The following is a 56,102-nucleotide window of genomic DNA, read 5'->3' as shown; positions in this document are numbered from 1 at the left end:
CGAAGCCCACGTAGACCGGCGGCGCACCCGCGTCCAGGAACGTCACCAGGTCCCCGGGGAGCGGGCGTTCGTCCGGCAGACTCCAGGTGCCCGTCTGTATCACGTCGAGACCCGGGGTCTCCCGCCACGCTCCCAGGACCGGGTCTGCCGCCAGCCACGGCCGGTCGGTGAAGACGTGATCGCGGACGTTGTCCACCGGTGGCAGGCCGATCGATGCCCGATGGCCGTTGAGCGTCTCGCGGAATTGCGCGTTCACGTTGCGGGCGTCCAGCTCCCACAGCGTCCGGTTGTCGTTCGCCTCCGGATCGGGCCACCCCGGCCGCGGCGGCGGCGCGTGGTACGGCGACGGCAGGTGGACCGCCGCGTAACTCGCGTACACGTAGCGGATGCCCGCGGCCTCGGCCACCGACCGCGCGCCGATCTGGGCCAGACCGGCCGCCACCAGCGCGTCACAGCCGTCGGCCGCCGCGGGGAAGACGTCGAACTGCGTGGCGACCATCTCGGTCCGGTACCGGGACAGTTCCGCCGCCGACGGCAGCGCCGTCCCTCGCGTCAACGACCGTACCGGTGGCCCGACCGGCACATGCTGCACCCCGAGTCCCGCCAGCCGCTCGGCGAACTCCTCGTCCGGCGGGACGCACATGCGCACCTCCACACCGAGTGCGCGCAGCCGCACCGCGAGTGCCACCAGCGGTTCGACATCGCCGCGCGTCCCGTACGTGGATAACAACACCCGCATTCTGCGTCCTCTTTCGCTCTGCTTCGGTTGTGACGGCTGTCACGGCTGTGCATCCGTGTGGTGTATCGAGTGCATGGATGCCCAAGTGAACGCAGTCAAACCGGAAACGAGCGCAGCCGACGGCGACGAACAGCCACCGGGCCCTCTCGGGGACGATCTTGTCGATCCAACGCCCTCTCGCGTGAAGCCGACTTCGATGGCTACCGTGATCGCCAGCGTGCCTTCCAGACCGACGGTGCAGCGTCGGCTCTGGGCTGCTCGTACCCGGCGCGGCGCGCAAGGTTCGATCGTCAACAGAATCTGAGAGGCACTCAATGCATAGATCGCCAGTGCCCATACCTGATGTCTCGCCTGATGTCTCGGTCATCTTGCCCTGCGCCGGATTCGGAACGCGCTTCAGGGCGCCCTACCCGAAGGAGCTGCACTGTCTTGCTCCCGGGGTCACCGTCCTGGACCGCAGCCTGGAGTCCGTTGTCGAACTCGCCAAAAGCGGACTCAACGTGCGCCTGGTCGTCGTATTCGGCACACACAAGCTGGAGACGGTGAGTTATCTCGAGCGCTACGCCGGCACCTTTCAGATGGTCTTCGTCTACCAGGACGAGTCGTTCGAACCGGGAATCGACGGAGCGATCAGGTCTGCCCTGCCGATGACGCGAGGACCGGTCGCCCTCGTCCTGCCCGACATCGTTGTCACCGGCGCGGGGAGCGCCGGCAGTCTTCTCGCCGCATTCCGTCGAACGGCGGTGGCGGGCTGGAGTGTTGTGGCCGCCGAAGAGCGGGACCCCGACACGTTGCGGCAGATGGGCGCGCTGGCCCTGGTCGAGGAGGGCGGCGTGGTGACGGTCGGGGCGGCCGTCGACAAACCGGCGGACCCTTCGGGCTACAACGCGTTCTGGGGCATGGTGGCGGTCGCCGAGGGGGAGGCGCACCGGTTACCTGACGTGGTGGCCAAGGGGGTCGACAGCCCACTGGCCGGCGCGGCCGCACACATCGTGGAGCGAATCGTCAACTACAACACCCCGGCGGGCTGAGTCCCAGGGCGCGAACGGCCTCGTGCGTGGTCGGGGTCGCGCCCGGACGTGAAGAGCTCCTGGCAGCCGGGTTCACCACCCAGACCGACTGTCCGGCCAGGAGCTTCCGCGGGACCGGTGACCGAACTTCAACTTCAGCAGTGGCTGCACCAGGAGGTCCGCCAGGCGGGTCAGGCGCGTTTCGCGGCCTGGAGGAGGGTACTTCCGGTCAGTCCGGCCACGGTCACGGTGAGGTGCTGGGCCAGTACCTCCGCTGCCGTGTCGGCGTCACGGGACAGCGCCGTCTCCTCCAGCCGGCGGTGCTCGCCGACATGGTCCCGGTCGCGGACACGGTGCGCCGACCAACGGCGAGCCAACTCGCTCGCGGTCCACATCCGGTCGAAGGTCTCCAGCAGGACGTGGTTGCCGCACCCCTCCAGCAGGGTGCGGTGGAAGACCCGGTGGGCTTCGGACCATGCGTCGCTGTAGTGCTCGCCCTCGCCGGTCGCGTACGCCGGGGTGCGGGCCAGACGGTGGTGGGCGGCTCGTACCCGGGCCTCCCAGTCGAGGTCGCCGCGCTCGATCGACATGCGCAGCATCACCGGTTCGATGGTCCGGCGGGCTTCGGTGATCTCCTGCCAGCGGCTGTCGGACAAGGCGGGGACGGTGAAGCCGCGATTGGGCAGCCGGTCGGCGAGGCCCTCACCGACCACCCGCACGAGCGCCTCACGCACGACGGCCAGGCTCACGCCCTGTTCCTTGGCGAGGTCCTGCGGCTTGAGCGCGTCACCCGGGCTGTAGTCCCCACGCATGATCGCGTCCCGCAGGTGTTCGTAGACCTGCTCGGAAAGCATCCGCTTCCCCGGCGAGGGTGAGGTGTGGGCCGTCTGGTTCATGCCCGAAGCATAGATGATCCAGCGAATAATCGATTATTGATGCTATCGTCGATCGTGTGGTGATGCCGGGCGAGGTGGCGACGGCGTCTCCACGCGACGCCGCAGGCCCTCCATCGGCCGCATCACCGCCACCCCGCAGCACGGCATCGGCATGAAAGGAACGACGCGATGAGCGCCAACGACCCCTTCGCCCGCCTCCCCGAGGCAGCCTCCTTCACCGTCACCAGCACCACCGTCAGCGACGGCGCCGCCTGGCCGCCCGAGCAGTTCTCCGGCATCTTCGGCGTCCCCGGCGGCAAGGACGTCTCCCCGCAACTGTCCTGGAGCGGCGCCCCGGAAGGCACCAAGAGCTACGCCGTCACCGTCTACGACCCCGACGCCCCGACCGGGTCCGGGTTCTGGCACTGGGCGGTCGCCGACATCCCCGCCACCGTCACCGAACTGCCCGAGGGCGCTGGCGACGACACCGGCTCGGGCCTGCCCGAGGGCGCCTTCCAACTGCCGGGTGACACCCGCGCAGCCCGTTTCATAGGCGCTGCCCCGCCGGCCGGCCACGGCCCGCACCGCTACTTCATCGTGGTGCACGCCCTGGACACCGAGTCCATCGGAGTCCCGGCCGACGCCACCCCGGCCGTCCTCGGCTTCACCATGGCCGGCCACATCCTCGGCCGCGCGGTCCTCACCGCCACCGCCGAAACCCCCGCCTGACGGTGACCATGTCCCAACTCATCGACACCACCGAGATGTATCTGCGTACCGTCCTGGAACTGGAGGAGGAAGACGCAGTCCCGTTACCCGCCCGCATGGAACGCGACGGCCTGCTCTACGTCGCCGGCGACCGGCTGAGCGAGGCCGTCGAACGCCGCATCCTCCAACTCCTGCGGCACCCGACCCAGTCGCCCTACGGCGAGGAGAGCGACGAAAGCGATGAGAGCACGGTCAGCCTCAGTGCCCTTCGGCCCGGGCCGCACGGCGCGAGTGCGGTCGTACGGCGCATCGGGGAGCCGATCCAGACCGACCCCCAGCTGATGTACACCCGGCACGCCCGGGTGCAGCCCGGCGCGGTCGTGAGCGTGACGTCGTCGCCCGGCGGCGGGACGGTCGGCAGCGGCGGCCGGGCCGCCGAACTCCCCACACAGACGGCCGCGCACATCTTCGTCGCCAAGCACTGAGTCCACCGGGCGCCGGCCCGTCGCCGCGGCCCGTACAGACATGAGGATGGCCGTCGCCACCATCGCACTCGACGGCCATCCTTGTCGGTGTAGAGCTCCACCTGGTGGGCTGACCGAGCCTGATCCGATCGCTCAGGGCCTGCGGCGGCCTCGCAGCGATCTGGACGCAGTCTTGTCGGTGGTGATCGATAGGGTCTGCGCACTGATCAGCTGAGGAGCGCAGACCATGAGATCTCCGGCCGAGCTGGACCGCGTCCAGTGGCATGCCCTGACCCACGCCTACGGTTCCGCCGAGGACGTGCCCGAGCTGATCAAGGCGCTCTACCAGGACGACGAGGAGACAGCCGACGAGGCGATCTACGAGCTTTACGGCAACATCCACCACCAAGGCACGGTCTACTCGGCGTCAGCGCCTGCCGTCCCCTTCCTTGCACACGCCGTGCGGCACGCCCCGAACAAGCGCGCCGAGTTGCTGATGCTGCTCGCCGTCCTTGCCGACCACGCTCCGGAAGACGTCGACTCGCCGCACTGGCCGAGCAGTTCGGTCGCCGCTGTTTGCGCCGAGCTCTGCCGAGCGCTTCCAGAGCTGTTGTTCTGTCTCGAAGACACCGAGCGAGAGGTACGCCGGGCCGCACTGCGGGTGGTCGCGGCCGTGGCCGAGCTGCTTCCGGCGGATCAACACGCCCCCGTCGTGGCCCAGCTCGACGGGGTCTATGCCACCGATCCCGTTCCGGCGGTGCGCGCGGACGCGGTGGTCGTCCTGGCCCGATTCGGACGGGAGGCGGCAGCAGTAGACGGCCCGCTGCCGGAGGTCAGGCTGGCGGCGGCCATGCTTGCCGTCGCACGATCCGGACCGCCGTACCCGGCTGACCTGGTGGACGTGATCGCCGAGGACGGTGCCGAACCCGACCCGGGGGACGACGACTTCCCTTGGTCGGGCACCGCTACCCAGGAAGAGCAGCTAAGGCGCCTGCTCACCGAGGACCCGGACGCCGGCCTCACCGTGGCCGCCCGCTGGATCGCGGCCGGAGACATCGGCTCGCGCGGGTCCTGGTTGGCCGAGGAAATTGCCGGGACCTGGCGAGACCGGGAACCGGCGGTGCTGGACCTGCTGCTGGCAGCCCTGCCTCAGCAGAGGAACCCCCGCGCCCTTGCCAGCCGTCTGCACACCATCGGTCACCTGATCGAGTACCTGCGCGAGCCGGATGCCGATCTCCGCGACACGCTGTACCGGTACGCAGCAGGTGCCGACGAAGAGACCGCCGGGCCGGCGCTTCTCGCTCTGGTGCGCTCCCGTGACCCCCGCGCCCTGGAGCAGGTACTGCACCGCCCCACCTCCCAGCTGCTCGCAGCGGCGGCACGGCACTTTCCCGAGGCGGCCGACCAACTGATACCCGTGATCCGCGGTGAGCTGGCAGCGGGCGCCACCGGGAATGAAGGCATCGCACTCGTCGAGGCTCTCGCGCCGTTCGGTGCCGCCGCCCACCAGGCACTTCCGGAACTCGTCGTATGCCTCCGGACCCGCAGTGCGGCCATCGTTGCCGCCCGCAGGCTCGGAGCCATCGGTATCGCAACGCGGGAGACCATCGACCTGCTGTGCGAGGCCGCGCAGAGCAGCGACCTCGCTCTACGTGCCGCGGCGGCCGTGGCCCACTACCAGTTGACCGGGGATGTCGAGCCGGCCCTTCGCACATTCGAAGGGCTGCTCTCCGGGGCGGGACAGACGCACTGGTACCTGAGCGCTCTGGAGCCGCTCGGTATCGCCGCCGCTCCGCTGCTGCCGTACATCGAGCCGATGCTGGGGGCACGGTACGAGTGGACGCGCATGGCGGCCGCCGAGGCCCTCCACTGGATCACCGGATCCCCGGACCACGCTGTCCCCGTCCTTGTTGATTTGGTCGGTCCTACGCCGGTCGGCGTCCGCGCGCTCAAGGCCCTGGCCGCCACCGGCCAGGTTCCGGAGGAGCTCCGCCCCACTCTTCGCTCCTTCGCCTTCTCCCCGCTCCGCCTGATCCATGACTCGCCGCTGTCGGGACAGGACCATCCGGACGAGGAACTCCGCACCCTGGCCCGGACGTTGCTCGCTGCCCCGTAGCCAGCAGCCGCATCGGCGGTCGACGGTCGACGGTCGGCGATGCGGGCGGTCCCCTTGTGCTCGCCGAAGTTCGTCCAGCGTGGCGTGTTGTCGATGCCGTGCCTGGTGAGGGCAGCACAACGTCAGCCGTGATCCGCCGGCCGGGATCCAGTCGTAAATGAGTCGCGTGTTGTCGGGCGTGTGGGGAGACTGCGTCGATGACCGGTTCCGCACTGCCTCGACTGCTTCGACCTCGTGCCCTGAGGCCCGGAGATCTCGTCGTCATCGCGTCGTTGTCCGGGCCGCTCCATACCGTTTACGAGCCCGACCTCGAGCGGGCGGTGGCCGTACTCGAACGGATGGGATTCCGCGTGCGCCGGGCACCGCTCCTCGAAGCAGGACGGCACCGTTGGTGGAGCGCCGCTCGGCCGGCGGAGATCGCAGAGGAGCTCAACGCTCTTGTACGTGATCCCGAAGTGCGTGCGATCATCGCGCACGACGGTGGCCAGACGGCGCTCGGTTACCTCGACCTGATCGACTTCGAGGCGATCGCCGCCGACCCCAAGCCGATCCTCGGCTACAGCGACATCTCGCTGCTGCATCTGGTGCTCTACGCACGCACGGGCCTGGTCGGGTTCCACACCGACTTGGCCACGCCCGGTCTCGGCGGGGCGTGGCAGACCGCGCCCGCGGCGCGCAGAGCGGAGCTTGAGAAGCTCTACTCGACACTGCTGACCGGCACGGAGGCGATCGGTGCGCTGCCTGCCACTCCGTCGTGGGAGTGCTGGCATCCCGGTCGTGCCGAAGGCCGCCTCATCGGCGGGGTGATCAATCGCATCGTGCTGGCGCAGGCGACGCCGTACTCGCTGCCGCTCGACTGGTTCGACGGCGCGGTGTTGTTCTGGGAGGAGAAGGGGGGTCTGGCGGCGTACGTGTGGAGCTATCTGCAGGTGCTGCGGCACTGCGGCATCCTCGATCGGATCGCCGGCATGGTCGTGGGAGTCCCGCATGAGATCGACGGACTCGGGACGGGCGCGCCCGACGCGTCGCCGACTCTGCGCGAGATCGTCCTCGACGTCCTCGGTGACCGTGACATCCCGGTGCTGGGCAACGTCGAGTTCGGCCATGCCGGCCCGAATCTTCCGATGCCGGTCGGCATCCGCGCCGGCCTCGATGCGCAGCAGCGGACGTTGTCACTGCTCGAACCGGCGGTACGGCCGCACGCGATGACGGAACCGGTCGGCTGAGCATCGCGGATCAGTGAGCCATGCCGTTCGGTCCATTCGGTGACGATGTTGCGGACCAACGAGCATGGGGGCCGGGCTGCTGCACCGGATGCGGCGACCGGTGCCACCCTGGCCACAGAATTCCTCACGCTCATCGCAACGAACCCGCAGGCCTCCCAACCCATCTTCATGTGGCACCAGCAGCAAAAAAATTGCGCGTTACGCATATTTTCGTGACGCGCAATATTTGCTACCGTCGTTCCATGGGGTTGCGAGAGCGGAAGAAGGCCGAGACCCGCGCCGCGCTCAGCTGGGCGGCGCTGCGGCTGGCCGTCGAGCGTGGGCTCGACAACGTCAGGGTCGAGGACATCGCCGAGGCCGCCGGTGTCTCGGCACGCACGTTCAACAACTACTTCTCCAGCAAGGGCGAGGCGATCGCCGCCCGCCACCTCGACCGCTGCCTGGGCATCGCGCAAGCGCTGCGCGAGCGCCCGGCGGAACCGCTGTGGGACGCGATCACCCGCGCGGTGGTCACACAGTTCGGACCTGACCCTGCGGCTGCCGCGCACCCAATCTCGGACGCCTCGAAGTGGGCGGCGGGCGCGCGGACGGTGGTCGCCGAACCGGCTCTGCAGGGCGACCTGCTGCGGGCCGGGGCCATCGCCGAGGCCGAGATCGCCGCAGCCGTCGCAGACCGCACCGGTACCGACCTGAAGCAGGACCTGTACCCGCACCTCGTCGCGTCCGCGGTCATGGCCGCGACCAACACCGCCATGGCGCACCACCTGCGCGCCGATCCGCCGGTACCCGTGGGCCGTCTGCTCACCGATGCCCTCGCCCAGATCGCGGCAGGTCTGCCAACGCCCTAGTCATCTCCCGACAATCCGCAGCGGACGGCAAGCCCGACGGGCGGTCGGGCCGATGTCCCCTGCCCGGAGGAGGAAACTGCCATGATCGACGTCATCATCGCGGGCGCCGGACCCAACGGCCTGATGCTCGCCTGTGAACTCGCCCTGGCCGGCGCGCGCCCCCTCGTCCTGGAACGCCTCACCGAGCCGTCCGGCGAGCAGCGGGCGAACGGTCTGGTCGGCCAGGTCGTCCGCATGCTCGACCGGCGTGGACTGTATGAGCGGCTGACCGCACCCGGTGCCACGCCCGAGCCGGCGCCTGGCTTCGTGTTCGGCGCGTTCCCGATCGGCCTGAACGACCTGCCGGACAACCCCCTCTACACGTTGATGGTGCCGCAGCACAGGGTCGAGCGGATGCTCGTCGAGCGCGCGGCCGAACTGGGCGTCGAGGTCCGCCGCGGTCACGAGGTCACCGGGCTGAGCCAGCGCGAAGGCTCGGTGACGGTCGAGTTGCGCGGGCGGGAGCCGGTGGAGGCGGCGTTCCTGGTCGGCGCCGACGGAGGGCACAGTACCGTCCGCAAGCTCACCGGGATCGGGTTCCCCGGCGTGACCACGGATGCCTCGGTGTCGCGTACCGGACACGTGAGCGTGCTCCCGGAGATGGTCGGCGCCGATGGCGGCCTGGGCGTACCGGGTTTCGGTGTCATTCCGCCGTTTCGGCACCTGCGCACCGAACGCGGCCTGATCACCTGGGCGCCGTTCCCGGGCGGCGCTCAGATGGTCAGCACGACGGAGTGGGACCAGCCGGCCGAGGGGGAGAGCTCACTTGACGAGCTTCGGGCGAGCGCCTCCCGGGTCCTCGGCACGGACCTGCCGCTCCGCCCGCCGACCGGGCCGGGACCCCATCTGATGAGGCGGCTGTTCGGCGGCAACACCCGGATCGCGTCGCAGTACCGCGCGGGCCGTGTGTTCCTGCTCGGTGACGCCGCACACGTGCACTCGGCGATAGGAGGCCCAGGGCTCAACCTGGGCCTGCAGGACGCGGTGAACCTCGGCTGGAAGCTGGCCGCGGAGCTGCGCGGTCACGCGCCGGAAGGGCTGCTGGACACCTACGAGTCGGAGCGGTCCCCGGCGGCACGGCGGGTGGCCATGCACACGCAGGCGCAGTCACTGCTGACCCGCCCGGGCGGCGATGTGACGGCGTTGCGGGAACTGTTCGGCGAACTACTCGATCAGCCCGGGACACGGCAGCACATCGCGAATCTGATGTCCGGCGCGGACATCACCTATGACATGGGGCCGGCGACCGGACCGCTCGTCGGCCGCTGGGCGCCGGACCTGCCAGGCCTGCGCGCGTCGACCCGCATCGGCCGCCCGCTGCTTCTGGACCCCACCGGCACCCTCGACACGGGCCCCTGGGCCTCGCACGTCGACACCGTGACCACCCCGGAACTCGACACCGCGCTGCTCCTGCGGCCCGACTGCTACGTCGCCTGGCAGGGCACCACGAACGACGGCCTGCACGAAGCACTGGGGACCTGGTTCAGGCCGTCCTGAAGCGCGCCCGCCGAGCCGGAGCGCGGGCTCAGCCCGGTGAACGGGGCTGTCCAGGACGGCATGGACGCCGTGGTCACACCAGCCACAACAAGATCGTCTCAAGGGTCGGCCCCATGACACGATGACCACCATGTCAGGTCAGGTCTGGGTGTCACTCATATCGTTGGGCGGCGTCGTCCTCGGAGGCATGCTGTCCTACCTCGTCCAGCACCGGACTCAACTGTCAGCGGAACGCGCCGAACAGCAACGGCAGCAGAACACCCTGTCGGAGGCTCGGCGCGCGGAACGGCTGGCGCTGCTGGAGCGGTTCATCGAGGTGGCGGCCGAGGCGGAACGCTCCGCGTTCAGCCGGCCCGCCGAGTTCGACGACACCCACCCCTGGTACCTCAAGACCCAGGACGTCATGAACAGGCTATGGGTCGCCGAGCGGCTCATCCGCATCCAGTTCCCGCTATCGGTGCACGACGCGGCACGTGCGTACTTCCTCGACCTCAACCGGACGGTATGGGAAGGCTTGCCCGACGGCGAGAGCGTACGGGACTACCTCGAGGACAACCGGCTGGCCTTCCTCGACACGGCACGAGCAGCCATGGAATAACCCACAGCCGAGCCCTGGAGAGCTTCACCGGACAGTCTTTGGGCGGCCGTGAGCGCTCTGCGCGACTACGGGTGCGGCTTCTCACCCTTCGCCAGCATCGCTACGTACTTCTCGATCCGTCGTGCCCGGGTCTCGGCCTTCTTGGCGTCCTGGATCCGGTACAGGATCGAGTAGCGGTTCTGCCGGTCCAGCGACTCGAAGAACGCCGCCGCGGCCGGGTCGGCGGTCAGGGCCGCCGCGAGGTCGTCCGGCACCGTGGCGGTCTTCGCGCCGTCGTAGGCGGCCTCCCAGCGGCCGTCCGCCTTGGCGCGGTCGATCTCGGCCCGCCCCGGTGGACGCATCCGCCCCTGCTCGATCAGGGCGGCCACCTTGTCCCGATTGATCTTGGACCACTTGCTGCTCGGCTTGCGCGGGGTGAACCGCTGGAGCCACCACTGGTCGTCGAACTTGGCCTTCTGGCCGTCGATCCACCCGTAGCAGAGTGCCACGTCGAGTGCCTGGGCGTAGTCCAGCGCGACGATTCCGGGGCCCTTCTTGCGAAGCTTGAGCCAGATGCCGGGCGAGTCGGCGTGGTTCTCGCCGAGCCATGCTTCGAATGCCTCGGCGGATTCGAATGCGACGGTCTCCAAGTCATGAGTCACCCCAGCAGCGAACCACACTGGGCCGCTTGCCATGCCACATTCGGGCGCGGCCCCGGACGCAGGATGCCCGTGGACCTGAGCGATCATTTCTCTTCACTGCGCAGAACGATCGTTCAGGAGCCACGGGCATGGACATCGCTACGACGTTGCCGCTCGACCTCGACGTGGTGCGCGTCGTGCGGGTCGAACGGCTGGCCGACGGGACCCGTCGGGTTCATCTCGTCATGGCGTACGACGCAACGCGGGACTGTGGAGTCTCTGCTACCCCCGTCAAGTGCCCGGTGGTTACTCGCCGGTGTGATCTCCCATGTGGCCACAGCCGATTGGAATCCTGGTGGCACAAGCGTCGCTGGTTGTGCAGGGAGGTGGACTGCTCTCGGCGGTCGTTCACTGAGCGCATCGCTGAGATACCCCCCGGCTGCGGGCCTGGGCTGGACGCAAAGTTCGAGATGCAGGGTCCACGGTCCGCCGGAGGTTGCGGTGCTCGGCACCCCGTTGGTTTGGAGAAAGGGCATCAGGCATGCCGGCAACCCACCCGGGCTTTGTAGTTAATTCAACTGGCTCGACATCAAGCTGCAAGAGGTGATGACTCCATGCTGTCAAGAGAAGTTCAAGATTGCTTTGGGAAGCCTAGACGCTACTCATCTACTGATGCGTGGTGGCAGATTGAGGAAACGACTGGTCGCCTACCGGAAGCGTACAAAGAATTCTGTGCATTGTACGGACCCGGTGTGGTCGGTCGTTTTCTGAAGGTGTTGCATCCGGGCTCTTCTGCAGCGAGTCAGTCGGGATATATATCCCAGATGGCCGGGCTGCACCATGAGCTCTACCCTGAAAAGATTCCCCATGATGTGTACCCATATGCGGATAATGGCTCGGTGCTCTGGGCGCTATCGGCCGAGAGCGATGCCCTGTTCATGGTCCCGTCTGCGTGTGGCGAGTGGAGAATTGGTATTTGGTTCAGGCAGTGGAGTCAGTGGGAGGAGTATTGCGAGGAAGTTCCTGATTGGCTTGCGCGCCAAGCGTCCGGCGACCTCGCTGTTCCAGGCCTTCCGCTAGGTGTGTATGGCGGGTTTGTTCCATTGGATTGATCCAAAGGCTTGCCCCGTAACACCTGGCTGCAGTTGAGATGCGGATCAGCTCAGACCGTGTTTGAGGTCTGCCGTGTCCTGGGGCTGCAGCGGCCGTTGAGGTGTGCGTGAGTGACGGACGACCAGTGGGCTCACTTGTGGAACCGTTGCTGCCACCGGTTCGGGTGGAACCCAAGCGCGGACGGCGGGAGAAGCATCCCCGGCGGCGGATCATGGACGCGATCTTCTACTGGTGCGGACCGGGTGCGCTTGGCGGCAGTTGCCGAGGGACGTCGCCCCCTGGTCGACGGTGTGCTGGTACTTCACGTGGTGGCACGACGACGGCAGTGTCGAACACATCCACGACGCCTTGCGTGACCAGGTTCGAACGGCTGACGGCAGGAATGCCGAACCGACGGCAGGACTGATCGACTCCCCATCCGTCCGCACCGCCGACACCGTTCCGGTCGCGACCAGGGGCTTCGACGCAGGCAAGAAGATCTGGGCGGACCAAGGCTTCGCCGGCCGCCTGGTCGACCGGACCACCCAGATCATCGGTCGCGAGCTGGACATCGTTCGCAAAGACCCAGGCCGGCGCGGCTTCCAGGTCCGGCCCAAGCGTTGGGCTGTCGAACGCACCGCATCTTCTCGTGGCTCACCGACCACCGGCGCCTCGCATGGGACTACGAGACCAGCTCGGCCCACACGGAGACGATGATCCGCTGGGCGCTGTTCGGCGTGATGGTACGCGGGCCGGCCCGAGGCCGAACAGCAACTCGCAACGGACCGCGGCTCCTCACCCACTCGGGCTCAGGTGTCGTAGCAACCGTCCCAGGGAGCGTGAAAGCCCAGTTCATCCGGGTAGAACTCCGCCCACACATCAGCAGGGTCCTCAGCCTCAAGGACCAGCCCGAACAGAACTCCCTCGAACCGGACCTCGAAGGGTGCGATCGCGATGTCCTGGTACTGCCGCTCCGGAAGAGCGTCCAGCCACTCATCGAGCAGCAGCCCGGCCGTGTCGATCGCTTTCCGCTCGCCGTCCGCTGTGGTGCCGGTGAACTGGATGCGCGAGTCCATGTACTGGCCGGCTCCGTCGAACCGATGCAGTACCGCACACCAACGCTTCTGGGACTGCCAGTCGTCGTGGCTCCAGCCCTCGGGGAAGGCCGCGGTCACCGATGCGAAGAACTGGCCGTCCTGCCACCGCCCGATGGTGCTCGTACGGTAGTCAGGCTCGTGCCTGATGGGGATGACCTCGGGAGCGCTCATGGGCAAACCATAGGCGCTGCCTCGGACAACAGGCGGCGACAGCGTCGTCACCTGTCCGCGCCGAGTGAGAACTCAAACTCGGTCTCAGGGCTCGAACGAGTCCTTCGTGCTGGGCCTCGGAGAGCGTTCGGCGCCGCTGCATGCCATGAGCTCGGTCCCGGTGGCGCCCAAATACAGCGTGAAGAACCAGGATCGGTCTGCCGCGTCGGTGGTCCCAGTACGCAGTTGCTCTCCGCGGTGTCGGGCGAGGATTTCAATGTCTCGTCGAGGCCGAGAGCCGTCGGCAGGCCGCGCTGCAACGATCGTCTCAACCTCGTTGCGGCGATGCCGGCGACCATTCACTGGGGCACATCCCTGTCCCCAACCTCTACATCGCCGCCGGCGATGGCCTCGCCTGCTGGCTTGATGGCTGGTGTGATCACGGCGTCGGAGTTGTCTTGGACAGGCCCGTTTTGCGGACCGGATCATCGACCACCTCGCTCCCGCGCTGTCGCTCACCACGACTCCGATCGTGGACCCGGCCCTGCAAGCACGCCTGCTCGGCGGTGCTGGTCAGTCCGGCCTTGCTGATGCTGTTACGCCGCTGCTTGCACGCGCCGTATCACCTCGTGGCAGAACGTCCCGACGGCGTCCGGGTCGTCGATGAACTGGTTCGGCTTGATGCAGAACGTGGTGAAGCCTTGCTCCAGCTGTTCCGGGATCGAGGCAAGGGCGGTGCCGAGGTCGGCCGGTGAGTGGTCGTCGGGGAAGACCGGATCGGTTCCGCCGATCATCTCCAGGAGGGTGGCGTCCCGCCCGGCCGCGGCCATCGCCTCTTTGAGCGTGTGCAGGTCTTCCGGGGCCGGGTGGCCGAGCGGGTGGAAACCGTGGCCGTGCTCGACGAGGCGGCGTAGGACGGGACCATGCAGCCGTTGGCCACCGAACCACAGGCGTGGGCCTTCGGGTCGGTATGCCTTCGGCTCGAAGTACACGTCACGGAACGGGTAGTGGTCGCTGTCGTGGGAGATCGGCGACGGGCCCCACGCCTTGGCCCAGATGCGAAGGTGCTCGTCGAGGAGCCGCCCGCGCCGGCCGAAGGGCACGCCCAGCGCGTCGTACTCGTCCCTGCTCCAGCTGACCGTGGGCTGGACGACCAGCCGTCCCTCGCTGATCAGGTCGAGCGTCCCGAGTTCCCGGGCGAGTAGCAGCGGGTGTCGCAGCGGCGCGAGGACGGCTGCGGCGGCAAGGCGCAGCCGGGAGGTGACCGAGGCGATGGCGGCGAGCAGGAGGAGGGAGTGGGGCCAGGGGGTGTGCGGGTCCTGGTTGCCGGGGAGCGCGTATGCACGGGGGTTGGCCATGATCCCGGCGGCGGCCGCGTCGGGGCCCAGCACGATGTGTTCGCTGATCATGACAGCGTCGAACCCGGCGTCTTCGGCCTCGCGGGCCCAGCGCACGACCTTCGGCAGGTCGGCCCGGCCGCCGGTCAGGGTCCAGTTCTCACTCAGGACGAGCAGCATGCGCGGAGAGGGTGCCATCTCGGCCTCCTTGGTGGGGGATCGGCGGTGGCGGGGTCAGCGTTCGTGCACCACTCGGCCGTCGAAGACGGTGAGGTCCACCTCTACGTTGGTGATGTCGTGCGGGTCGAGACCGAGCAGCGGACGGTCCAGGACGCACAGGTCCGCCGCCTTGCCCGGCTCGATGGCGCCCTTCCAGTCGTCGGCGAAGTCCTGCCATGCCGGAGTGGTGGTGTAGGCGCGCAGGGCCTCGGCGAGCGTCACGCACTGCTCGGGGCCGCTCGGCCTGCCGCTGGCCTTGGACTCGCGCAGCAGCATCGCGGCGACGCCCTGGCGCCAGTCGGGCTCGGTGATCGGTGCGTCGGAGCTCGCGCACACGTGGACGCCGGCTTCGATCGCGGACCGCACGGGCCACTGGTAGGCGGAGCGCTCCGGGCCGACTACGTCGTCCATCAGGTCGGAGATGGTCCACTTGATGGACGGGTTCATGTTGACGCCATAGCCGTGCGCGGCCAGCTTCGCCAGACCGCCGGCGCCGATGAAGTCCCCGTGGATGACGTAGTGGCGGGCGTCGGGGCGAGGAGCGGCCGCGTTCGCGGCGACGAAGGCGTCGACGACCGTGTCGATGGCCCGGTCACCGGTGACGTGGACGCCCAGCTGGAAACCCGCCCGGTGCGCGAGGGAGATCATGGCGCGCAGTTCCTCGACCTGGAGGGCGGGTGTCTCGCCGTGCACGCACAGGGAGCCATGGCCGCCCTCCCGGTAGGGCTCGCTCATCCAGGCCGTGCGGTTCGGCGGCACCCCGTCCGCGAAGATCTTCACACCGATGGCGTTCAGCCGTCGCGGATCCCCTGAGACCGGGCGGCGCAGTTCCGCCAGGCCCTTGCGTACGTCGTCGGCGGAGCCGCCCAGAGGGGCGGGCAGCAGCAACACGCTGACCCGGGCGTGGAGTTCACCGGTGGCCTCAAGGTCGGCGTAAGCGGTCCAGTTGTCGCTGCTCAGACCGCCGAAGAGGGTTTCGGCGCCACCGGGGCCGAGGCCGGGTTCGGTGTAGCTGGTGATGCCGCGTGCGTGCAGCTCGCGTACTACACCCTGGATGGCCTGGCGGCGCTGGGCGATGGTCGGAGTGGGGAGCGAGGCCTGCACGAGCCGCTGGGCCGCTTCGCGCAGGATGCCGGTCGGTGTTCCGTCGGCGTTGCGGTCGATGACACCTCCGTGGCGGTGTGTGCTGTCCGCGTCGATGCCGCAGCGGCGCAGGGCCTCGCTGTTGGCCCACACCATGTGCGAGGAGAAGTCCGTCAGACAGACCGGGTGGTGCGGCGCGACCGCGTCCAGGTCACGACGGTGCGGGAAGCGGCGCGGGTCGGCCAGGCACTCGGCGAGATAACCGGGGTCCCAGCCCAGACCGACGATCCACTCGCCGGGGCGGGCCACGCGGGCCGCCCGCTGTACCGCGGCGGCGATGTCGGCGATCGAGCCGACGGCGGGGTGGCCGACGTCGATGGCGAAGGGCGGCTTCGTCATCCCGTACGCGGCGCCGTGCAGATGGGAGTCGTTGAGGCCGGGCAGGACGGTCCGGCCGCCGAGTTCGACGATCCGGGTTCCGGGGCCGGCCAGGGCACGCATGTCGGCGTCGCTGCCGGTGGCGACGATGTCCCGACCGCGTACGGCCACGCCTTCGGTGACTGTGAAGTCGTGATCGACGGTGAGGACCTGACCGCCGGTCAGGACAAGGGTGGGGGTGGATCCGCGCACGGTTGCCTCTTCCAGACAGGGGAAACGGGGACGGGTCAGCGCGCCGCGCGCGGCGCGAGGTACGCCAGGGCCGCACCTGCGACGAGGGCGCTGCCCTGGGCCATCTGCTGCCAGAACGTGGGCACGTCCAGCAGTGTCAGGCCGTTCTGCAGGCAGCCCAGGAACAGCACGCCGAGCAGGACGCCGAGGATCGAGCCGGAACCACCGGTCAGTGCGACGCCGCCCACCAGGACGGCGGTCAGCACCGCCAGTTCGAATCCGACGCCCGAGGTCCCGGCGACCGCGCTGTCCAGCACCGATGCCTTGATCGCCCCGGCCAGGGCCGCCGCGATGCCGGTGATCACGAACAGCGCGAAGGGGGCGCGGCGGACGTCGATGCCCGAGAGGTGGGCGGCCTCCCGGTTGACGCCGATGGCGAAGACGTGCCGCCCGGCGGGAGCGAGCGCGAGGAACAGCGCGCCAGCCACCAGGACGAGTGCGGCGATGACGACCGGTGCGGCCACACCCGCGATCCTGGCCCCGCCCAACCAGGCGAACCCGGTGCCGAAACCGCTCAGCGGCAGCGGGAACAGCTGCTGCGCCAGCCCTCGTACGGCGGTCAGCATGCCGAGCGTGACGATGAACGCGGACAACCCGAAGTAACAACACAGGACTCCGTTGACCGCGCCCACCGCCGCACCGGCGGCGAGCGCGCCCAGGACGGCGACGGCGGGAGACTGCCCCTGCCCGGCGAGCCACCCCGCGACCAGTCCGCCGAGGGCGAGGGTGGAGCCGACCGACAGGTCGAGGTAGCCGCTGATGACCAGCAGCGCCGACGGCACCGCCACGATGGCCAGCGTGGCTGCGTCGGTCGCGATACCGCGCAAGTTCGCGAGGGCGAGAAAGCTGCCCGTGGCCAACTGGAAGGCCAGCACCATCACGGCGAGCACGGCGAGCAGCGGTTGGCGCCGCAGCGCGGTCAGCCCACCCGAGGCGAGGAGACGGGGGCGGGTGAGGACGGAGTCGGCGGTGGTCATGCTGCTCCTTCGGCGGGCTCGGTGACGGTGGAGGCGTCGCTGTCGGTGTCGGAGGGTGAGGCGGTGGCCGCGTCGGTGTTGGTGACGGTGGAGGCGTCGCTGTCGGTGTCGGAGGGCGGGGCGGTGGCCGTGTCGGTGTTGGTGACGGCGGAGGAGTTGCCGCCGGTGTCGGAGGGTGAGGCGGTGGCCGTGTCGGTGTTGGTGACGGTGGAGGCGTCGCTGTCGGTGTCGGAGGGCGGGGCGGTGGCCGTGTCGGTGTCGGTGGCGGCGGAGACGTCGCCGCCTGTGGCGGCGGGAGAAGCGGCAGCCCCTGCGGTGTCGGTCCCGGCGTTCGGGCCGGCGTGGTGGACGGCCGACAGCAGGGCCTGTTCGGTGAGGTCGGTGCCGGAGAGCTCGCCCACGACGCGGCCGCCGGCGACGACCAGAGCGCGGTCGGCGAGCGCGACGACCTCCTCGGGGTCGCTGGAGGCGAACAGCACGGCGGTACCGCGGTCGGCCGCGAGGGACGACACCACCCGGTAGATCTCCTGGCGGGCGCCGACGTCCACGCCCTGGGTCGGCTCGTCGAGCAGAAGGACGTCCACCTGCCGGGCCTCGTTGATCCACCGGCCGAGTACGAGCTTTTGCTGGTTGCCACCCGAGAACGCCGAGGCGGGCAGCCTCGGTCGGGCCGGGCGCAGTGCCACCACCTCGGCCAGCGCGGCGAACACGCGGCGCTCGGAGCCCAGTGCCCGGACACCGGACCGGGCGAGGGATCGTACGGAAGGCAGCGTCACATTGTCCTGGGCGCCGAGCAGAGGGAACAGCCCCTGGCGGCGCCGGTCGGCCGGAACGAACGCGATCCCCGCCCCGAGCGCATCGGCGGGCCGGACCGGCGCCACGGCCCGGTCCCCGACCCGGATCGTTCCGCCGACGGCCCGGCGACTGCCGTACAGGGTCTCCAGGATCCGCGTACGGCCGGAGCCGATCAGCCCGAACAGACCGACACGTTCCCCCTCACCGACCGTGAGGGTCACCGGCCCGAAGCCGGGGCCGTGCAGCGCGTCGACGGTGAGCCGGGGCGAACCGGGGGCCCGTACGGACGCGGGCGGCCGCTTGGGGGTCTCCTCGGCGGGCCGTCCGGCGATCGCCTCGACCAGCTCGCGCCGGGTCCGGCCCGCCATAGCCGAGTGGTGGGTGACCCGTCCGTCCCGCAGCACGGTCACCGCGTCCGCGAGCCGTTCGACCTCCGACAGCAGATGGGTGACGTACACGATAGCCAGTCCCTGCGTGCGCAGGTCCTCGACGCGCTCGGCCAGCGCGTCGCTCTCAGCGGTGGACAGGGCGGCGGTCGGTTCGTCCAGGACGAGGACGGAGGCACTGCGGCTGAGCGCCTTGGCGATCTCCACCAACTGCCGCTGTCCCATGGGCAGTTCTCCCACCCGGTCGCGGGGGGAGCAGGTGGCCGCGACCCGTTCCAGCAGGCCGGCGGCGACGTTCTCCTGGGCGCGCCGGTCGATGCGGCCGTAGCGGGTCCACTCCTGGCCGAGGAAGATGTTCTCCGTCACCGTCAGCGCGTCGACCACGCTCAGCGTCTGGAAGATGATCGCCACGCCCGCGTCGATCGACGCGCGCGGGGTGAGCCGGGTGTACTCCGTTCCGCCGACCTCGATCGTGCCGGCGTCCGGGGCGAAGGCCCCGCCCAGGCATTTGATGAGGGTGGACTTTCCGGCGCCGTTGTGGCCGAGCAGGGCGTGGACCTGGCCCATGGGCACGGTCAGGTCCACGCCGTCCAGGGCCCGCACTCCGCCGAAGGACTTGCTCAGCCGGCTGATGCGCAGGTTCACCGGTGTCATGGCGGGCCCCTAGCCGTTCTGGGCGAGCAGGTCGTCGATCGTCGCGGTGTCACCGTGGCCGACCAGGGAGATCGGCACCTGGACGCTGGGGTTCGCCTTGCCCGCGGCGACCGCGCGCGGCACATCGACGACCGCGTTCGCGATGTCGTTCGGCGCCAGGGCGGCCGAGGCCCGGTAGAAGGTGCCCTGTTTGATGGCGAGCAGTGAGGGTACGGCGCCGTCCTGCCCGCCGACGAAGGTCCTGGCGTCGTCGTTCTTGCGGCCCGCCTGCTGGAGCGCCTTGAACCCGCCGTACGCGGCGGCGTCGGTCACCCCCAAGATGATGTTGAGGTCGGGGTGCTTGGCGAGGATCGCGTGGGCCTTGGCGAGCCCGGTGTCGGGGTCGATGGCCTGTTCCTGGGCAACCACGTCCACCCCCGGCGCGGCCTTGGTGAACGCGTCGATCATGCCCTTGGTGCGTTCGCGGCCCAGCTCGATGGTGCTGTCGGTGAGGAAGGCGATCTTGCCCTTCCCGCCGAGCGCGTCCTCGGCCCACTTGGCGGCGGCCTCGCCCAGCCGGGTGCCGCCCTTGCGGAAACTGAACTGGATGTCGGCGCTCTGGTGCTCCAGCGAGCCGCCGTACGTCACCCAGATCAGCCCGGCGTCCAGTGCCGACTTGGCGATCGCCTCGGTGGCCTCGAAGACCATCGGGAACGACACGATCGCGGGCACCTTGCGGGCGACCCAGGTGTTGAGGTTGGTGGCCTGGGTGTCGGCGCCGGCCGCGTCGCTGGTCGTCAGCAGGGATATGCCGTGCTGCTTCGCGGCGGCGGTGGAGAGCTTGACGAGCGTGGTGTAGAGCGGGAGCTGGGTGAACGGGTAGTCCAGGCCGATCTTCGTCAGGCGGGTTCCCGCCGAGGCCGACGCCGACCCGGGAGACTTTGCCGACGCGGACGTGCTCGGCGGCGCCGAGCAACCGGCGGCGGTGAACGCGGTGGCCGCGACGGCGGCACCGGAGTAGGCGAGGAACTGTCTGCGCGAGGCCGAGGAAACGGGTACGGACCGGCGTGTGGTCATGGCGGGGTTCTCCGAGCGACGGGCCCGCTCACCACGGGCGTCCGGCAGTGCCGAACAGGAAACCGCCGGGCGTCCCGCTCCACCATCCGTACAAATACCGAGCCGGCGAAGCACACGGATCCACGGCGCCCCTAACCGATGAACGTCTTGCCCGGCGCGGCCCGTGTCCCTATGGTTGACCCCCATATCTCATTAGGCCCCAAACGACCTCCGTGGTCCTGAGTCGCTCTCCGGAGGCCCGCATGCTCAGCCACCACCAGATCGCAGCGGCCACCCGTATCGGCATGCTCACCCGCGAGCCCGACACAGCGGCCGCCTGCGACCAGGCGCTGCGCGAACTCTCCCGCGCCCTGCCGCTCGACGCCGCGACGCTGCTCACGATCGACCCGCTGACCCGGACCCACGTTCAGGTCGCCGGCATCGGCTACACCGCCGAGATCTCCCGAGCACTGGCCGCCGAGTTCGTCACGACACCGTGGTATCGCAACGTCGTGGGACAGGAGCTGCCGCCGTCCATCTCCGAGGACATCGAGGACCCGGAGCAACCCGGCCCCCGTTTCCGCCAAGGCTGGTTCTACGCCGAGCGGGTCCGCCCCGCCGGCTTCCGCGACGGAGTCACCGGCGCGCTGCGGCACCGCGACCGCCTTGTCGGCCTGGTTCATCTGAGCACGGAGAGCGCCGACGCCTACGACGGGGAGGCGCGTCGGCTGCTCGCCTCCGTCATCCCGGCCCTCGCGGCACTCGCCGACCCGGTGGCGCGCGCCGCCGATGTGCACCGCCTGTCGGAACACGGCGCGGCAAGCCTCGTGACCGCCGGCAAAGCGATCGACCTGCCTGGGCGCGACCGGGTCCGGGCGCTGCAGGACGAGGAATTCCAGGGTCTGATCCGAGTCTTCGCCGGCACGGGCGGCCGCCGGCTGCGCTTGCTGTGGCCGGCCGGCGGCGCCTGGTACCGCGTCACCCTCCACCGGCACCGCCCGGATGCGGGACTCGCGGCGGACACGGTGCTGGTGCACGAGACACCCACCGAAATGCCGTACGGCCTCAGCGCCCGAGAGCTGGAAGTACTCACCCGGGCGGCGACCGGACAGACCAACCAGGCCATAGCGCAGGCGCTCTATCTCTCTCCGCGCACCGTGCACAGCCACATCGAGCACCTGCTGCGCAAGACCGGCGCCGCCTCCCGCGCCGAAGCCACCGCCCTCGCGGTCCGTGACGGCCTGCTCCGCCCGGACCAGATCCATCTCGCCTTCTTCGTCGAACGGTGAGCCGGCGCGGCCGGGGCGCCCCCGCCGAGGAATCCACCCCCGCACCGGTGGCAGCACAGCGCCACGACCACCGTGCCACCGGCGACCGGAGCCAGGCCAGGTCCTGGTCGGCTGAAGGTATGCTCCAGCCACCCGCGTCCCTGTGGAGGTCCACGTGGAAGTTTCCGACCTGCGGATATTCCTGACCGTAGCGCGCACGAAGGGCATCACCAGGGCGGCGCAGGAGCTGCACACCGTGCAGTCCAATGTCAGCGCCCGTGTCCACGCCCTGGAGAAGGAACTCGGCGCGCCCCTGTTCCGCAGGCATGCGCGCGGCGTCGCGCTGACGAACGTGGGCGAGCAGTTGCTGCCCTACGCGGAGCGCATCAGCAGGCTCGTCGAGGAAGCGCTCCATGTCATCGGGGACGAGAGCGATCCGTGCGGGCCGCTGCGGATCGGTGCGATGGAGACCACTGCGGGCATGCGGCTGCCCGCAGTCATGGCGGCCTTCACCGAGGACTGTCCTCAGGTGGATTTCTCATTGGTCACGGGGCCGACCGAGCAGCTCATCCGGGACGTCCTCGAATATCGTCTCGACGCCGCCCTGGTCGCCGGGCCGGTACAGCAACCGGACTTGGTCGAGACCTCTGTCATCGTCGAACGTCTCGTGCTCGTCACGGCGCGACGGGTGACGGACCTGGAGAGCGTGTTGCGCGATCCGAAGATCCTGGTCTTCCGGGCGGGCTGTGCCTACCGCCGCCGACTGGAGAGCATCCTCCACGCCCGTGGCGCGATCGGCGTGCGCTGTACGGAGCTGGGAACGGTGGAGGGAATCCTCGGCTGCGTCAGCGCGGGTATGGGCGTCACCCTGATGTCATCGGTCGCCGTCGAGCAATACGGTGGGCGCGAGCAGTTGCGTGTCCATGAGCTGCCGGAGGACGAGGCACGGTGCGAGACCGTGTTCATCCGGCGGGCCGACGTACCGCCCTCAGCGGCTCTGCTGCGTTTCTTCAGCCAGGTGCAGGCCGTCGACCGGACTCCACCGGTGCTGCGCGTGGTCGGCCCGGCCTCAGCGGCCGCCACCAGCTAGCTCTCAGGCCTCTGTCGAGCCGTCCTGAGAGAGTTCTCTGTCAGCGATGACTCCCATCGCAAGCAGTCGTTGGATCTGAACTCTCGGTGAACCTACTGTCCTCCTAACGCCGCGCCGCCCGCCGCGAGTACACGCGGGCGGTTGCCCGGATCGAGGGGACTTCGTCTTGTTGAACACCCGGCTCACTCAAGCCTTCGATATCGAACACCCCGTCGTGCTCGCACCCATGGACCTGGTGTCCGGTAGCCGGCTCGCCTCCGCGGTGGCCGCCGCGGGCGGCCTCGGCATGATCGGCGGCGGCTACGGTGACAGGGAATGGCTGAAGCGGGAGCTCGCCGCGGTGAACAGCGCCCGCGTGGGTTGCGGCTTCATCACGTGGAGCCTCGCCCGCGATCCCGACCTCCTCGACATCGCCCTTGAGCATGAGCCCACCGCGGTCATGCTGTCCTTCGGCGATCCGGCCCCCTTCGCCGAGCGCGTCCGCGCCGCCGACGTGCCGCTCCTGTGCCAGGTGCACACGCTCGACCAGGCCCGCCAGGCCCTCGACGCGGGAGCAGACGTGATCGTCGGGCAGGGGGGTGAGGCCGGCGGCCACGGCGTCGGATCCCGGTCGACCTTCACCCTCGTACCCGACATCGCGGACCTCATCGCGGCACGTTCCCCGGAAACTCTCCTCGTCGCGGCGGGCGGTGTGGCAGACGGGCGCGGGCTGGCCGCGGCGCTCTCGCTCGGAGCGGACGGCGTGCTCGTCGGCACCCGATTCTGGGCGACCGAGGAGGCCGCGGTCTCTCCGCTCGCCCACGCCCGTGCCGTAGGGGCCACCGGCGACGACACCATCCGCACGACTGTCTACGACATCGTCCGCCAGTACCCGTGGCCGGCGGACTACAACGCGCGTCTGCTGCGCAACCAGTTCATCAACCGCTGGCACGGGCGTGAGGCAGACCTGGCCGCCCGTGTCCCCGAGGCCGTGACGGAGTTTCACACCGGCGTGGCGGAGCAGGACTTCGACATAGCGAACATGATCGTCGGTGAGGCGGTCGGCCGGGTCCACGAGATCCTGCCCGCAGGTGACATCGTGCGCCGCATGGTGCGGGAGGCAGCCGATCGGCTGAGCCGCTGGGCAGCGGGCACCGCCACGCTCGGCATGTAGGCCGCTGCCTGTACTCAGCGGCGCGGGCGGTGAACACCCGCGTACATGGCCCCACTTCCCGGCAGTGCCCGGACTGACGGTCCCGCCGACCGGAGCAAGCCCCGCCGACCTTGACGTCTCGTTGTCCGCTCCTATCTCGTTCCGCTCTCCTCAGCGAGCGGAAGCGGCAACCCTCGGCGATCACATTCGCAGCCCAGCCCAGAAGGCGTCCGCCTCCATGCTCGGCCGAGGGCGGCCAAGGGGCCACCGGCGGTGACGGTCCCACGGCTGCCCCCCAACTCCGCCCCCTCTTACCGGAGTTCCGCCGCCTCCTGACAGCGGCGGAACCCCGTCGCCCAACCGCACCCAGAGGAGCTCCCATGCCCCGCTTCCGCAGATCCCGTCTCGTCCTGATCGCCACCGTGGTCGCCACCACGGCCGTCACGGCCGGCTGCTCCAAGCGCACCGACGCCAGCGACGGCGGCGGCTCCGGTACGGCATCGGGCAGGAAGGTCTCCGTCGTGGTCGTCTCCGGTCCGCTCAGCGACCCGTTCTTCGGCGCGATGAAGAGCGGATCCGACGCGGCCGGCCGGGAACTGAACGTCTCCACCTCGTACCTCAGCCCGACCTCGACGGACGCCTCCGGCCCGACGCTCGCCAAGCTCATGCAGGCCGCCATCGCGAAGAAGCCCGACGCGATCGTCGTCGGCAACTTCTTCCCCGAGGCGCAGAACCCGGAGATCAAGGCGGCGATCAAGGCCGGCATCCCGGTCGTCGTCATCAACTCCGGCCAGACGGACTGGAAGCAGCTCGGTGCCCTGTCCTTCGTCGGCCTGGACCCCTCCATCGCGGGTGCCAAGTCGGGCGCCGAGATGCTCGCCCGCGGCGTGAAGAAGGGTCTCTGCGTCAACTCCGTGCCGGGCAACCCCGCGCTGGAGCAGCTCTGCCAGGGCTTCATCGACGCGATCAAGAAGGGCGGAGGAACAGCGAGTTCGCTGCGCCTTCCCTACCAGGACTCCACCAACCCCACCAAGGTCACGCAGACCGTCGCGGGCGCGCTCCAGGCGGACAAGAGCATCGACGGCGTCTTCACCACGGGTGCGGCGATCGCCGAGGACGCGCTCGCCGCGGCGGGCAACCTCAACCGCAGGATCAGCATCGGCAGCGGTGACATCTCCACCAAGGCGCTGCAGGACGTCAAGTCCGGCAAGATCGCGTACGCCATCGACCAGCAGCCGTACCTCCAGACCTACTACGGCGTGCTCATCGCCAAGCAGTACGCGCTGTACGGGCTCGCACCCGCCGACGCCGTGCTCACGGGTCCGCAGGTCATCGACAAGTCCAACGCGGCGTCCGTGCTGAAGATCAACCAGCAGTACCAGGGCATCCGCGGCGCCTCCTGACACCCATCCGAACCCCCAGACCGGGAGAGAAACCGCATGTCCCTCAACCAAGCCGCGCAGGCCGCCCCCGCGCTGCCGGAGAAAGCCGGCGAACAGCAGGAGCCCTCACTGCTCGCACGCACCGTGCGGCGCCCGGAGTTCGGTGCGCTGATCGGCGCCGTAGCCGTGTACCTCTTCTTCGTGGTGACCGCCTCGGACGCCGGTTTCACCAGCGTCGCGGGCACCGCGAGCTGGCTGGACACGGCCGCAGAACTCGGTGTGGTGGCGACGCCCGTCGCCCTGCTCCTCATCGCCGGGGAGTTCGATCTGTCGATCGGCTCCACGGTGGGCGCCACCTCGGTCATCGTCGCCATCGGCAGCGGTACGTACACCATGCCGCAGTGGGTCTCGATCCCGCTGGCCCTGGGCTTCGGTCTGCTCGTCGGGCTGGTCAACGGTGTCGTCGCCACCCGCACCAAGCTGCCCTCCTTCATTGTCACCCTGGCCAGTTCGCTGGTGGTCGGCGGCGGTGCGCTCGGCATCAGCCGTGCCCTGTCCGGGAGTACGGCGGTGACGCTGACGCCGGAACCGAGCGTCCAGGCCGTGTTCGGCTCCAAGGAGGGGCAGTTCCAGGTGTCCATCGTGTGGTGGCTGGCCATCACGGTGCTCGCCTGGTGGGTACTGACCCGTACCCGTACCGGAAGCTGGATCTACGCCACCGGCGGAGCCCCCGACGTCGCCCGGGACGCCGGAGTCCCCACCGCCCGCGTCAAGATCGGGCTGTTCATGGCGACTTCGGCGGGCGCCGCGCTCGTCGGTGTCCTGCAGACGATCTCCTACAGCGGCGGCGACGTGACCCGCGGCAGCAGCTTCATCTTCAACGGCGTGATCGCCGCCGTCATCGGCGGAGTGCTGCTGCAGGGCGGCTACGGCTCGGCGATCGGCGTCCTGCTGGGCACGGCGACGTACGGGATCGTCAGCCTCGGCATCTTCTACACCGGCTGGAACACCGACTACGCCCAGCTGTTCCTCGGCGCCCTGCTGCTGGTCGCCGTCCTGGCCAACAACTACTTCCGCAAGCTCGCACTCGGCGGCAGGTGACCCTGATGACCACCACAACGACCACCACGCATCCGCTCATCGAACTGCGGGACGTCACCAAGCGGTTCACCGGCGTGACCGCCGTCGCGGACGTCTCCCTGACCGTCCGCGCCGGTGAAGTGCTGTGCCTGCTCGGCCACAACGGCGCGGGCAAGTCCACGCTCATCAAGATCCTCTCCGGGGTGTACGCACCGACCGAGGGCACCATGCTCATCGACGGTGAGCCGGCCGCACTCGGCGGGCCCCGCGACGCGCTGGACCGCGGCATCGCGACCGTGCACCAGGGCGCCGGCACCGTGCCGTTGATGAGCGTCGCCCGCAACTTCTTCCTCGGTGCCGAACCCACCAAGGGCCGGGGCCCCTTCCGCCGCTACGACGCCGCCACCGCCGGGCAGATCGCGCTGCGGGAAATCCAGGAGTTGGGCATCCGCCGGATCCGGGACGCCGACCAGTTGGTGGGCACCATGTCCGGCGGCGAGCGGCAGGCCCTTGTCATCGCCCGCGCCCTGCACTTCGGCGCACGCGTGCTGATCCTGGACGAGCCCACATCCGCGCTGGGCGTCCGCGAGGCCGAGACCGTGCTGCAAGCGGTGGAGAAGGCCAGGGACCGGGGCATCGGTGTCGTCCTGATCACCCATCAGGCGCACCATGCGCTGCGCGTCGGTGACCACTTCGCGGTCATCGCGCACGGCCGCCTCGCCGCCTCCTTCGGCCGGGGCGAGAAGGAACCCGCTGAGGTCATCGACCTGATGGCGGGCGGCACGGCCATGGAAGAACTGGAGCGCCAGCAGACATGACCACCACTCACCGCGGTTCGACCGGTGTGTCCGGCCACACGGAACCGCAGTTCGCGGGTGTACGGGAGGCGTTCGAGAGCAACCTCCGCAACGGCGACGACTTCGGCGCCTCCGTGGCCGTCTACCGGCACGGCCGGCTCGTCGTGGACCTGTGGGGCGGCGAACGGGACGAGAGCGGGATGCCTTATCCACAGGACGCCCTGCACGTCGGCTACTCCGTGACCAAGGGGGTGATGGGTCTCGTGCTCGCGCACCTGGTCGACACCGGGCAGGTCGACCTCGACGCCCCGGTGTCACGGTACTGGCCCGAGTTCGCCGCGGCCGGCAAGGGCGACATCCGTGTGCGGGAACTGGCCTCGCACCAGGCCGGGTTGAGCGCCTTCGAGGAACCCGTGACCGCGTCCGACCTGGCCGACTGGGACGGCTGTGTCAAGCGGCTGGCGGCGCAGGCGCCCGCGTGGCCGCCGGGCGAACGGCACGGCTATCACCCCCTGACCCTGGGCTACCTGGTGGGGGAGGTGATCCGCCGGGCGACCGGACGCACGGTGGGAACCCTGCTGCGGGAGCGCTTCGATCCCGACGGCACGCTTCAGGCATGGATAGGGCTGCCCACGGAGCACGCCGACCGCGTGGTCCGCTACCGGCCGGCCGCGCCGACCCCGGGCATCGGCGCGTGCATGGCGGTCGCCGACGCCACCGCGGACAGCGCGACCCGCGCGGCCTTCCACAATCCCGAGATCTCGGCCGACCTGTTCGCCGATCCCGCGCTGTGGGTGCCGGAGATCCCGGCCGGCAACGGTGTCTTCGACGCCCGGTCGCTGGCCCGCCTCTACTCGTCCGCCGTCGACGGACCACTGCGCTCGATATCGATGACGGCCGTGGACAAGGTCCGGCGTGAAGTCGTCCACGGGCCGGACGAGGTCCTGGCCGACCAGCCCACCCGCTTCGGCACCGTCTTCGCGCTCTCCAGTCCCCGCCAGCCCATGCTGGGCCCGGGCTCCTTCGGCGCCGACGGCCTGGGCGGGCACATCGCCTTCGCCCACCCGGAGTCGGGCATCGCCTTCGCCTTCCTCACCACACGGGCGGTCCTCGACCCCACACCCCACACCCGGCTCTGGCGCCTGCTGTCTGCGGTCGCTGCCGCCTTGTGAGCGCGATCGTGCCGCCGACGCCGCGAACGGGTGCGGTGCGCACCCGGCCCCGGCGTCGGCGCCGCTGCCTGGGCGACGAGCTCATCCCGGACGGTGAGTCCTTCGGCTCCCCGACGCCCGCGAACCGTCATGTCTCCCCTCACATGTCCTGCGGGTCAGGCGTTGGCCGACGCCTCCTCCGCATCCGCCTCCGTCGTGGTCCACGTTGTCGCCGTCATGTCAGCCCGGCGCGCGTAGCCGAGCGCGACACCGCCGGCGAACACCACGGCGACGAACAGTTCGAGCATCAGGGCGGTCGTGCCCGAGGCCCCGATGAGGATGGTGAAGTTGTTCAGGGCCAGCGCGGTGGCGCCGAGGAGCAGGACCACCGAGGCGACCGGCGCGATCAGCGTGTTCCACGGGCGGGTGTCGAGGCGGGTCCTGCGGAAGAACGTGATCACGGAGACGGACGTGAGGACGTACAGGAGCATCAGAGCGAGTACCGCGACGCCGCCACCCCAGGTCAGCAGGGTGAGGACCGGGTCCTGGCCGGTGAGCGCGAACGGGCTGACCAGGCAGACGGTGACCGCGGTCTGGACCAGGCTGGCTGTGTACGGCGCGCCCTGGCGGTTCGTCCGGGACAGCCAGGCGGGCAGGACTCCCGTGGTGCCCAGGGAGTGGAAGTAGCGGTTGATGCCGTTGTGGAAGGCGAGGATGCCGGCCAGCAGGGACGTGGCGAGCAGGAAGCCCATGACGTCCGTGGCCCAGCTGCCGAGCGTGCCCGTGATCGGGGCGAACACCACCGAGGTGGCGTCACCGCTCTGCAGAGCCTTCAGCGCCACGCCCTGCACCCTGTCGGCGCCGTAGTAGCTGACGAACATCCAGGAAACGAAGGCGAAGAACACCGAGATCAGCCCCACGGACAGGTAGGTCGCCCGGGGGACGGTGCGAGCCGGGTCCTTGGCCTCCTTGGAGTAGATGGCCGTGGACTCGAAGCCGAACATCGAGGCGATGGCGAAGGTCAGGGCGACGCCCGGCGCACCTACGAAGAAGGCGGTGGTGCTGAACGAGTCCTGTGGGTCGAGCCCGTGTGGGCCGCCGCCGGTGAACAGCTCGTACACGGCAAAGAGCAGGAGCAGTGATATCTCGGCCATGACGAGGACCGCCAGCAGCTTGGCGCCGAACTCGATGTTCAGCGACCCCAGCAGCTCTACCAGGACCATCGTGGCCAGCGCCCAGAACCACCAGGGCAGGTCGACGGAGGCGTACTGCTGGAAGAGCCCCTTCACGACGACGCCGTACAGGCCGTACATGCCGGCCTGGGTCGCGCTGTAACAGAGGATGGCGACCTGGGAGGCGCCCACCCCGACGGGGCGGCCGAGGCCCCGGGAGACATAGGCGTAGAAGGCGCCCGCGTCGGTGATGTGACGGCTCATGGCGATGAAACCGACCGCGAACAGGCTGATCATGACGCCGACCAGCAGGTAGGCGGCGGGAGCCCCGCCGCCGTTGCCGAGCCCCAGGGGGACGGGCAGCGTGCCGGCGATGCCCGTCAGGGGGGCCTGCGCCGACAGGACGAAGAAGAGGATGCCGGTGACGCCGATCGCCCCGCGGCGAAGGTCGGTGTTGTGCCCCGGGCTTGGGGACTGCTCGGTCATGGGAACTCCCTGAGGGAAGGGACGAGTTCCGGGCGCGACGTGTGCGGGCCGTCGTATCTCCCGGGGTGGGTGTCGGCCGGCGTCGACGCCGGCCGCCGGCGCGCGGATCGGGAACCGTGGGGGAGGGGTTCCTGGAATCCGGGTGCGCCGATGACGAGAGCGGAGAAGGCCGCCGGACGCGATGTCGCGTCCGGAAACCGAGTGGTGGACCGCGACCTGTCAGCGTTGCGCGGTGATCCTCCGTGCAGCCTTGACGCCGCTTTCGATGGCTCCGTCGATGAAGCCGGCCCAGCCGGTGGCGTAGTCGGAGCCCGCCAGGTGGACGTGGTCTTCGGGCGTCTGGAGGTCGTGCAGGCACTTCGTCAGCTGGCCGGGGCGCTGCATCCCCCAGGTCTCGCCGCTCAGCGGGTCGCCGGTCCAGTCGTGCCATGCGACGTCGACGATGTCGAACTCGGGCACATAGCGGTGCAGCGCCTCAGTGACGGCCGAACGGTCGGCCACGTCGAGCCGGGACGCCTGGGGTCCGAAGGCGACCAGGAGTGTGTCGCCGTCCACGGTGTACTCGGCCTGGCCGTAGGTGAGAGGTTCGTCGGGGCCGCCGAAGAAGACGAACGGCCGCGCTTCTCCCCGCACGCGGATCCAGAGCTTCACGCCCTCCGACGTCTGCCCCTCCTCGGCGGCGAGTTGTTTGACCGACGACAGGGCGGGCTCGAACTCCACGGAGCCGAGGATGTTCTGAGGAAGGGTGACCACGACATCGGCGGCGGTCAGGGAGGTGCCGGAGGAGGTGTGTACGACGACTCCATCGGCGTCCTGCTCGATTCGGGTCACCGTCGTGTTCAGCCGGATCTCCGCGTCGACGTCGGCGGCCATGGCCTCGGCCAGCGCCCGTGTTCCGGCCCGCAGCTTGTAGGTGCCGCACGCCTCGAACAGCAGCTGCCAGCTGCCGGACGCGGCCGCACACCAGCGCAGTGCCTGGGTCACCGCGCCGCGTTCGATCGGCCCGTTGAAATTCAGCGTCCACATGCCTCGGACCAGCTCGTCCTCGACGGGCGGCAGGTTCAGCTCGTCGATGCGGTCGCTGATGGACCGGCCGTCGAGTTTCTCCAGGTCCGGACCCGCGCAGGCAAGCGGCTCGTACGGCCGCTCGAACCACTGACGGGCGTCTTCCAGGGAGCGTGCCATGCCCTCGTCGAGGAGGCCGAAGAGATCGTCGGGCGTGCCCTCGTGCCGTTGGCCACCGGCCCGCCAGACGGCCCGCTGTGGGGTCGGGCTGGCGATGATCTCCAGTCCGTAGCGCTGGACCTCGGCCCACACGTGGGGCTGCGCCCAGTGCACCCAGGTGCCCCCGAGCTCCAGGTCCCGGCCCAGCCGGTGGTCCGTCCAGGTGCGGCCGTCCACGCGGTCGCGGGCCTCGACGACCAGGACGGACGCGCCCTTGTGCCGCAGCTCGCGTGCCGCCGCCAGCCCCGCGAAGCCCGCCCCGATGACGATCACGTCATAACGCTCGGTCATGACTCTCCTTGCATGCAGGTGAAACGGGGATATGGGCTCAGGCGTGGACGAAGAACTTGCGGAACGGGAACTCGAAGTGCCAGACGGACTTCGTACCCTGCGGGAAGTAGGCGACGTCCCCGGGCTTCAGCGCCACGTCGTCGCCGTCCTCCGTGACGATGCGGACCGAACCCTCCAGGACCTGGATCGTCTCCTGCTCATGGAACTCGTACGGCGCGCGCTCGGGGAGCTGGCCGGTCGTCACGCGCCAGATCCCGGACACGCCCTCGCGGATCCAGTGCACGTCGCCTGCCTGCTGATCACCCTCACCGTACGGCTGGAAGTCTTCGGCGTCGACGGTGCTCTTGTACATCGGGATGCTCCTTCGCAGAGTGGTGACCAGCAATGTGGCCCCGACAGCAGTCGGGGTGGGTGTCATTGGGTGCACTCGTTTCCGCCACTGGATGCATGAGGAGTTCTTGAAAAATTCAACTATTCCCCCGAAGGTGACGCGGGGCTATCGTGAACGCCAGATCTCGAACAGGCGGAGCGCAGCGATGCAGACTGTCGTGACCACGGAGAGCGTCTCCCCGACGGAGCGCTTCGACCACTGGGCCGACGAGATGGCCAAGATGTTCGTCGCCCTGGACTCCCGCCCCACGTCGCCGCGGCCCTTCCACGGGAACGCCACGTCCGGCACGATCGGGCTCCTGCAGTTGACCGCCATCAACGCCGGCCCCATCGCCGTCCGCCGCACGTCGGTCCTCGCCGCGCGGGACAGCGAGGACTGCTACAAGGTGGCCCTCCAGGTCACCGGCACCGCCCTGATCGAACAGGACGGCAACCGCGACCGCCTCGCGCCGGGCGACATCGCCATCTTCGACGCCTCACGGCCGTACACGTTCACGTACGAGAACGACTTCCGTACCGTGCTGATGATGCTTCCGCGCCCGATGCTGCCGGTGCGGCCGGACGCCCTGCGCCCGCTGTACGCCCGGCGCCTCGCCGGCGACGAAGGCGTCGCACCGGTCGTCGGGCCATACCTCCGCTCGCTCGTCGACCAGAGCGCCGTGTGCACCGGCGCGGTCGCCGGACGCCTGATGGACGGCACGGTCTCCCTGGTCACCGCCCTTGTCGCCGAACGGCTCGACCGCGCGGCACCCACGGCACCGCACCAGGCGATGGTGCTGCGCATCCGCGACTACATCGAGCGCAACCTCTCCAACCCCGGCCTCACACCGGATGCCATCGCGGCCGCGCACGGAATCTCCCGCCGTTACCTCTTCAAGCTGTTCGCGGCCGAGGGGGCCACGGTGTCCGGCTGGATCCGGGAGCGCCGCCTGGAACGATGCGCACGCGAACTGTCCGGGGCGCAGGGCAAGGACCAGACGATCTCCCTGATCGCCTCACGCTGGGGCCTGCTCGACAGCCGGCACTTCAGCCGGGCGTTCAAGGCGGCCTACGGGGTGACGCCACGGGAGTTCCGCGACCGAGCGCTGACCGGCTTCGAGCCGACGTACGCCCCTTCGTACGATGCGGGTGGCGTACTCGGCGAGAACTGAACAAGGGAAGGCGCCGCTCCGGTCGGGCAAGATCGGAATGACCGATCTGCACATGGCTCGCGCTTCGGGCCTGCCGATCGCCTCGGACCGGGACCGGGACCGCGGGTCGCACCGGCTGTCGGTGCTCGCCCGCTGCCCCACCCCTGTTCTAGACGACTGGTCTACTCGGGTGCTACGGTTCAACGCATGCCGGTCACCACGCGCACCAAGGACACCCGTCGGATCATCCTCGACACCGCCCAGCGGATCATGGCCCACAAGGGTTATTCGGCTGTCGGTATCAACGAGGTGCTCGCGGAGGCCGGCGTGCCGAAGGGGTCCTTCTACCACTACTTCGCCTCGAAGGACGCCTTCGGTGAAGCGATCCTGAAGAGCTATTTCGCGGACTACCTCACGGACATGGACCGTGTTCTCGCCGGCTCCGGTCGGTCGGCGGCCGAGCGGCTGATGGCCTACTGGCAGCAGTGGCGCGAGACGCAGAGCCTCGAGGAGTGCCAGGGCAGGTGCCTGGCCGTGAAGCTCGGCGCCGAGGTCGCGGACCTGTCCGAGTCGATGCGCCTGGCCCTGAAGGAAGGTACGAGCGCAGTCGTCGACCGCATCGAGAGCACGATCACGAGCGGCCTGGAGGACGGCTCCCTCTCTGTCGACGGCGAGGCCCGCGATGTCGCGCAGGCCCTGTACGACATGTGGCTCGGCGCGAGCATCATGGCGAAGATCCATCGCAACCTGGCCCCGCTCGACACCGTCACGACGGTGACGCGCGGGCTTCTGCACCTGTAGAAGACCCGCACCCCATGACTGGTCCGGTCATGGGGGGTCCTTTCACTCAATCAAAAGTAGACTGGTCTACTCACCCAGGAGTGTGTCATGAAGGTTTTGATCGTTCTCACCTCGCACGACGAGCTGGGCGACACCGGCGTCAAGACCGGGTTCTGGCTGGAGGAGCTCGCGGCGCCGTACTACCGCTTCAAGGAGGCCGGCTGGGAGATCACGCTCGCCTCACCGAAGGGCGGTCAGCCGCCGCTGGACCCCAAGAGCAACGAGCCCGGCTTCCAGACCGACGACACCCGGCGCTTCGAGGCCGACGCGGAGGCGACGAAACCACTGGCGAACACCGTGCGCCTCGACTCCGTCTCGGCCGACGACTTCGACACGGTCTTCTACCCCGGCGGGCACGGACCGCTGTGGGACCTGGCCGAGGACGCCAACTCCGCGCGGCTGATCGAGACCACCCTGCGCTCGGGCAAGCCGGTCGGACTGGTCTGCCACGCACCCGGTGTCCTCCGGCACACGGTCAACGAGGACGGAACCCCCCTGGTCGCGGGCAAGAAGGTCACCGGATTCGCCAACACCGAGGAGGAGGCCGTCCAGCTCACCGACGTCGTCCCCTTCCTGGTCGAGGACGAACTCACGAACCTCGGCGGCATCTACTCCAAGACTGACGACTGGCAGCCCTATGTCCTCACGGACGGTCTGCTGATCACCGGGCAGAACCCGGCCTCTTCGGCCCCCGCAGCCGACGCCGTGATCGAGCTGGTCACCAAGGCCGGTTGAGGAGCGCCTATGTCGTCATGCTGCGTGAACGCGTGACGGCCCCGGCCGAGCTGGCGCTCTACGCCGACTCGGCCCGGGCCGACCACCAGGTGACACCCGTCGTCGGATACGGGGCGACGGAAACTCCGGAGGGCCCGGCGTTCGACGGTGGGGGGCAACTTGGCGACTGCCAACCAAGTCGGCTGGCATCGGCGCTGCTGCTCCAGGCATCCGCGACTCCGGCGGCAGCAGTACTCAGGGTCCGCTACCCGCACCGCTTGGGCCACATGATCGAACCGTCCCGCCTGGCACGGACGCTGCCCACGCCGCGCCCCTGAGGACCGGTGTCCGTGCCTTCGCTGAGGGCTGGATCCGCCGGTGATTCGCCATGCCGTGCACCGCGGTGCTCCGTTCGGTGCCCGGAGTCGAGGTGAGCAGCGGAATTTTTCCAACGTGGCCTGGACCGGGGGAACCCGCAGCGTTTTTCCTCTACGAACGTATAGAAAAACTCTTGGAGGAGCGCCATGACCACCCCCTCAGTGCACCCGCTCGACCAACTCACCACGGAGGAGATCGACGCCATCCGCTCCGTCCTGGAGCGGGCCGACGTCCTCCGGGAGACCTCGCGCTTCGTCTACGTGGGCCTCGAAGAACCCGCCAAGAGCGAGTTGCTCGCCTTCGCGCCAGGCGACCCGGTGGAGCGCCGGGCGCGCGTGCTGCTGTACGACATCGCGGGCGCACCGGGCCGGGACCTCGTGGTGTCCGTCAGCGCGGGGAACGTCGTTTCGGACCGGCCGCTGGATGCCGTAAGGGACGGTCAACTTCCGGTACTGGAAGAGGAGTTCGCCGTTGTCGAGGAAGTGCTCGCCGAGGACGACGAGTGGCTCGCCGCGCTGAAGAGCCGGGGCCTGGACGTCGCCCGGGTGCGGGTCGCCCCGCTGTCCGCCGGCGTCTACGCCGACGAATACCCGGACGAGGCCGGCCGCCGCATCCTCCGGGGGCTGGCCTTCGTGCAGGAACACGACCGGGATCACGCCTGGGCCCACCCCGTCGACGGCCTGGTCGGCTACGTCGACGTGCTCAACCGCAGCGTCCATCGTGTCGTCGACCTCGGCCCGGTCCCGATCCCCGCCGGCACAGGGAACTTCGACGACCCCGCGGTCACTGGCCCCGCCCGCACCAGCCAGAAGCCCATCGAGATCACCCAGCCCGAGGGGCCCAGCTTCGCCCTCCAGGGCAATCTCCTCACCTGGGAGAACTGGTCTCTGCGCATCGGATTCGACGCCCGGGAGGGACTGACTCTCCATCAGATCGCTTTCCGGGACCGGGACAAGGGCGCCGTGCGCCCGATCATCCACCGCGCCTCGATCGCCGAGATGGTCGTGCCCTACGCCGATCCCTCCCCGGTCCGCTCCTGGCAGAACTACTTCGACACCGGCGAGTACCTGATCGGCCGCGCTGCCAACGCCCTGCGCCTGGGCTGCGACTGCCTCGGCGACATCACCTACCTCGACGCCGTCATCGCCGACGAGTCGGGTCACCCGCGGACGCTGCCCAACGCGGTCTGTCTGCACGAGGAGGACCACGGCATCCTCTGGAAGCACACCGACCTGTGGGCCGGTTCCAGCGAGACCCGCCGCCAACGCCGCATGGTGCTCTCCTTCTTCACCACCATCGGCAACTACGACTACGGCTTCTACTGGTACCTCTACCTCGACGGCACCATCGAGTTCGAGGCCAAGGCCACCGGTGTCGTCTTCACCTCCGCCCACCCGGGTGGCGACTATCCGTACGCCGCCGAGATCGCCCCCGGCCTCGGCGCGCCCTACCACCAGCACCTGTTCTGCGCCCGGCTGGACATGGCCCTGGACGGAGCGGCGAACCGGGTGGAGGAGGTCGACGTCGTACGGGTTCCGATGGGGGCCGACAATCCGCGCGGCAACGCCTTCACCTACCGGCGCACGCCACTCACCCGGGAGAGCGAGGCCCAGCGCACTGTCGACATGGCGGTCGACCGGGTCTGGCACATCACCAACCCCGACTCGCTCAACTCGCTGGGAAAACCGGTCGGTTACGCGCTCCACCCCGAGGGCAAGCCCGCGCTGCTCGCCGATCCGCGTTCCTCGATCGCGGCCCGCGCGGCTTTCGCCACCAAGCATATGTGGGTGACCGCCTACGACCCCGCCGAGCGCTACCCGGCCGGTGACTTCGTCAACCAGCATCCGGGCGGCGCCGGACTGCCGGCGTACACGGCGGCCGACCGGGACATCGACGGGCAGTCCCTGGTCGTCTGGCACACCTTCGGCCTCACCCATGCACCCCGTCCGGAGGACTGGCCGATCATGCCGGTCGACCACACCGGCTTCAAGCTGAAGCCGGTCGGTTTCTTCGACCGGAATCCTACGCTGGATGTCCCCGCGGCCGTCTCGGACGCGCATGGCTGCTGCACTCGTGACTGACCTGCTGTCCTTCGCCGGGCTGGCGGGAGCGGTGCTCTGCCTGGCCGGCCGTTTTCCCGGATCGGTGCGGAGGTCGGGTCCGCAGCTGCTGGCCTTGAGCGGCATGGTGCTCATGGCCGGCGGCCGACCGCTCGCGGGCGCCGGCGTCACCGGGGCGGGGTGCCTGTGGAGCGCCGGCCGGGCGTGCGGGGAGCGCCGGGGCTGGACCGTCGCGTTCGATCTCGCCGTGATGACGCTGCTCATGGACCTCATGAGCCTCATGACCGGCGGCCGGGCACACCAGCACATGGCTGCCACGACCGTCGGCCCGACCGTGCTGACCGTCGTGGTCTGGGTGACGGCGAGGGCCGGTGGGATCATGTTCCGGAGCCTGTCGGATCGGCCTGCCCCATGCGTCGGCCGCATCCGGGCCTGCCGGGAGGCCGGTGCGCTCCTGATGGTCGTCGCCATGGCCGCCATGCTCGTATGAGCCTCACGAACCGGAAGGGTGGAGGACCGCATGCCGAAGGTCGTCGATCACGACGCGCGTCGGCGGCTGATCATCGAGTCGGTCTGGAAGATCGTGGGCCGCCGCGGCCTCGCCGCCGTGACCATGAGGGAGCTGGCGGCCGAGGCAGGCTTCGCCAACGGGGGACTCGCCCCGTACTTCCGCGACAAGGACGAGATCCTGCTGGCGGCCTTCCAGTACGCGTGCGACGCCACCGAACGCCGCCTGGAACCCGCGACCGCCGAGGCCGGCGGTCTGGCCGCCCTGCGGGGTGTCTGCCACGAGCTGATGCCGCTGGACGGCACACGCCTGCTGGAGGCGCGGGTCGTGATCGCGTTCTGGGACCGTGCTGTGCACGACCCACGCCTGTCGTCGGCCTACGAGTCGACGATGGACCGGTGGCGAACCCTGATGCACGACTGTGTGTCCAGGGCCAGGTCCTGCGGTGAGATCACGACCCCCGCCCCGGACGAGCGCATCGTCGAGACGCTGTTCGCCGTGGTCCTGGGCTTCCAGGTCGGCGCCGTGCTGACCCCGGGCACCACCACGAGGGAAGGCCAGCTGAAGGTGCTGGAAGGGCTGCTCGCCTCCTACGCCTGAGCAGCCACGACCGCAGTCACGACTGCCGTCACCCCGGGTGCACTGGCTGGCGGAACCCCGTGCACGCGCTGCCGCATCCGAATCCGTCCGTCCTCCTAGCGTGGCCTCCATGACCACGCACACCGACGGGGCCACGAGCGGCACGAGCCTCCTGCTCACCTGTTACGCCGACACGTACGGCTACGGCTGGCACCACGTGGACCTCTTCCTCCACGACAGCGAGGGCCGGGAGCTCAACTGGGTGCACTGGCAGGTCGACCGGGACGGGCCCGAGGGCGCCGACGCGGCGACCGCCAGGGTCGAGCCGGCCCTGCGCCGTACCGCGGAGTGGCGGCGCGGGATCAGCGCCGACGGCAGCGAGTACTGGACCGCCCCGGCGGCCTGGGCGGAATGAACCCGGGGCCCGGCATGAGCGACGAACTGGTCTATGTCCTCGACGACGACGAGCAGTTGTGCTCCTCCCTGGCCTGGCTGCTCGACTCCGTCCACATCCGCACCGCGTGCTTCACCGACGCCGACACGTTCCTCGCGGCCTTCGACGCCGATCGTCCCGCCTGCCTCGTCCTGGACGTCCGCATGCCGCACACGGGCGGTTTCCAGGTCCAGGAACTGCTCAACGCCGCAGGCGCGACCCTCCCCGTCGTCTTCGTCTCGGCGCACGGGGACATCCGGATGTCGGTGCGCGCCCTGCAGCAGGGCGCGGTGGACTTCCTGGAGAAGCCCTACGACCCCCAGCACATGCTCGACGTCGTGCAGAACGCGCTGGGCACGGCCCGGGAGCGCCACGCCCGCCGTGCCGAACAGCTCGCGCTGCGGGCCCGGCTCGCGGCGCTGAGCCCCAGGGAGCAGGAGACGCTGCGGCTCGTGGTCGCCGGACTGCCCAGCAAAACGATCGCCGGGCAGCTGGGCATCAGCCTGAAGACGGTCGACGCGCACCGGGCCCGGATCCGGGAGAAGACGGGCGCCGGGACCCTGGGCGAGCTGGTCGGGGACCTGCTGCGGTCCGGCCTCGGACCGGCCGGGGTGTGATCCCGTATGTCCGGCCCGCCTGAGATCACGTCGTCCGACCTCGGCCGTCTCTTCGCCGCGCTCCAGCACTGCGTGCTGGTGCACGACGCCGCGACGAAGGAGATCCTCTGGGCCAACCCGGCCGCCTGTGAGGTCCTCGGCTTCACCCTCGACGAACTCCGGCCGCTCAAGGCTCCCGACATGAGCTCCAACGCCCGGCAGTACGCCCGTGAGATCGGTGTGGCCTGGCTGCAGCGCGCCGTCGACGAGGGCACCGGCGTCATCGAATGGTGCTACCGGTCCAAGTCGGGACAGGACATCCTGACCGAGGCCATCGCCATCCGGGTGGACCTGGACCGAGGGCCGGTGGTCATGGTGCAGTTCCGGGACATCGCGGAGGAGAAGGCCACCCGGCTCGACCTGTTCCGCACCGAGGGACGGCTGCACGCCTTCCTGCGCAACCTCGACGAGGGCATCGTCGTGCTCGACGACGCGGGGGGGATGCAGTTCGCCAGCCTCTCGGCGGGGCGGCTGCTGGGCCGTGACCCGGAGGACCTCGTCGGCGCCGACTTCACCGGCTTCCTGGCTCCCGATTCCGCCGCGGTCCTGCGTGACGTCCTCGCCTCGACCTCGCGTGGCGGGCTGCCCAGGGACGCCCGCTACCGCCTGGCGGTTCCGGGCGGGGCCGACGGTACTGCACGCTGGTTCGCGGCTCGGTGCCAGTACATCGACATCGAGAACGACCTGAGCGGGCTGCTGCTCCTCTTCCACGACATCACCGACAAGGTGCGCACGGAGGAGGAGCACCACCGGGACGCGCAGTACCTGAACCATCTGGCCCGCTACAACGCCATGGGCGACATGGCGATGGCCATCGCGCACGAGGTGAGCCAACCGATCGCGGCGGCGCACAACTTCGTGGCCGGCGTCCGGGGCCGTCTGGACGGCGGCGATGTCGACCAGCTGAACTGGGGCCTTGAGAGCGCCACCCGCCAGCTGGACCGTGCCGCTCTCATCCTGTCGAGCCTGCGCAAGTACGTCGTACGGCTCGAACAGTCCAAGCAACTCGCCGATCTGAACGGCATCGTGGGCGACTGCGCGTACTTCGTCGACGTACGGGCGCAGCAGAACGCGGTCGCACTGCGCTGGGAACTTGCCCAGGATCCGCTGCCCGTGCACTGCGAGACGGTGCTCATCGGGCAGGTCGTGATGAACCTGGCGTTCAACGCCGTTGAGGAGATGGCCCGTTGGCCTGCCGAGGAGCGGTCGGTGACCGTGGCGACCCGACGGGACGGACCGTACGCCGAGGTGGAGGTGCGCGACAACGGCCAAGGGCTGTCGGCCTTCCCGTCGGGCAGCGTGTTCGACGGGGCGTTCAGTTCCAAGGAGAACGGGCACGGCATCGGCCTCGCCCTCAGCCACCGCATCATCACCCGTCACGGCGGCAGCATCGAGGCCCACGAGAACACTCCCCGCGGAGCCGTCTTCCGCTTCCGGCTGCCCCTCAGCGATAGGGGAAATCCCCTATCCGATGCAACCGACTCCCAATTGTCGGGCCGTAGTTGGTCCGCCTAGCGTAAGAGCGAGGCGGAAACGGAAACCGCCTGGCCATGCGAGGGGAATTTCTCATGACGCAGACGCCGTCAGAGCTGGACCGCGTACTGTCCCTGGTGGCGGAGCGGCGGGCCGAATTCGAGGAGCGGCGGCATATTCCGCGTGATGTCATCGCGGAGTTCAAGAAGGCCGGCATCTATCGTGCGAGCACCCCGAAGCAATTCGGTGGCGACGCCCTTCCGCCGGCGGACTTCCTCCGCATCATCGAGCGGATATCGGCCGTCGACGCCTCGGCCGGCTGGGTCGCCAGCTTCGGTTCCTCCCTGATCTATCTCGCGGCGCTTCCGTTGGACATCCAGGCCGAGTTGTACACCGACGGACCCGATATCGTCTTCGCGGGCGGCCTGTTCCCGGTACAGCCCGCCGAACTCGTGGACGGCGGCTACCGCATCTCGGGTCGCTGGAAGTTCGCCAGCGGCTGCAAGGGCGCGGACATCCTCGGCGTCGGCATCAAGGCCGGCGAGGACCAAGCCGGTCGGCCCCTGACCGCCATCCTGCGCCCCGACCAGGTCGAGATCGCCGAGAACTGGGACGTCATCGGACTGCGCGGCACCGGCAGCCACGACCTGGTGGTGGACGGGGCCGTCGTAGCGCCGGAGTGGACCTTCGTCCGTGGCTCCGAACCCACCGTCAACGAAGCGCTCTACCGGTACCCGAGCGTCCCGTACGCCGCCCAGGTACTGGCCGTCGTCGGCCTCGGAGTCGCCCGTGCCGCCCTCGACCACGTCATCGCCCAGGGCGGCCGCGCCGGCTACACCGGCGCGCCCAAGCCCGCCGACCGCGCCACCTACCGCATCTCGGTGGGACAGGCCGAGGCCCGACTCCGGTCCGTACGCGCCTTCTTCTACGAGATCACCGAGGAGGTCTGGGCCTCGGTCGAGGTCGGCCACCCCGCGACCCGCGAACAGGTCAGCCTGCTCCGGCTCGCCTCCGCCCATCTCGCCAAGACCTCCTTCGAAGTCGTCCGGGCCGCCTACCAACTCGCCGGCATCCCCGCCATCGCGGACGGCAGCCCCATGCAGCGCTACCTGCGCGACGCCTCGGTGGTGCCGCAGCACGCCTTCCTCCAGGAGGGCATGTACGACGGCGCCGGCGCGGTCCTCATGGGCGTCCAGCCCTTCCCCGGCTACCTCTAGAGAGGCAGGAAATTCCATGTCCGACGCACCACTGAGGGTGCTGTTCTGCATCGGCGTCAACCAGAACTTCTTCGATCTGCCCACCGGTCAGGGCAAGGCGGTCTGGGACGGCACCGTCACCATGCTGCAGCAGCTGTACGAGCTGCCCGGTGTGAACGTCCTCGGCACCATCGACGACGACCAGCACATGGTCGGCCCCTCCGACTCCTGGCCCTGGACCTGTTACGTCCTCGCCGACGTCGACGACCAGCCCACGGTCGCCGCGGCCTGCAACCTCTTCCGCACCGTCCAGGTCGGCGAGTACGGCCTGTGGCGCTACATGAAGATCGAGGCGCGCATCGGCCGCCCCCTGCCCGAACCGGAGGTGACCCGATGACCACGACCCCCGAGATCTCCTCCCTGGTCCAGACCGACCGCGTCGCCGGCTCCCTCTACACCGACCCGGCTCTCTTCGAGTCGGAGATGGACCGTATCTTCCACCGCACCTGGGTGTGGGTGGCCCACGAGAGCGAGATCCCCAAGGCCGGTGATTTCAGGACCACTTGGGTCGGCCGGCGTCCCGTCATCGTCACCCGCGACCGCCGCGGCGGCATCAACGTCCTGCTCAACCGCTGCCGCCACCGCGGCGCCAGCGTCTGCGAGACCCCCAAGGGCAACGGCAACGGCTTCACCTGCCCCTACCACGCGTGGTCGTACTCCCTGGACGGCGCCCTGCGCGGCATCCCGTACCCCGAGGGCTACGAGGACGTCATGGAGAAGAAGGACCTGCCGCTGCTGCGCCTGAAGGTCGGCATGTACGCGGGCATGGTCTTCGCCAGCTTCAACCCGGACATCGAGCCGCTGGAGGACTTCCTCGGCGGGGCCCGCCTGTGGATCGACCGGTTCATGAAGCAGGGCGCCGGCTACCCGATCAAGGTGCAGGGCGAGCACCGGTTCCGTTTCCAGGGCAACTGGAAGATCCAGCTGGAGAACACCACCGATTGGTACCACTTCCCGATCGTGCACCGCTCCTGGATGGCGTCGGTCGACGCCGAGACCGCGAGCATGCTGTCGATCATGACCGACGAGAGCGCGGTCACCCACGCCCTCGGCAACGGCCACAGCGTCGCCGTCGGCGTCGCCGACCACGTCGACTTCGACGAGGACGACGGCACGGAGAAGCTCCAGGACCGCTTCGGCCACATCGTCGAGGAGCTGTCGAAGGACATGTCCCCGGAGAAGGTCCGGCGCATCGTGCGCGCCATGCACGGCGTGGGATTCAACCTCAACCTCTTCCCGAACGTCGCCATGTCGATGGCCTTCTTCCGGGTCCTCAGGCCGATCTCGGTCAGGGAGACGGAGGTCCGGCACATGGCGCTGGGCCTGGACGGCGGCCCGGAGATCGTCAACCGCGAACGCCTGCGCATCCACGAGCACTTCCAGGGCCCGTTCGGCTTCGGCAGCCCCGACGACGCCGAGGCGTGGAACCGCGTCCAGCGCGGCGTGGCAGGGGAAGCGGACATGCCGATCATGGTCAACCGCGGCCTCGGCCGCGAGAAGCCCGACGACCTGGGGCACCCCACATCCCATGCGACCGACGAGACCGGGATGCGGGAGGCGTACGCGATGTGGAAGAGGATGATGACCGATGACAACTGAGGCCCTCGGCACGGCTGTTGCCGAGCTTCCGCTCGACGACCCGCGCGCCCTCGCCGCCGTCTCCCTGATCTGGCGCGAGGCCCACCTGCTGGACGCCCGCCGCTACGAGGAGTGGGACGGGCTGTGGGCCGAGGGCGGCGAATACGTCGTCCCGATCGACCGGGAGACCACCGACTTCGCCTCCGCCCTCAACCTGGTCTACGACGACGACCGGATGCGCCGGATGCGCGTCGAGCGCCTCACCGGAGGTTTCTCGATCTCGGCCTCGGCCGCCGCTCGTACCGTCCGTTCCGTGTCCCGTTTCGTGGTCACCGGCCGAGAGGACGACGCGATCGAGATCTGCGCGGCGCAGGTCCTGGTCGGCTACAAGCGCGAGGAGACCTTCGTCCTCGCCGCCGATGTCACCCACCGGATCGTGTTCGGTGCGGACGGGCCCCGTATCTCCCGGAAGATCGTGCGGCTCGTCAACTCCGAGGACGCGGTCACGGCATCGGGGTTCCTGCTGTGAGCCCGCAGGGAACCGGGGAGACCTGGGAGGACGACACCCACCGGGTCGTGCTGGTGACCGGCGCGGGCGGCGGCCTCGGGGGCTGTATCGCCGGGCGCTTCTTCGACCGCGGCTACCGGGTCGCGCTGACCGACCTCGACGAGGAGACCGCAGCCAAGGCGGCCGCCGAACTCGACCCCAGCGGGAAGAACGCGGTCGGTCTCGCACTCGACGTCCGGGACAAGGACGCCTTCGTCCGGGTGCGCGACCGACTCGTCGAGCGCTGGGGCGCGGTCCACGTCCTGGTCAACAACGCCGGCCACTCCAAGGTCGAGCCCTTGATGGACATCAGTCCCGAGAGCTTCGACGCGGTTGTGCGGACCAACCTCGACGGCCCGTTCTTCGGCTGCCAGGTCTTCGGCGCGTACTTCGCCGAACGCGGTTACGGACGGATCGTCAACATCGGCTCGCTGGCAGGCCAGAACGGCGGTACGGCGACCGGCGCCCACTACGCGGCGTCCAAGGGCGGAGTGGCGACGCTGACCAAGGTGTTCGCCCGCGAACTCGCCCCGCACGGAGTCACGGTGAACGCCGTCGCCCCGGGACCGCAGGACCTTCCGGTGGTCCGGGACTCGGTCACCCCGGAGCGGCTCGCCCAGATCGAGGCGTCGATCCCGGTGGGACGGCTCGGACGCCCCGGGTTCATCGCCGACATGTGCCTGCTGCTCGCGGCCGAGCACGCGGACGCGGTCACCGGGGCCTGCTGGGACGCCAACGGCGGCCTGTACATGCGCTGACGGTCCGTCAGCTCTCTCCTCATGAACGCGAAGGCGGACCGATGTTCCCTGTCACCGTCACCGAGATCACCGACGAAACGGAGTCCATCAAGGTCCTCCGGCTCGTCTCCGTCGACGGCACCCCTCTGGCCCCCTATCCGGCCGGCGCACACATCGACGTGACCGGTCCCACCGGGATCACCCGCCCGTACTCGCTGTGCGGCCCGCCGCAGGACACCGGCGCGTACACCATCGCGGTCAAGCGCGAGGAGAACTCCCGAGGCGGCTCCCAGGCCCTGCACGACAAGGTGGAGCCGGGCACGCGACTGGCGGTCGGCACCCCGAGGCAACTCCTGGGCCTCGCCCCGGAAGCGGGGGAGCACCACCTGGTGGCCGCCGGCGTCGGCATCACCCCGCTGCTGGCGATGGCGTACGAACTCAGCACCAACGGCGCCGAGTTCAGGCTGCACTACGTGGCACGCGACCGTGCGGAGGCGGCCTTCGCCGACCTGATCGAAGGCAGCGGCTTCGCGGACCGGGCCGTGTTCCACTTCGGCCTCGGCCGCGAGGCCGCCGCCGAGGCGCTCGCCGTGGAACTGGCCGCGCTTCCGGCCGACGCGCATGTCTACACCTGCGGACCGCAGGGCTTCATGGACCAGGTCGCCGCCCTGGCGACCCGCACGCTGCCCGAGGACCACGTCCACCGCGAGCTGTTCCAGGCCGGGGACTTCGTGACCGGAGGCGACAGCTTCGAAGTCGAACTGGACACCGGCGAGGTCTACACCGTGCCGCCGGACAAGAGCATCGCCGAGGTACTGGAGGAAAACGGCGTCCCCCTCGACACCTCCTGCCGCGAGGGCATCTGCGGAACCTGCGTCCTGCAGGTGATCGAGGGCGAACCCGACCATCGCGACCACTGCCTGACCGCCAAGGAGAAGGCGGCCGGCGACCAGATCGCCGCCTGCGTCTCCCGCGCGAAGTCGCCCCGCCTGGTGGTGGAGCTGTGGTGAGCGAGATCCCACCGAATCAGCAGAGAGCAGGAACCGCCATGACCCCCAATCAGGCCGAGTTCCGGGAGGCCATGGCCCATCTCCCGGCGGCCGTCAACATCCTGACGACGAACGGCCCCAACGGCCGCTGCGGAATCACCCTCAGCGCCGTCTGCTCCGTGACCGACGCCCCGCCGACCCTGCTGGTCTGCGTCAACCGCTCCAGCGCCATGCACGACGTCTTCAAGGCCAACGGCCGGGTGTGCGTGAACGTCCTGGGCGGCGAACAGCAGGAGTTGGCGATGCACTTCGCCGGAGCCACCAAGGTGCCCATGGCCGAGCGCTTCACCTGGGACATCTGGGACCACTCCCACGATGTGCCGGTCCTCAAGGACGCCCTCGTCACGGCCGTCGGCACCATCAAGGACGCCGTCCCGAGGGGCTCCCACAGCGTGCTCTTCGTGGGCGTCGAACAGCTCCGCACCCGCTCGGGCGGCCAGAGCCTCGTCTACTTCAACCGGGCCTTCCACCGCCTCGACGCCACGACGTTCCCGGAAGCCGTTTCGTGAGGGGCACGGAGGCCGCCGTCGAGGAGGCGCTGCGCCGGCTGGAGAAGACCGAGCCCCAGATCCGCGCCTGGGTCCATGTCGACGCGGACGCCGCGCGTGCGGAGGCCGGGCGGGCAGCCGAAGGGCCGCTCCAGGGCGTGCCGTTCGGCGTCAAGGACATCATCGACGTGACCGGCCTGCCCACCGAGTGCGGCTCCCCGCTGCGCCGCGGGCGGATCGCCGCGGCCGACGCCTGGCTGGTGGAGCGGCTGCGCGGCGCGGGCGCCGTACCGCTCGGCAAGACCGTCACCACGGAGTTCGCGTACTTCCAGCCCGGCCCGACCCGCAACCCGCACAACGTCCACCACACCCCGGGCGGCTCCTCCAGCGGCTCCGCCGCCGCCGTCGCGGCCGGAGTCGTCCCCCTCGCACTCGGCTCGCAGACGGCGGGCTCACTGACGCGGCCCGCCTCCTTCTGCGGTGTCGCCGGGTACGTCGCCCCCGTCGGCGCCTGGCCGACCACGGGCTTCACCGGACTCAGCGAGACTCTGGACGCCCCCGGACTGCTCGCCGCCCAGGTGCGTGACCTGGCCTCGGCCGTCGAAGCCGTCGACGGCACGCAGACCGAAGAGGTCGGCTCGCCGCGGGTGTTGCTGTGGCCCGGCACCGAACTCGCCGACGTGGAACCGAAGATGCTCGAAGCACTACGGCGCACCGGGCAGGCCCTCGCGGCCGGCGAACTCGGCGACCAGGTGCGTACACCACTGCTCGCCGACACCCACGCCACCGTCATGGCGTACGAGGCCGCACGCGCCCTCGCCCCCGAGGCGGAGCATCCCGAGTCTCTGAGCGGCCACCTCAACCAGCTCATCCAGCGCGGGCGCCACACCCCCACGGACGAGTACGAAGCCGCACTGGCCGTCAGACGCGCGGCCCGCGCCGAAATCCTCCATCTCCTCGACGACGTCGACGCCCTCCTCGGCCCCGCCGCCCCCGGCCCCGCCCCGCACGGACTCGACGCCACCGGCACGCCGATCCTCAGCCGCCCCTGGCAACTGCTCGGGCTGCCCGTGGTCACCGTGCCAGGTCACCGCGACCTGTGCGGCATGCCCCTGGGGGTCCAGCTGATCGGTCACCCGGACCGCGTGGGACGACTGCTCGGCATCGCCCAGCACACCGAAAGGGCCATCAAGAGGAACGCGGGATGAAGATCACCGAGATCGAGACCATCCCGTACGCGATCCCGTACGACCGGCCCGTGAAGTTCGCCAGCGGTGAGGTGCACGTCGCCGAACACGTCCTCGTGCGTGTGCGCACCGACGAAGGGCTGACCGGCATCGCCGACGCGGTGCCCCGCCCCTACACCTACGGCGAGACCCAGGCGTCCGTCATCGGCGTGATCGAGCGGATCTTCGCCCCGCAGCTCACCGGAACGGACGTGTTCGCCCGCGAGCGGGTCCAGGCCCGGCTGCACCGCACCGTCGGCAACCCGGCCGCCAAGTCGGCGATCGACATGGCCCTTTGGGACATCACGGGCCAGGCCCTGGGACAGTCGGCCACCCGCCTGCTCGGCGGCTACACCGACCGCATGCGCGTCAGCCACATGCTCGGCTTCGACATACCGGAGCGGATGGCCGCCGAGGCGGAGCGGATGCGCGACACACACGGCATCACCGTCTTCAAGGTGAAGGTCGGCCGCCGCCCGCCACGGCTGGACCTGGACGTATGCCGAGCTCTGCGGGAAACCCTCGGCGACAAGGCCGAGTTGTACGTCGACGGCAACCGGGGCTGGACGGCGGCGGAGTCGGCTGCTGCCCTGCGCGAACTCGACACCCTCGGGATCACGCTCGCCGAGGAGTTGTGCCCCGCCGACGACGTCCTCGGCCGCAGATGGCTCGTGTCGCGCAGCCCTGTCCCGTTCGTCGCGGACGAGTCCGCCACCACGCCCGCCGAGGTGACCCGTTCCCTCCTGGACGGCGCGGCCACCGCCATAAGTGTCAAGACGGCTCGTACCGGTTTCACGCAGTCCCAGCGCGTGCTGTTCCAGTGCGAGGGGATGGGCGTCGACGTCGTGATGGGGAACCAGGTCGACGGCCAGCTGGGCACCGTGTGCACCGCGGCCTTCGGCGCCGCGTACGCCGCCTCGTCCCGCCGGGCCGGCGAACTCTCCAACTTCCTCGACATGAGCGACGACCTGCTCACGGAACAGCTGGTCATCAGCGGCGGCACGCTCGCCGTGAACGACCGGCCCGGCCTGGGCGTCGCGATCGACGAGGACAAGCTGGCCCGCTACCGCCAGGACAACTGACAAGCCCCGCAAGGCAATTCATCCGAAGGAGCCGCACATCATGACCGACACCGCCCTCCAGGCCACCGCCGCCGCATCAGGCGCCTCGGCCACCCAGCGCTTCCTCGCCGACAAGACCGGCACGCCCGCGACGGCCGCAGCCGACACCGCGCGAGTCAACACCCTGGCCACCGAGGTCATCACCGCCCTGCACGACGTGGTCCGTCGCCATCAGGTGACGTACGACGAGTACAACGTCCTCAAGTCCTGGCTGATCTCCGTCGGCCAGGACGGCGAGTGGCCGCTCTTCCTGGACGTGTGGGTCGAGTACGTCGTCGAGGAGGTCGCCCACGCCAACCGCGAGGGCAGCAAGGGCAGCATCGAAGGCCCGTACTACGCACCGGGCGCCCCGACGCTGCCCAGCGTCGCCACCCTGCCGATGCGCGAGAACGAGCCCGGCACCCGGCTGCTCTTCCAGGGCCAGGTCACCGACGTCTCGGGCGCACCGGTCGCCGGTGCCGTGCTGGAGATGTGGCAGGCGGACGACGCCGGTTTCTACGCCCAGTTCGCGCCCGGCATCCCGGAGTGGAACCTGCGCGGCAGCGTGGTGGCGGACGCCGAGGGCCGGTTCGCGGTGACCACCGTCCAGCCCGCCCCGTACCAGATCCCCACCGACGGCTCCTGCGGCCGGCTCATCGCCGCCGCCGGCTGGCACGCCTGGCGCCCCGCCCACCTCCACGTCAAGGTGTCGGCCCCGGGCCACGAATCCGTCACCACACAGCTGTACTTCAAGGACGGCGAGCACATCGAGGACGACGTGGCCTCCGCGGTCAAGCCGGAACTGATCCTCGACCCGAAGCAGGTCGCTGACGGCCGCAACGAGGTCACGTACGACTTCGTCCTCGCCCCGGCCTCCTGACCGCACTTGAAGAAGGGGAGCCGGTCGTGCTCTTCGCCGTCCAGATGACCGTGAACCTGCCCTCCGACATGGACCCCGAGGTCCGCGCCGCGACGCTCGCAGCGGAGAAGGAGTACGCGCGGAAGCTCCAGCACGCGGGGGAGTGGCTGCACCTTTGGCGCTGCGCCGGTCGGTACGCCAACCTCAGCGTCTTCGACGTCGCCGACAACGACCGGCTCAACGACATCCTGTGGGGCCTGCCGCTCTTCCCCTGCATGGACGTCACCGTGACCCCGCTGGCCCAGCACCCGTCGGCCCTGTGAAGGAACTCCCATGACCACAACCGAAGAAACCAAGGCATCCACCATCGCCGCACTGGTCCGGCGCGTGGAAGTACTGGAGGCCGAGGCCGAGATCCGCCGCCTCCAGGCGCGCTACATGTTCCTGTGCGACACGCCCTGCCCGGAGTTCGGTGTCCAGGACGACACCCAGCGCATCGACCTGATCATGGACCTCTACGCCGACGACGCCGTCTGGGAGGGCGTCGGCGAGTACTACGACAACCAGTTCGGCCGGGCCGAGGGCGCCGCCGCGATCCGCACCCACTTCGAAGGGTTCTGGGGGCAGAAGCAGGACCCGGCGCTGCTGCTCAACGCGCACTACCTCACCTCCGAGCAGATCCACGTCGACGGCGACGAGGCGACCGGCCAGTGGATCCACATGCAGCCGTGGCTCTTCTCCGACGGGAAGTCCCTGTTGCGGTCGAGCCGGCTCAACAACGCCTTCCGCAGGATCGACGGCGTCTGGAAGATCACCCGCACCCGCACCGAGAACGTCTTCATCACCCCGCTGCCGACGCACTACGCCGAGAGCTTCCCCTCTGCGTCGGTGCTGATGCGGCCGTAACAGCCAGAGCACACCCAGGAGTTCACCCCATGTGGAACGAGTTCACATACCAGGCGCTGCCGATGCGCGTCGCCTTCGGCGCCGGCCGGCTGGCCGTGCTCGCGGAGGAGGTGGCGCGGCTGGGCCTGGAACGGGTCCTGGTCCTGGCCACTCCGGGCCAGGAGGAGCACGTCCGGCGCGTCACCGACGCCCTCGGAGGGCATACGGCCGGGGTCTTCCAGGAGGCCCGGATGCACGTGCCCGCCGAGACGGCCGCGGCGGCCTGGGCGACCGCGCGCCGACTGGGCGCGGACGGCTGTGTGGCGGTCGGCGGCGGATCCGCCATCGGCCTCGGCAAGGCCGTCGCACTGAAGCACCGGCTGCCGGTCATCGCCGTACCCACCACCTACGCGGGCTCGGAGATGACCCCGATCTGGGGCCTGACCGAGGACGGCGTCAAACGCACCGGACGCGATGCCGCCGTCCTGCCGCGCAGCGTCGTCTACGACCCGGAGCTGACCCTCACCCTGCCCACCGCGCTCTCGGTGACCAGCGGCTTCAACGCGCTCGCCCACGCGGTGGAGGGACTCTACGCCCCGGACGCCTCACCGATCGTCTCGCTCATGGCGCAGGAAGGGGCACAGGCGCTGGTCGAGGCACTGCCACGGATCGCCAAGGACGGCGCGGACATCGACGCCCGCACCCGGGCCCTGTACGGGGCCTGGCTGTGCGGTGCGGTTCTCGGTGCGACGACGATGTCGTTGCACCACAAGCTCTGCCACGTCCTGGGCGGCTCCTTCGACCTGCCGCACGCAGAGGTGCACACGGTCGTACTTCCGCATGTGCTCGCCTACAACGCGCCCGCCGCTCCCCGAGCGGCCATGGCCATGGAGCATGTGCTGGGCACCCGCGACCCGGCCACCGCGCTCTGGGACCTGGCACGCAGCCTGGGGGCACCAGCGTCGCTGGCCGAGATCGGCATGAGCGAGGAGAACATCCGGGAAGCGGTCCGCCAGGTCGTGGCCGCGCCCTACGCCAACCCGCGGACCCCCACCGCCGAGGAGCTGACCGGCCTGCTGGAACGGGCGGTGCGAGGGGAGCGTCCGACCAGCGGCTGAACCACAACACACCAAGGGCGGCCGGGAGGAGCATTCCTCCCGGCCGCCCTTGCGTTCGGCTTCGGCAGCCGCGCGTCAGCAGTACAGCGACTGCGTCCGCAGGTACGACTCCATTCCCTCCGGGCCGAGTTCGGTGCCCAGCCCGCTGCCCTTGACGCCACCGAAGGGCGCCGCAGGGTCGGGCAGGTAGCGGTTCACCCCGATCGTGCCGGTGAGCACGCGGCGGGCGACGGCCGCACCGCGCTCCGGGTCCGAGGTCCACACCGTGCCGCCGAGGCCGTAGTCGGAGTCGTTGGCGATCCGGACGGCGTCCTCGACGTCGTCGTACGGCAGCACGCACAGCACCGGACCGAAGATCTCCTCCTGCGCGATGACGGAGCTGTTGTCGACGTCCGCGAAGACCGTGGGCTCCACGAACCACCCCTTGTCCAGGTGGGCGGGACGGCCACCGCCGGTGGTGACGCGGGCCCCCTCGCTGATGCCCTTGGCGATGTAGCGCTCCACCCGGTCCCGCTGCTGGGCGGTGGCCATGGGGCCGATGAGGGTGTTCTCGTCGAGCGCGTCGCCGACGGGCAGGCTGGCGGCCAGCGCGGTGAACAGGTCGACGACCTCGGTGTAGCGGCTGCGCGGGGCCAGAATGCGGGTGCTGAGGAAGCAGGTCTGGCCGTTGTTGGTCAGGGTCGCGGCCACCAGGTCCTGCCCGACCTTCGCCGGGTCCAGGTCGGCGTCGTCGAGGACGATGCCGGCCGACTTGCCGCCGAGTTCCAGGGTGACCGGGCGCAGCAGCCGCCCGCAGGTCTCGGCGATGGCGCGCCCGGCCGCCGTGGACCCGGTGAAGGCGACCTTGTCCACGCCCGGGTGCGAGACGAGGTGCGCGCCCGCCTCCCGGCCGCCCGGCACGATGTTGAGCACCCCGGCCGGCACACCGGCGGCCTCGGCCGCCTCGGCGACCAGGAACGAGTCGAGCACCGCCTCGGGGGAGGGCTTCAGCACCACCGTGCAGCCGGTGGCCATCGCGGGCGCGATCTTGAACATGGACAGGACCTGAGGGTAGTTCCACGGCACGATCGCGGCGATGACGCCCACCGGCGTCCGGCGCACCTCGATCGAGCCGCCGAGGAGCCCGGAACGGACCTCGGAGAAGCCCGTCGTACGGGCCAGCCCCGCGTAATAGCGCAGCACCGCCGTCGGATAGCCGACCTCCAGCTGCCGGGACATGGTGATCGGCATCCCGTTCTGACTGCTGATCAGCTGGGCGATGCCCTCGGCCCGTTCTTCCAGCTCGGCGGCGAACCGCTCCATCACGTCGGCCCGGCGCTCCGGCTCCCAACTCGCCCATCCGCCCGGCTCGTCGAACGCCCGGCGCGCCGCGTCGACCGCGGTGTCCACGTCCGCTTCCAGCGCCTCCGGCACGCTGCCCAGCACGGCCTCCGTGCTGGGGTTGACCGGGCTGATGACGCGACTGGAGGAGGGGCGCACCCACTCCCCGCCGATGTAGAGGTGCTCGTGGCGATGGTCCATCGGTACTCTCCTGGCGATCCGGCGCCCGCTCCGGTGTCGGTACGGGACTCCCCCGACCTTCGCGCCATCCGCCGCCGGGAAGGTGCCGCTGGGTGCACGGACAGCCACCAGCACATGCACGGCCTCGTCCGCCCGACCTGTGCGTCACCTGCGCGCGTACTTCGCCACCTTCGCCATGTCGACCGTGACCCCGAAGCCGGGTCCGTCGCCGAGCAACAGCTCGCCGTCGGTGTACGACACCGGGGTCTCCACGACGTCGTCCGAGAGCAGGAGGGGACCGAACAACTCGGTGCCCGCTGTCAGGGACGCGGTGGCGCAGAACAGGTGCGTGGCCGCCGCCGTACCGAGCGACGTCTCGATCGTCGTACCGCCGTAGCAGGAGATGCCGGCGGCCTCGGCCACGGCGGCGATCCTCCGTACGGAGGACAGGCCGCCGCTCTTGGCGATCTTCAGGGCGAACACGTCCGCCGCGTGCTCGCCCGCCAGACGCAGCGCGTCCGCGGGCGTGCGGAGCGACTCGTCCGCCATGAGCGCGGCCGTCGTTCCGCCGCGCAGACGTGCCGCGCCGGAGACGTCGACCGCTGTCAGAGGCTGTTCGACCAGGCTGATGCCCGCCGCGTCGAGCGCGGGCAGCCAGCGCCGGGCGGTCTGCTCGTCCCACGCCCCGTTGAGGTCGACGGCGAGGGACGCGCGGCCGGCCAGAGCTTCGGTGATCTCCGCGATCCGGGCGACGTCCTCCGGCGGCGGGAGCGCCCCCATCTTCAGCTTGAACGACCGGTGGGAACCGTCCTGGATCTTGGCCAGGGCCTCTTCGACGACCACACCGACCGGCTCCGCGCCGAGCGCCCAGGTCACCGGCAGCGTCGTACGGTGGACACCGCCGAGGAGCTGGTACACCGGGACGCCCAGCGCTCGGCCGGCGACGTCCCAAAGCGCCGTCTCCACCGCGGACTTGGCGAACGGCGCCCCCGCGACGAGCTTGTCCATCCGGCGCCCGAGACGGTCGACCTGCAACGCGTCCTCGCCGATGAGCATGGGGCCGAGGTGCTTCTCGACGAGGGCCTGCATGCCCTCGATCGACTCGCCTCCCCACCACGGCCCGCCCGGGACGACGCCCTCGCCCCAGCCGGTGATCCCGTCCGCGGTGGTCAGCCGGACCAGCAGAACGCCCTGCGTGTCCATGGTGGCCACCGAGAACCGGTGCGGCCGGCGGAGCGGGATGTCGAGGACCGTCGTCTCGACGGCTGTGACGGGAAGAGCGGGCCTGTCCCGCCGCGAACTCGCCGGCATGTCACACTCCCGACGCGGCGCGCGCCGGCGACATCACGAAGTCGTAGCGCGCGTCGACGAAGCTCTCCGTCAGGCCGTGGGCCTTGATCCGGTCCGGCGCCTCGACCAGCACGGGCTTGAGGACCAGGCCGTCCCGCACGGCGTTCGCGACATCGCTCTCCAGGTACTCGCCCTCCTCGAAGTAGAGCTGGGACGTCCGCTCCCCGAAGTACGGGTGCCGGAGCTTGAGGTGCAGGTGGGCGGGCCGGAAGCAGTGCCTGCCGAGCGCCGAGAGGAGCTGCCCGGTGGGCCCGTCCTTGGGGATCTCGTACGGCGGCGGCGCGATCGTCGTGACCTCGAAGGTGCCGTCCGCTTCGCTGGTGAAGCGTCCGCGCAGGTTCCAGTCGGGGATGCCCGGGTGGATCTGGGAGTACTTGCCGTCCGCGTCCGCGTGCCACATGTCGAGTTCCACGCCGGCCAGCGGTTCTCCCTCGGCCGTGGTGATCCGGCCGTGGAAGACCAGCGGGATGCCCCGCTCGTCGGGCCGCTGCGGCATCACGAACCGAGGGCCCTCCAGCATCGGCGCGCCGGGGAGGTAGAAGGGCCCTTCGATCGCCTCGATGCTGCCCTCCCGGCCCCGGTTGGCGTTGTCGGTCGCCTCCGCCTCGAAGAGGACGTCGAAGGCGAGGCTGGCCTCGCCCGCCTGCACCTCGCTGATGACGAAGTCGGTGGCCACCCGGTACTCGTCGTGGGTGACGCCGTGCCGGCGGATGAACTCGACGACGGTCTTCTCGAAGTCCTCGACGAGGAAGCGGGCGCGGTCGTTGCTCATGGGGGTCTCACCTTCCTGGGGCGGCCTGCCCCAGAGATGGTGTACGCTATGCGTACGGTTGACATGCATTGCGAACGCTGTCAGCGTCTCGGTGTGGATACGTGGTTGTCAAGGAGCGGGAATGGCAGACGAACGGCGCGACCACCTGCAAACCCTCGAACGAGGCCTGTCGGTGATCGCCGCGTTCTCCGGCCGGGGACCCCGGCTCGGACTGGGTGAACTGGCGGCCCTGACCGGACTGACCAAGCCGACGGTCCGGCGCATCCTGCTCACCCTGGAGCACCTCGGCTACGCGCGCGGCGAGGACAACCTCTACGCGCTCACGCCCAAGGTGCTCGCCCTCGGGTACGCCTACCTGTCGTCGGTGCGGCTCACGGACGTGGCACGCCCGATCATGGAGTCCCTCACCGACGAGCTGGGCATCGGAACCTCGCTCGCCGCCCTCGACGGTGCGGATGTCGTCTACGTCGACCGCGTGCAACGGCAGCGGGTCACCAGCATCAATCTCGCTGTGGGCACTCGCCTCCCGGCGCACGCGACCTCGATGGGCCACGTCCTGCTGGCCGACCTGACACCGGCCGAACTGGAGCAGTACCTGGCCGGCCCGCCGCGTGCGGCGCTCACCGACCGGACGGTCACCGAGACCGAACCGCTGCGTGCCCGCCTCGAACTCGTCCGGCAGCGCGGCTGGGACACCGTCGACCAGGAACTCGAGATCGGCCGACGGTCCGCTGCCACCCCCGTCGTCGACGGCGACGGCCGGGTAGTCGCCGCGTTGGCGCTGTCCTGCGGGACCGTCGAGTGCTCGATGGACCGGCTCGTCGACGAGCTGCTGCCGCCCCTGCTGCGAGCGGCCCGGCGAATCAGCGAGGCCATCGGAGGCGGCCGGACGCCCCTCACGGATCCACATCCGCCCGCATGAACCGGAGTTGGTGAACGTGACACCCGACCTGAGTGATCTGCCGACCTATGAGCAACTGCTCGCCCGCACCGACGGCCCTCCCGGGTCCAGCTGGTACCTGTTCGGAAAGGACGACCAGCTCGGCACCCTGAACCTGCTACGCCTGAACTCACTGCCCGCCGCGGCGGCCGAGGTGCGCACGGGCGAGGCGTTCGCCCTGGACCTGCCGTCCACGGCGATCTCCACCTCCCTGGCCCCGACGCGCAGC

Annotated in this window: 56 protein-coding genes (2 of these 56 only partly in view); 41 read left to right on the top strand and 15 right to left on the bottom strand. The window is 69.8% G+C overall.

The window, feature by feature from the left end; all coding sequences use genetic code 11:
• Window positions 1-739, bottom strand: the 5' portion of a protein-coding gene (locus AB0D85_RS38300) for a glycosyltransferase (RefSeq protein ID WP_362330947.1). It extends 461 nt beyond the left edge of the window; 739 of the gene's 1,200 nt are visible here — the first part of the coding sequence; its start codon is at window positions 737-739; its stop codon lies beyond the left edge, outside the window.
• A 500-nt stretch (window positions 740-1,239) separates the two neighbouring features.
• Here AB0D85_RS38300 and AB0D85_RS38295 point away from each other — a divergent pair, with 500 nt between their 5' ends.
• Window positions 1,240-1,770, top strand: coding sequence for a hypothetical protein (locus tag AB0D85_RS38295; protein WP_362330944.1), 531 nt, complete (start codon window positions 1,240-1,242; stop codon window positions 1,768-1,770).
• 170 nt (window positions 1,771-1,940) lie between these two features.
• On the opposite strand, the gene AB0D85_RS38290 is transcribed toward AB0D85_RS38295, so the two are convergent.
• Window positions 1,941-2,645, bottom strand: a complete 705-nt coding sequence (locus AB0D85_RS38290; protein WP_362330941.1) for a GntR family transcriptional regulator — start codon at window positions 2,643-2,645, stop codon at window positions 1,941-1,943.
• Between the two features lie 168 nt (window positions 2,646-2,813).
• Between AB0D85_RS38290 and AB0D85_RS38285 the strand changes: the two genes are divergently transcribed.
• The 7 genes from AB0D85_RS38285 to AB0D85_RS38255 all read left to right on the top strand — a co-directional run bounded on the left by AB0D85_RS38285 (window position 2,814) and on the right by AB0D85_RS38255 (window position 10,120).
• Complete coding sequence (locus tag AB0D85_RS38285) at window positions 2,814-3,353, top strand: YbhB/YbcL family Raf kinase inhibitor-like protein (protein WP_362330938.1); 540 nt, start codon at window positions 2,814-2,816, stop codon at window positions 3,351-3,353.
• Between the two features lie 8 nt (window positions 3,354-3,361).
• Entirely contained in the window at window positions 3,362-3,817 is a 456-nt protein-coding gene (locus tag AB0D85_RS38280) for a hypothetical protein (protein WP_362330935.1), read from the top strand.
• 226 nt (window positions 3,818-4,043) lie between these two features.
• On the top strand, window positions 4,044-5,912 hold the full coding sequence (locus AB0D85_RS38275; protein WP_362330932.1) for a hypothetical protein: 1,869 nt from the start codon (window positions 4,044-4,046) through the stop codon (window positions 5,910-5,912).
• 197 nt (window positions 5,913-6,109) lie between these two features.
• Entirely contained in the window at window positions 6,110-7,138 is a 1,029-nt protein-coding gene (locus tag AB0D85_RS38270) for a S66 peptidase family protein (protein WP_362330929.1), read from the top strand.
• Window positions 7,139-7,380: 242 nt separating this feature from the next.
• On the top strand, window positions 7,381-7,986 hold the full coding sequence (locus tag AB0D85_RS38265) for a TetR family transcriptional regulator (protein WP_362330926.1): 606 nt from the start codon (window positions 7,381-7,383) through the stop codon (window positions 7,984-7,986).
• Window positions 7,987-8,067: 81 nt separating this feature from the next.
• Window positions 8,068-9,522: an FAD-dependent monooxygenase gene (locus AB0D85_RS38260; RefSeq protein WP_362330923.1), complete on the top strand. Its 1,455-nt coding sequence runs from the start codon at window positions 8,068-8,070 to the stop codon at window positions 9,520-9,522.
• Between the two features lie 121 nt (window positions 9,523-9,643).
• On the top strand, window positions 9,644-10,120 hold the full coding sequence (locus AB0D85_RS38255) for a hypothetical protein (RefSeq protein ID WP_362330920.1): 477 nt from the start codon (window positions 9,644-9,646) through the stop codon (window positions 10,118-10,120).
• Window positions 10,121-10,185: 65 nt separating this feature from the next.
• Here the strand turns inward: AB0D85_RS38255 and AB0D85_RS38250 are convergent, their stop codons facing one another.
• Window positions 10,186-10,794: a YdeI/OmpD-associated family protein gene (locus tag AB0D85_RS38250; RefSeq protein ID WP_362330916.1), complete on the bottom strand. Its 609-nt coding sequence runs from the start codon at window positions 10,792-10,794 to the stop codon at window positions 10,186-10,188.
• A 1,290-nt stretch (window positions 10,795-12,084) separates the two neighbouring features.
• Here AB0D85_RS38250 and AB0D85_RS38245 point away from each other — a divergent pair.
• On the top strand, window positions 12,085-12,549 hold the full coding sequence (locus AB0D85_RS38245; protein ID WP_362330913.1) for a transposase: 465 nt from the start codon (window positions 12,085-12,087) through the stop codon (window positions 12,547-12,549).
• Between the two features lie 92 nt (window positions 12,550-12,641).
• Here the strand turns inward: AB0D85_RS38245 and AB0D85_RS38240 are convergent, their stop codons facing one another.
• From AB0D85_RS38240 to AB0D85_RS38215, 6 genes are all read right to left on the bottom strand, one after another.
• Window positions 12,642-13,100: a hypothetical protein gene (locus AB0D85_RS38240; RefSeq protein ID WP_362330910.1), complete on the bottom strand. Its 459-nt coding sequence runs from the start codon at window positions 13,098-13,100 to the stop codon at window positions 12,642-12,644.
• 575 nt (window positions 13,101-13,675) lie between these two features.
• Complete coding sequence (locus AB0D85_RS38235) at window positions 13,676-14,614, bottom strand: LLM class flavin-dependent oxidoreductase (protein ID WP_362330907.1); 939 nt, start codon at window positions 14,612-14,614, stop codon at window positions 13,676-13,678.
• 36 nt (window positions 14,615-14,650) lie between these two features.
• Complete coding sequence (locus tag AB0D85_RS38230) at window positions 14,651-16,348, bottom strand: amidohydrolase (RefSeq protein WP_362330904.1); 1,698 nt, start codon at window positions 16,346-16,348, stop codon at window positions 14,651-14,653.
• Between the two features lie 35 nt (window positions 16,349-16,383).
• A complete protein-coding gene (locus AB0D85_RS38225; protein ID WP_362330901.1) occupies window positions 16,384-17,364 on the bottom strand; it encodes an ABC transporter permease in 981 nt (326 codons plus the stop codon).
• Window positions 17,361-19,199 carry an ATP-binding cassette domain-containing protein gene (locus AB0D85_RS38220; protein ID WP_362330897.1) on the bottom strand — a complete coding sequence of 613 codons (1,839 nt, stop codon included), beginning with the start codon at window positions 19,197-19,199 and terminating at the stop codon, window positions 17,361-17,363. Before AB0D85_RS38220 ends, AB0D85_RS38225 begins: the two co-directional genes overlap by 4 nt.
• Before the next feature lie 9 nt (window positions 19,200-19,208).
• The gene (locus tag AB0D85_RS38215) at window positions 19,209-20,255 is read right to left on the bottom strand and encodes a sugar ABC transporter substrate-binding protein (RefSeq protein ID WP_362330894.1); all 1,047 of its coding nucleotides are present in this window, start codon (window positions 20,253-20,255) and stop codon (window positions 19,209-19,211) included.
• Window positions 20,256-20,497: 242 nt separating this feature from the next.
• On the opposite strand from AB0D85_RS38215, the gene AB0D85_RS38210 reads away from it, so the two are divergent.
• The 7 genes from AB0D85_RS38210 (at window position 20,498) to AB0D85_RS38180 (ending at window position 28,155) form a co-directional block, all read left to right on the top strand.
• The gene (locus tag AB0D85_RS38210; RefSeq protein WP_362330891.1) at window positions 20,498-21,523 is read left to right on the top strand and encodes a LuxR C-terminal-related transcriptional regulator; all 1,026 of its coding nucleotides are present in this window, start codon (window positions 20,498-20,500) and stop codon (window positions 21,521-21,523) included.
• Between the two features lie 142 nt (window positions 21,524-21,665).
• Window positions 21,666-22,592 carry a LysR substrate-binding domain-containing protein gene (locus AB0D85_RS38205; protein WP_362330888.1) on the top strand — a complete coding sequence of 309 codons (927 nt, stop codon included), beginning with the start codon at window positions 21,666-21,668 and terminating at the stop codon, window positions 22,590-22,592.
• 166 nt (window positions 22,593-22,758) lie between these two features.
• Entirely contained in the window at window positions 22,759-23,745 is a 987-nt protein-coding gene (locus AB0D85_RS38200) for a nitronate monooxygenase (protein WP_362330885.1), read from the top strand.
• A gap of 359 nt (window positions 23,746-24,104) precedes the next feature.
• The gene (locus AB0D85_RS38195; protein ID WP_362330882.1) at window positions 24,105-25,127 is read left to right on the top strand and encodes a sugar ABC transporter substrate-binding protein; all 1,023 of its coding nucleotides are present in this window, start codon (window positions 24,105-24,107) and stop codon (window positions 25,125-25,127) included.
• Between the two features lie 36 nt (window positions 25,128-25,163).
• Window positions 25,164-26,207, top strand: coding sequence for an ABC transporter permease (locus tag AB0D85_RS38190; protein WP_362330879.1), 1,044 nt, complete (start codon window positions 25,164-25,166; stop codon window positions 26,205-26,207).
• Window positions 26,208-26,212: 5 nt separating this feature from the next.
• Window positions 26,213-27,004 (top strand): ATP-binding cassette domain-containing protein, encoded by a 792-nt coding sequence (locus AB0D85_RS38185; protein WP_362330876.1) that lies wholly within the window; start codon window positions 26,213-26,215, stop codon window positions 27,002-27,004.
• The gene (locus AB0D85_RS38180) at window positions 27,001-28,155 is read left to right on the top strand and encodes a serine hydrolase domain-containing protein (RefSeq protein ID WP_362330873.1); all 1,155 of its coding nucleotides are present in this window, start codon (window positions 27,001-27,003) and stop codon (window positions 28,153-28,155) included. Before AB0D85_RS38185 ends, AB0D85_RS38180 begins: the two co-directional genes overlap by 4 nt.
• Before the next feature lie 155 nt (window positions 28,156-28,310).
• On the opposite strand, the gene AB0D85_RS38175 is transcribed toward AB0D85_RS38180, so the two are convergent.
• The 3 genes from AB0D85_RS38175 to AB0D85_RS38165 all read right to left on the bottom strand — a co-directional run bounded on the left by AB0D85_RS38175 (window position 28,311) and on the right by AB0D85_RS38165 (window position 31,659).
• Window positions 28,311-29,792, bottom strand: coding sequence for an APC family permease (locus tag AB0D85_RS38175; RefSeq protein ID WP_362330870.1), 1,482 nt, complete (start codon window positions 29,790-29,792; stop codon window positions 28,311-28,313).
• A 219-nt stretch (window positions 29,793-30,011) separates the two neighbouring features.
• The gene (locus tag AB0D85_RS38170; RefSeq protein WP_362330867.1) at window positions 30,012-31,307 is read right to left on the bottom strand and encodes an NAD(P)/FAD-dependent oxidoreductase; all 1,296 of its coding nucleotides are present in this window, start codon (window positions 31,305-31,307) and stop codon (window positions 30,012-30,014) included.
• A 37-nt stretch (window positions 31,308-31,344) separates the two neighbouring features.
• A complete protein-coding gene (locus AB0D85_RS38165) occupies window positions 31,345-31,659 on the bottom strand; it encodes a cupin domain-containing protein (RefSeq protein ID WP_362330863.1) in 315 nt (104 codons plus the stop codon).
• A 184-nt stretch (window positions 31,660-31,843) separates the two neighbouring features.
• Between AB0D85_RS38165 and AB0D85_RS38160 the strand changes: the two genes are divergently transcribed.
• The 23 genes from AB0D85_RS38160 to AB0D85_RS38050 all read left to right on the top strand — a co-directional run bounded on the left by AB0D85_RS38160 (window position 31,844) and on the right by AB0D85_RS38050 (window position 51,311).
• A complete protein-coding gene (locus AB0D85_RS38160; protein ID WP_362330860.1) occupies window positions 31,844-32,848 on the top strand; it encodes a helix-turn-helix domain-containing protein in 1,005 nt (334 codons plus the stop codon).
• A 186-nt stretch (window positions 32,849-33,034) separates the two neighbouring features.
• Window positions 33,035-33,628, top strand: coding sequence for a TetR/AcrR family transcriptional regulator (locus AB0D85_RS38155; RefSeq protein ID WP_362330857.1), 594 nt, complete (start codon window positions 33,035-33,037; stop codon window positions 33,626-33,628).
• A gap of 87 nt (window positions 33,629-33,715) precedes the next feature.
• Window positions 33,716-34,402 carry a type 1 glutamine amidotransferase domain-containing protein gene (locus AB0D85_RS38150; RefSeq protein WP_362330854.1) on the top strand — a complete coding sequence of 229 codons (687 nt, stop codon included), beginning with the start codon at window positions 33,716-33,718 and terminating at the stop codon, window positions 34,400-34,402.
• Between the two features lie 17 nt (window positions 34,403-34,419).
• Complete coding sequence (locus AB0D85_RS38145) at window positions 34,420-34,719, top strand: hypothetical protein (RefSeq protein ID WP_362330850.1); 300 nt, start codon at window positions 34,420-34,422, stop codon at window positions 34,717-34,719.
• A gap of 186 nt (window positions 34,720-34,905) precedes the next feature.
• Entirely contained in the window at window positions 34,906-36,840 is a 1,935-nt protein-coding gene (locus tag AB0D85_RS38140) for a primary-amine oxidase (protein WP_362330847.1), read from the top strand.
• The gene (locus AB0D85_RS38135; RefSeq protein ID WP_362330844.1) at window positions 36,833-37,309 is read left to right on the top strand and encodes a hypothetical protein; all 477 of its coding nucleotides are present in this window, start codon (window positions 36,833-36,835) and stop codon (window positions 37,307-37,309) included. The genes AB0D85_RS38140 and AB0D85_RS38135 overlap by 8 nt, the downstream gene beginning before the upstream one ends.
• A 30-nt stretch (window positions 37,310-37,339) precedes the next feature.
• Window positions 37,340-37,927, top strand: coding sequence for a TetR/AcrR family transcriptional regulator (locus AB0D85_RS38130; RefSeq protein WP_362330841.1), 588 nt, complete (start codon window positions 37,340-37,342; stop codon window positions 37,925-37,927).
• A gap of 109 nt (window positions 37,928-38,036) precedes the next feature.
• A complete protein-coding gene (locus AB0D85_RS38125) occupies window positions 38,037-38,321 on the top strand; it encodes a hypothetical protein (RefSeq protein WP_362330838.1) in 285 nt (94 codons plus the stop codon).
• A 14-nt stretch (window positions 38,322-38,335) separates the two neighbouring features.
• Complete coding sequence (locus tag AB0D85_RS38120; protein ID WP_362330834.1) at window positions 38,336-38,956, top strand: response regulator; 621 nt, start codon at window positions 38,336-38,338, stop codon at window positions 38,954-38,956.
• Window positions 38,957-38,962: 6 nt separating this feature from the next.
• A complete protein-coding gene (locus AB0D85_RS38115) occupies window positions 38,963-40,510 on the top strand; it encodes a PAS domain S-box protein (protein WP_362330830.1) in 1,548 nt (515 codons plus the stop codon).
• A 53-nt stretch (window positions 40,511-40,563) separates the two neighbouring features.
• Entirely contained in the window at window positions 40,564-41,685 is a 1,122-nt protein-coding gene (locus tag AB0D85_RS38110; RefSeq protein WP_362330827.1) for an acyl-CoA dehydrogenase family protein, read from the top strand.
• Window positions 41,686-41,701: 16 nt separating this feature from the next.
• Window positions 41,702-42,061: a hypothetical protein gene (locus AB0D85_RS38105; protein ID WP_362330824.1), complete on the top strand. Its 360-nt coding sequence runs from the start codon at window positions 41,702-41,704 to the stop codon at window positions 42,059-42,061.
• On the top strand, window positions 42,058-43,323 hold the full coding sequence (locus AB0D85_RS38100; protein WP_362330821.1) for an aromatic ring-hydroxylating dioxygenase subunit alpha: 1,266 nt from the start codon (window positions 42,058-42,060) through the stop codon (window positions 43,321-43,323). Before AB0D85_RS38105 ends, AB0D85_RS38100 begins: the two co-directional genes overlap by 4 nt.
• Complete coding sequence (locus tag AB0D85_RS38095; RefSeq protein WP_362330818.1) at window positions 43,313-43,831, top strand: aromatic-ring-hydroxylating dioxygenase subunit beta; 519 nt, start codon at window positions 43,313-43,315, stop codon at window positions 43,829-43,831. Before AB0D85_RS38100 ends, AB0D85_RS38095 begins: the two co-directional genes overlap by 11 nt.
• Window positions 43,828-44,607, top strand: a complete 780-nt coding sequence (locus AB0D85_RS38090; RefSeq protein ID WP_362330815.1) for an SDR family NAD(P)-dependent oxidoreductase — start codon at window positions 43,828-43,830, stop codon at window positions 44,605-44,607. Before AB0D85_RS38095 ends, AB0D85_RS38090 begins: the two co-directional genes overlap by 4 nt.
• 41 nt (window positions 44,608-44,648) lie before the next feature.
• Window positions 44,649-45,596: a PDR/VanB family oxidoreductase gene (locus AB0D85_RS38085; protein ID WP_362330811.1), complete on the top strand. Its 948-nt coding sequence runs from the start codon at window positions 44,649-44,651 to the stop codon at window positions 45,594-45,596.
• 38 nt (window positions 45,597-45,634) lie between these two features.
• On the top strand, window positions 45,635-46,144 hold the full coding sequence (locus AB0D85_RS38080; RefSeq protein WP_362330808.1) for a flavin reductase: 510 nt from the start codon (window positions 45,635-45,637) through the stop codon (window positions 46,142-46,144).
• Window positions 46,141-47,331, top strand: a complete 1,191-nt coding sequence (locus AB0D85_RS38075; protein ID WP_362330806.1) for an amidase — start codon at window positions 46,141-46,143, stop codon at window positions 47,329-47,331. Before AB0D85_RS38080 ends, AB0D85_RS38075 begins: the two co-directional genes overlap by 4 nt.
• A complete protein-coding gene (locus AB0D85_RS38070) occupies window positions 47,328-48,431 on the top strand; it encodes an enolase C-terminal domain-like protein (RefSeq protein ID WP_362330803.1) in 1,104 nt (367 codons plus the stop codon). Before AB0D85_RS38075 ends, AB0D85_RS38070 begins: the two co-directional genes overlap by 4 nt.
• Window positions 48,432-48,471: 40 nt before the next feature.
• On the top strand, window positions 48,472-49,329 hold the full coding sequence (catA, locus tag AB0D85_RS38065) for a catechol 1,2-dioxygenase (RefSeq protein ID WP_362330800.1): 858 nt from the start codon (window positions 48,472-48,474) through the stop codon (window positions 49,327-49,329).
• 26 nt (window positions 49,330-49,355) lie between these two features.
• The gene (gene catC / locus AB0D85_RS38060) at window positions 49,356-49,631 is read left to right on the top strand and encodes a muconolactone Delta-isomerase (RefSeq protein ID WP_362330797.1); all 276 of its coding nucleotides are present in this window, start codon (window positions 49,356-49,358) and stop codon (window positions 49,629-49,631) included.
• Between the two features lie 10 nt (window positions 49,632-49,641).
• On the top strand, window positions 49,642-50,214 hold the full coding sequence (locus AB0D85_RS38055; RefSeq protein WP_362330794.1) for a nuclear transport factor 2 family protein: 573 nt from the start codon (window positions 49,642-49,644) through the stop codon (window positions 50,212-50,214).
• Window positions 50,215-50,243: 29 nt separating this feature from the next.
• Window positions 50,244-51,311, top strand: coding sequence for a maleylacetate reductase (locus tag AB0D85_RS38050; RefSeq protein ID WP_362330791.1), 1,068 nt, complete (start codon window positions 50,244-50,246; stop codon window positions 51,309-51,311).
• Between the two features lie 75 nt (window positions 51,312-51,386).
• On the opposite strand, the gene AB0D85_RS38045 is transcribed toward AB0D85_RS38050, so the two are convergent.
• The 3 genes from AB0D85_RS38045 to AB0D85_RS38035 all read right to left on the bottom strand — a co-directional run bounded on the left by AB0D85_RS38045 (window position 51,387) and on the right by AB0D85_RS38035 (window position 54,933).
• Window positions 51,387-52,832 carry an aldehyde dehydrogenase gene (locus tag AB0D85_RS38045; protein WP_362330788.1) on the bottom strand — a complete coding sequence of 482 codons (1,446 nt, stop codon included), beginning with the start codon at window positions 52,830-52,832 and terminating at the stop codon, window positions 51,387-51,389.
• Between the two features lie 144 nt (window positions 52,833-52,976).
• Complete coding sequence (locus tag AB0D85_RS38040) at window positions 52,977-54,122, bottom strand: muconate cycloisomerase family protein (RefSeq protein ID WP_362330785.1); 1,146 nt, start codon at window positions 54,120-54,122, stop codon at window positions 52,977-52,979.
• Between the two features lies 1 nt (window position 54,123).
• On the bottom strand, window positions 54,124-54,933 hold the full coding sequence (locus AB0D85_RS38035) for a dioxygenase (RefSeq protein ID WP_362330782.1): 810 nt from the start codon (window positions 54,931-54,933) through the stop codon (window positions 54,124-54,126).
• A gap of 121 nt (window positions 54,934-55,054) precedes the next feature.
• Here AB0D85_RS38035 and AB0D85_RS38030 point away from each other — a divergent pair, with 121 nt between their 5' ends.
• Both AB0D85_RS38030 and AB0D85_RS38025 read left to right on the top strand, forming a co-directional pair.
• Window positions 55,055-55,855 carry an IclR family transcriptional regulator C-terminal domain-containing protein gene (locus AB0D85_RS38030; RefSeq protein ID WP_362330779.1) on the top strand — a complete coding sequence of 267 codons (801 nt, stop codon included), beginning with the start codon at window positions 55,055-55,057 and terminating at the stop codon, window positions 55,853-55,855.
• Window positions 55,856-55,871: 16 nt separating this feature from the next.
• Window positions 55,872-56,102, top strand: partial view of a cyclase family protein gene (locus AB0D85_RS38025; protein ID WP_362330776.1) — the 5' portion only. The gene runs 780 nt beyond the window's last position; only the first 231 of its 1,011 coding nucleotides appear in the window; its start codon is at window positions 55,872-55,874; the stop codon falls past the right edge of the window.

It is taken from the genome of Streptomyces sp. NPDC048277, from assembly GCF_040652235.1.
Taxonomy (GTDB): domain Bacteria; phylum Actinomycetota; class Actinomycetes; order Streptomycetales; family Streptomycetaceae; genus Streptomyces.
This window is presented reverse-complemented; position numbering and strand designations above follow the sequence as displayed.

Bases quoted from the DNA above. Each gene is read 5' to 3' on its own strand.
- AB0D85_RS38290 (WP_362330941.1), bottom strand. From the start codon at position 2,645: ATGAACCAGACGGCCCACACCTCACCCTCGCCGGGGAAGCGGATGCTT.
- AB0D85_RS38285 (WP_362330938.1), top strand. From the start codon at position 2,814: ATGAGCGCCAACGACCCCTTCGCCCGCCTCCCCGAGGCAGCCTCCTTC.
- AB0D85_RS38280 (WP_362330935.1), top strand. From the start codon at position 3,362: ATGTCCCAACTCATCGACACCACCGAGATGTATCTGCGTACCGTCCTG.
- AB0D85_RS38275 (WP_362330932.1), top strand. From the start codon at position 4,044: ATGAGATCTCCGGCCGAGCTGGACCGCGTCCAGTGGCATGCCCTGACC.
- AB0D85_RS38270 (WP_362330929.1), top strand. From the start codon at position 6,110: ATGACCGGTTCCGCACTGCCTCGACTGCTTCGACCTCGTGCCCTGAGG.
- AB0D85_RS38265 (WP_362330926.1), top strand. From the start codon at position 7,381: ATGGGGTTGCGAGAGCGGAAGAAGGCCGAGACCCGCGCCGCGCTCAGC.
- AB0D85_RS38260 (WP_362330923.1), top strand. From the start codon at position 8,068: ATGATCGACGTCATCATCGCGGGCGCCGGACCCAACGGCCTGATGCTC.
- AB0D85_RS38255 (WP_362330920.1), top strand. From the start codon at position 9,644: ATGACCACCATGTCAGGTCAGGTCTGGGTGTCACTCATATCGTTGGGC.
- AB0D85_RS38250 (WP_362330916.1), bottom strand. From the start codon at position 10,794: ATGGCAAGCGGCCCAGTGTGGTTCGCTGCTGGGGTGACTCATGACTTG.
- AB0D85_RS38240 (WP_362330910.1), bottom strand. From the start codon at position 13,100: ATGAGCGCTCCCGAGGTCATCCCCATCAGGCACGAGCCTGACTACCGT.
- AB0D85_RS38235 (WP_362330907.1), bottom strand. From the start codon at position 14,614: ATGGCACCCTCTCCGCGCATGCTGCTCGTCCTGAGTGAGAACTGGACC.
- AB0D85_RS38225 (WP_362330901.1), bottom strand. From the start codon at position 17,364: ATGACCACCGCCGACTCCGTCCTCACCCGCCCCCGTCTCCTCGCCTCG.
- AB0D85_RS38220 (WP_362330897.1), bottom strand. From the start codon at position 19,199: ATGACACCGGTGAACCTGCGCATCAGCCGGCTGAGCAAGTCCTTCGGC.
- AB0D85_RS38215 (WP_362330894.1), bottom strand. From the start codon at position 20,255: ATGACCACACGCCGGTCCGTACCCGTTTCCTCGGCCTCGCGCAGACAG.
- AB0D85_RS38210 (WP_362330891.1), top strand. From the start codon at position 20,498: ATGCTCAGCCACCACCAGATCGCAGCGGCCACCCGTATCGGCATGCTC.
- AB0D85_RS38195 (WP_362330882.1), top strand. From the start codon at position 24,105: ATGCCCCGCTTCCGCAGATCCCGTCTCGTCCTGATCGCCACCGTGGTC.
- AB0D85_RS38190 (WP_362330879.1), top strand. From the start codon at position 25,164: ATGTCCCTCAACCAAGCCGCGCAGGCCGCCCCCGCGCTGCCGGAGAAA.
- AB0D85_RS38185 (WP_362330876.1), top strand. From the start codon at position 26,213: ATGACCACCACAACGACCACCACGCATCCGCTCATCGAACTGCGGGAC.
- AB0D85_RS38180 (WP_362330873.1), top strand. From the start codon at position 27,001: ATGACCACCACTCACCGCGGTTCGACCGGTGTGTCCGGCCACACGGAA.
- AB0D85_RS38175 (WP_362330870.1), bottom strand. From the start codon at position 29,792: ATGACCGAGCAGTCCCCAAGCCCGGGGCACAACACCGACCTTCGCCGC.
- AB0D85_RS38170 (WP_362330867.1), bottom strand. From the start codon at position 31,307: ATGACCGAGCGTTATGACGTGATCGTCATCGGGGCGGGCTTCGCGGGG.
- AB0D85_RS38165 (WP_362330863.1), bottom strand. From the start codon at position 31,659: ATGTACAAGAGCACCGTCGACGCCGAAGACTTCCAGCCGTACGGTGAG.
- AB0D85_RS38160 (WP_362330860.1), top strand. From the start codon at position 31,844: ATGCAGACTGTCGTGACCACGGAGAGCGTCTCCCCGACGGAGCGCTTC.
- AB0D85_RS38155 (WP_362330857.1), top strand. From the start codon at position 33,035: ATGCCGGTCACCACGCGCACCAAGGACACCCGTCGGATCATCCTCGAC.
- AB0D85_RS38150 (WP_362330854.1), top strand. From the start codon at position 33,716: ATGAAGGTTTTGATCGTTCTCACCTCGCACGACGAGCTGGGCGACACC.
- AB0D85_RS38145 (WP_362330850.1), top strand. From the start codon at position 34,420: ATGCTGCGTGAACGCGTGACGGCCCCGGCCGAGCTGGCGCTCTACGCC.
- AB0D85_RS38140 (WP_362330847.1), top strand. From the start codon at position 34,906: ATGACCACCCCCTCAGTGCACCCGCTCGACCAACTCACCACGGAGGAG.
- AB0D85_RS38130 (WP_362330841.1), top strand. From the start codon at position 37,340: ATGCCGAAGGTCGTCGATCACGACGCGCGTCGGCGGCTGATCATCGAG.
- AB0D85_RS38125 (WP_362330838.1), top strand. From the start codon at position 38,037: ATGACCACGCACACCGACGGGGCCACGAGCGGCACGAGCCTCCTGCTC.
- AB0D85_RS38120 (WP_362330834.1), top strand. From the start codon at position 38,336: ATGAGCGACGAACTGGTCTATGTCCTCGACGACGACGAGCAGTTGTGC.
- AB0D85_RS38115 (WP_362330830.1), top strand. From the start codon at position 38,963: ATGTCCGGCCCGCCTGAGATCACGTCGTCCGACCTCGGCCGTCTCTTC.
- AB0D85_RS38110 (WP_362330827.1), top strand. From the start codon at position 40,564: ATGACGCAGACGCCGTCAGAGCTGGACCGCGTACTGTCCCTGGTGGCG.
- AB0D85_RS38105 (WP_362330824.1), top strand. From the start codon at position 41,702: ATGTCCGACGCACCACTGAGGGTGCTGTTCTGCATCGGCGTCAACCAG.
- AB0D85_RS38100 (WP_362330821.1), top strand. From the start codon at position 42,058: ATGACCACGACCCCCGAGATCTCCTCCCTGGTCCAGACCGACCGCGTC.
- AB0D85_RS38095 (WP_362330818.1), top strand. From the start codon at position 43,313: ATGACAACTGAGGCCCTCGGCACGGCTGTTGCCGAGCTTCCGCTCGAC.
- AB0D85_RS38085 (WP_362330811.1), top strand. From the start codon at position 44,649: ATGTTCCCTGTCACCGTCACCGAGATCACCGACGAAACGGAGTCCATC.
- AB0D85_RS38080 (WP_362330808.1), top strand. From the start codon at position 45,635: ATGACCCCCAATCAGGCCGAGTTCCGGGAGGCCATGGCCCATCTCCCG.
- AB0D85_RS38070 (WP_362330803.1), top strand. From the start codon at position 47,328: ATGAAGATCACCGAGATCGAGACCATCCCGTACGCGATCCCGTACGAC.
- catA (WP_362330800.1), top strand. From the start codon at position 48,472: ATGACCGACACCGCCCTCCAGGCCACCGCCGCCGCATCAGGCGCCTCG.
- AB0D85_RS38055 (WP_362330794.1), top strand. From the start codon at position 49,642: ATGACCACAACCGAAGAAACCAAGGCATCCACCATCGCCGCACTGGTC.
- AB0D85_RS38050 (WP_362330791.1), top strand. From the start codon at position 50,244: ATGTGGAACGAGTTCACATACCAGGCGCTGCCGATGCGCGTCGCCTTC.
- AB0D85_RS38045 (WP_362330788.1), bottom strand. From the start codon at position 52,832: ATGGACCATCGCCACGAGCACCTCTACATCGGCGGGGAGTGGGTGCGC.
- AB0D85_RS38040 (WP_362330785.1), bottom strand. From the start codon at position 54,122: ATGCCGGCGAGTTCGCGGCGGGACAGGCCCGCTCTTCCCGTCACAGCC.
- AB0D85_RS38035 (WP_362330782.1), bottom strand. From the start codon at position 54,933: ATGAGCAACGACCGCGCCCGCTTCCTCGTCGAGGACTTCGAGAAGACC.
- AB0D85_RS38030 (WP_362330779.1), top strand. From the start codon at position 55,055: ATGGCAGACGAACGGCGCGACCACCTGCAAACCCTCGAACGAGGCCTG.